The 57304-nt window shown below is 63.0% G+C and carries 55 protein-coding genes (2 of these 55 running past the window's edge); 21 read left to right on the top strand and 34 right to left on the bottom strand.

Features of this window, described 5'->3' with window-relative positions; translation table 11 throughout:
• The 4 genes from P3G66_RS14520 to P3G66_RS14505 all read left to right on the top strand — a co-directional run.
• Positions 1 to 21 carry the 3' portion of a hydroxymethylglutaryl-CoA reductase, degradative gene (locus P3G66_RS14520; protein WP_064444162.1) on the top strand. The gene continues 1263 nt to the left of window position 1, outside the view, so 21 of the gene's 1284 nt are visible here — the last part of the coding sequence; the start codon falls outside the window, past its left edge; it ends in the stop codon at positions 19 to 21.
• Positions 22 to 26: 5 nt separating this feature from the next.
• Positions 27 to 995: a hydroxymethylglutaryl-CoA lyase gene (locus P3G66_RS14515; protein WP_082920636.1), complete on the top strand. Its 969-nt coding sequence runs from the start codon at positions 27 to 29 to the stop codon at positions 993 to 995.
• A gap of 75 nt (positions 996 to 1070) precedes the next feature.
• Positions 1071 to 1562, top strand: a complete 492-nt coding sequence (locus tag P3G66_RS14510) for a hypothetical protein (RefSeq protein ID WP_003941716.1) — start codon at positions 1071 to 1073, stop codon at positions 1560 to 1562.
• Complete coding sequence (locus P3G66_RS14505) at positions 1559 to 2941, top strand: tripartite tricarboxylate transporter permease (RefSeq protein WP_003941745.1); 1383 nt, start codon at positions 1559 to 1561, stop codon at positions 2939 to 2941. The genes P3G66_RS14510 and P3G66_RS14505 overlap by 4 nt, the downstream gene beginning before the upstream one ends.
• A gap of 61 nt (positions 2942 to 3002) precedes the next feature.
• Here the strand turns inward: P3G66_RS14505 and P3G66_RS14500 are convergent, their stop codons facing one another.
• The 3 genes from P3G66_RS14500 to P3G66_RS14490 all read right to left on the bottom strand — a co-directional run bounded on the left by P3G66_RS14500 (position 3003) and on the right by P3G66_RS14490 (position 6428).
• On the bottom strand, positions 3003 to 4415 hold the full coding sequence (locus P3G66_RS14500) for a sensor domain-containing diguanylate cyclase (protein WP_276116747.1): 1413 nt from the start codon (positions 4413 to 4415) through the stop codon (positions 3003 to 3005).
• 187 nt (positions 4416 to 4602) lie between these two features.
• Positions 4603 to 5286 (bottom strand): dethiobiotin synthase, encoded by a 684-nt coding sequence (bioD, locus tag P3G66_RS14495; RefSeq protein WP_276116746.1) that lies wholly within the window; start codon positions 5284 to 5286, stop codon positions 4603 to 4605.
• Complete coding sequence (locus P3G66_RS14490; RefSeq protein WP_058039475.1) at positions 5283 to 6428, bottom strand: 8-amino-7-oxononanoate synthase; 1146 nt, start codon at positions 6426 to 6428, stop codon at positions 5283 to 5285. The genes bioD and P3G66_RS14490 overlap by 4 nt, the downstream gene beginning before the upstream one ends.
• 38 nt (positions 6429 to 6466) lie before the next feature.
• Here P3G66_RS14490 and P3G66_RS14485 point away from each other — a divergent pair, with 38 nt between their 5' ends.
• The 5 genes from P3G66_RS14485 to P3G66_RS14465 all read left to right on the top strand — a co-directional run bounded on the left by P3G66_RS14485 (position 6467) and on the right by P3G66_RS14465 (position 14439).
• Positions 6467 to 7759 carry an adenosylmethionine--8-amino-7-oxononanoate transaminase gene (locus tag P3G66_RS14485; protein WP_276116745.1) on the top strand — a complete coding sequence of 431 codons (1293 nt, stop codon included), beginning with the start codon at positions 6467 to 6469 and terminating at the stop codon, positions 7757 to 7759.
• 57 nt (positions 7760 to 7816) lie between these two features.
• Positions 7817 to 10156, top strand: a complete 2340-nt coding sequence (gene glgX / locus P3G66_RS14480; RefSeq protein WP_125051233.1) for a glycogen debranching protein GlgX — start codon at positions 7817 to 7819, stop codon at positions 10154 to 10156.
• Positions 10157 to 10169: 13 nt separating this feature from the next.
• Positions 10170 to 12536 carry a malto-oligosyltrehalose synthase gene (treY, locus tag P3G66_RS14475; RefSeq protein ID WP_064075428.1) on the top strand — a complete coding sequence of 789 codons (2367 nt, stop codon included), beginning with the start codon at positions 10170 to 10172 and terminating at the stop codon, positions 12534 to 12536.
• Between the two features lie 94 nt (positions 12537 to 12630).
• Positions 12631 to 13443 carry a mycofactocin-coupled SDR family oxidoreductase gene (locus P3G66_RS14470; protein WP_007733124.1) on the top strand — a complete coding sequence of 271 codons (813 nt, stop codon included), beginning with the start codon at positions 12631 to 12633 and terminating at the stop codon, positions 13441 to 13443.
• A gap of 66 nt (positions 13444 to 13509) precedes the next feature.
• Positions 13510 to 14439: an NADP-dependent oxidoreductase gene (locus P3G66_RS14465; RefSeq protein ID WP_058039472.1), complete on the top strand. Its 930-nt coding sequence runs from the start codon at positions 13510 to 13512 to the stop codon at positions 14437 to 14439.
• Here the strand turns inward: P3G66_RS14465 and P3G66_RS14460 are convergent.
• Positions 14429 to 14875 carry a PaaI family thioesterase gene (locus P3G66_RS14460; protein ID WP_223304504.1) on the bottom strand — a complete coding sequence of 149 codons (447 nt, stop codon included), beginning with the start codon at positions 14873 to 14875 and terminating at the stop codon, positions 14429 to 14431. The two genes, P3G66_RS14465 and P3G66_RS14460, sit on opposite strands and share 11 nt — an antisense overlap.
• Positions 14876 to 14930: 55 nt before the next feature.
• On the opposite strand from P3G66_RS14460, the gene P3G66_RS14455 reads away from it, so the two are divergent.
• Entirely contained in the window at positions 14931 to 15524 is a 594-nt protein-coding gene (locus P3G66_RS14455; RefSeq protein WP_003941729.1) for a TetR/AcrR family transcriptional regulator, read from the top strand.
• Positions 15525 to 15558: 34 nt separating this feature from the next.
• Here the strand turns inward: P3G66_RS14455 and P3G66_RS14450 are convergent, their stop codons facing one another.
• Entirely contained in the window at positions 15559 to 16455 is an 897-nt protein-coding gene (locus tag P3G66_RS14450) for an EamA family transporter (protein ID WP_058039470.1), read from the bottom strand.
• Positions 16456 to 16538: 83 nt separating this feature from the next.
• Between P3G66_RS14450 and P3G66_RS14445 the strand changes: the two genes are divergently transcribed.
• Positions 16539 to 17429, top strand: a complete 891-nt coding sequence (locus P3G66_RS14445) for a LysR family transcriptional regulator (protein ID WP_042921818.1) — start codon at positions 16539 to 16541, stop codon at positions 17427 to 17429.
• A gap of 1 nt (position 17430) precedes the next feature.
• Here the strand turns inward: P3G66_RS14445 and P3G66_RS14440 are convergent, their stop codons facing one another.
• The 3 genes from P3G66_RS14440 to P3G66_RS14430 are packed head-to-tail and all read right to left on the bottom strand — an operon-like array spanning position 17431 to position 18720.
• Positions 17431 to 17787 (bottom strand): PLD nuclease N-terminal domain-containing protein, encoded by a 357-nt coding sequence (locus P3G66_RS14440; RefSeq protein WP_003941757.1) that lies wholly within the window; start codon positions 17785 to 17787, stop codon positions 17431 to 17433.
• 57 nt (positions 17788 to 17844) lie between these two features.
• Positions 17845 to 18468 carry a TetR/AcrR family transcriptional regulator gene (locus P3G66_RS14435; protein WP_276116744.1) on the bottom strand — a complete coding sequence of 208 codons (624 nt, stop codon included), beginning with the start codon at positions 18466 to 18468 and terminating at the stop codon, positions 17845 to 17847.
• A gap of 57 nt (positions 18469 to 18525) precedes the next feature.
• A complete protein-coding gene (locus P3G66_RS14430) occupies positions 18526 to 18720 on the bottom strand; it encodes a DUF1918 domain-containing protein (protein WP_003941743.1) in 195 nt (64 codons plus the stop codon).
• A 179-nt stretch (positions 18721 to 18899) separates the two neighbouring features.
• On the opposite strand from P3G66_RS14430, the gene P3G66_RS14425 reads away from it, so the two are divergent.
• Genes P3G66_RS14425 through P3G66_RS14415 form a run of 3 tightly spaced genes read left to right on the top strand, consistent with a single transcriptional unit; the run spans position 18900 to position 21683 of the window.
• The gene (locus tag P3G66_RS14425) at positions 18900 to 20912 is read left to right on the top strand and encodes an MFS transporter (protein WP_058039467.1); all 2013 of its coding nucleotides are present in this window, start codon (positions 18900 to 18902) and stop codon (positions 20910 to 20912) included.
• A gap of 52 nt (positions 20913 to 20964) precedes the next feature.
• Positions 20965 to 21555 carry a TetR/AcrR family transcriptional regulator gene (locus P3G66_RS14420; protein WP_003941800.1) on the top strand — a complete coding sequence of 197 codons (591 nt, stop codon included), beginning with the start codon at positions 20965 to 20967 and terminating at the stop codon, positions 21553 to 21555.
• Positions 21552 to 21683: a hypothetical protein gene (locus P3G66_RS14415; protein ID WP_007733137.1), complete on the top strand. Its 132-nt coding sequence runs from the start codon at positions 21552 to 21554 to the stop codon at positions 21681 to 21683. Before P3G66_RS14420 ends, P3G66_RS14415 begins: the two co-directional genes overlap by 4 nt.
• A 21-nt stretch (positions 21684 to 21704) precedes the next feature.
• Here the strand turns inward: P3G66_RS14415 and P3G66_RS14410 are convergent, their stop codons facing one another.
• The 4 genes from P3G66_RS14410 to P3G66_RS14395 form a co-directional block, all read right to left on the bottom strand.
• Positions 21705 to 22118 carry an arsenate reductase ArsC gene (locus P3G66_RS14410; protein ID WP_058039466.1) on the bottom strand — a complete coding sequence of 138 codons (414 nt, stop codon included), beginning with the start codon at positions 22116 to 22118 and terminating at the stop codon, positions 21705 to 21707.
• Positions 22115 to 23218: an ACR3 family arsenite efflux transporter gene (gene arsB / locus P3G66_RS14405; RefSeq protein WP_003941673.1), complete on the bottom strand. Its 1104-nt coding sequence runs from the start codon at positions 23216 to 23218 to the stop codon at positions 22115 to 22117. The genes P3G66_RS14410 and arsB overlap by 4 nt, the downstream gene beginning before the upstream one ends.
• On the bottom strand, positions 23215 to 23601 hold the full coding sequence (locus P3G66_RS14400; protein WP_003941739.1) for a metalloregulator ArsR/SmtB family transcription factor: 387 nt from the start codon (positions 23599 to 23601) through the stop codon (positions 23215 to 23217). The genes arsB and P3G66_RS14400 overlap by 4 nt, the downstream gene beginning before the upstream one ends.
• A 64-nt stretch (positions 23602 to 23665) precedes the next feature.
• Positions 23666 to 24550: a metalloregulator ArsR/SmtB family transcription factor gene (locus P3G66_RS14395; protein ID WP_058039465.1), complete on the bottom strand. Its 885-nt coding sequence runs from the start codon at positions 24548 to 24550 to the stop codon at positions 23666 to 23668.
• 96 nt (positions 24551 to 24646) lie between these two features.
• Between P3G66_RS14395 and P3G66_RS14390 the strand changes: the two genes are divergently transcribed.
• Entirely contained in the window at positions 24647 to 26008 is a 1362-nt protein-coding gene (locus P3G66_RS14390; protein WP_058039464.1) for an NAD(P)-binding domain-containing protein, read from the top strand.
• Positions 26009 to 26077: 69 nt separating this feature from the next.
• Positions 26078 to 27799: a malto-oligosyltrehalose trehalohydrolase gene (treZ, locus tag P3G66_RS14385; protein ID WP_058039463.1), complete on the top strand. Its 1722-nt coding sequence runs from the start codon at positions 26078 to 26080 to the stop codon at positions 27797 to 27799.
• Between the two features lie 21 nt (positions 27800 to 27820).
• On the opposite strand, the gene P3G66_RS14380 is transcribed toward treZ, so the two are convergent.
• The gene (locus P3G66_RS14380) at positions 27821 to 29365 is read right to left on the bottom strand and encodes an MFS transporter (protein ID WP_276116743.1); all 1545 of its coding nucleotides are present in this window, start codon (positions 29363 to 29365) and stop codon (positions 27821 to 27823) included.
• 128 nt (positions 29366 to 29493) lie between these two features.
• Here P3G66_RS14380 and P3G66_RS14375 point away from each other — a divergent pair, with 128 nt between their 5' ends.
• Positions 29494 to 30015 (top strand): TetR/AcrR family transcriptional regulator, encoded by a 522-nt coding sequence (locus P3G66_RS14375; protein WP_007733148.1) that lies wholly within the window; start codon positions 29494 to 29496, stop codon positions 30013 to 30015.
• 13 nt (positions 30016 to 30028) lie between these two features.
• Here P3G66_RS14375 and ilvA read toward each other — a convergent pair whose 3' ends face one another.
• The 3 genes from ilvA to P3G66_RS14360 all read right to left on the bottom strand — a co-directional run bounded on the left by ilvA (position 30029) and on the right by P3G66_RS14360 (position 33770).
• Positions 30029 to 31384, bottom strand: a complete 1356-nt coding sequence (gene ilvA / locus P3G66_RS14370) for a threonine ammonia-lyase IlvA (RefSeq protein WP_007733150.1) — start codon at positions 31382 to 31384, stop codon at positions 30029 to 30031.
• Positions 31385 to 31462: 78 nt separating this feature from the next.
• Positions 31463 to 33238: a pyruvate dehydrogenase gene (locus P3G66_RS14365; protein WP_042452851.1), complete on the bottom strand. Its 1776-nt coding sequence runs from the start codon at positions 33236 to 33238 to the stop codon at positions 31463 to 31465.
• Between the two features lie 97 nt (positions 33239 to 33335).
• Positions 33336 to 33770 carry a nitroreductase family deazaflavin-dependent oxidoreductase gene (locus P3G66_RS14360; protein WP_003941666.1) on the bottom strand — a complete coding sequence of 145 codons (435 nt, stop codon included), beginning with the start codon at positions 33768 to 33770 and terminating at the stop codon, positions 33336 to 33338.
• Positions 33771 to 33956: 186 nt separating this feature from the next.
• Between P3G66_RS14360 and P3G66_RS14355 the strand changes: the two genes are divergently transcribed.
• Positions 33957 to 34190 carry a hypothetical protein gene (locus P3G66_RS14355; RefSeq protein ID WP_003941759.1) on the top strand — a complete coding sequence of 78 codons (234 nt, stop codon included), beginning with the start codon at positions 33957 to 33959 and terminating at the stop codon, positions 34188 to 34190.
• A 92-nt stretch (positions 34191 to 34282) separates the two neighbouring features.
• On the opposite strand, the gene dnaE is transcribed toward P3G66_RS14355, so the two are convergent.
• The 5 genes from dnaE to lspA form a co-directional block, all read right to left on the bottom strand.
• On the bottom strand, positions 34283 to 37819 hold the full coding sequence (gene dnaE, locus P3G66_RS14350) for a DNA polymerase III subunit alpha (RefSeq protein WP_007733155.1): 3537 nt from the start codon (positions 37817 to 37819) through the stop codon (positions 34283 to 34285).
• Between the two features lie 99 nt (positions 37820 to 37918).
• Positions 37919 to 38857 (bottom strand): EamA family transporter RarD, encoded by a 939-nt coding sequence (rarD, locus tag P3G66_RS14345; protein ID WP_047270138.1) that lies wholly within the window; start codon positions 38855 to 38857, stop codon positions 37919 to 37921.
• A gap of 11 nt (positions 38858 to 38868) precedes the next feature.
• Complete coding sequence (locus P3G66_RS14340) at positions 38869 to 39552, bottom strand: hypothetical protein (RefSeq protein WP_007733159.1); 684 nt, start codon at positions 39550 to 39552, stop codon at positions 38869 to 38871.
• Positions 39549 to 40475 carry an RluA family pseudouridine synthase gene (locus P3G66_RS14335; protein WP_007733161.1) on the bottom strand — a complete coding sequence of 309 codons (927 nt, stop codon included), beginning with the start codon at positions 40473 to 40475 and terminating at the stop codon, positions 39549 to 39551. The genes P3G66_RS14340 and P3G66_RS14335 overlap by 4 nt, the downstream gene beginning before the upstream one ends.
• On the bottom strand, positions 40472 to 41158 hold the full coding sequence (gene lspA, locus P3G66_RS14330) for a signal peptidase II (RefSeq protein ID WP_058039462.1): 687 nt from the start codon (positions 41156 to 41158) through the stop codon (positions 40472 to 40474). Before lspA ends, P3G66_RS14335 begins: the two co-directional genes overlap by 4 nt.
• 68 nt (positions 41159 to 41226) lie before the next feature.
• Here lspA and P3G66_RS14325 point away from each other — a divergent pair, with 68 nt between their 5' ends.
• The 3 genes from P3G66_RS14325 (at position 41227) to P3G66_RS14315 (ending at position 44451) form a co-directional block, all read left to right on the top strand.
• On the top strand, positions 41227 to 42153 hold the full coding sequence (locus P3G66_RS14325; RefSeq protein ID WP_003941753.1) for a hypothetical protein: 927 nt from the start codon (positions 41227 to 41229) through the stop codon (positions 42151 to 42153).
• A complete protein-coding gene (locus P3G66_RS14320) occupies positions 42150 to 42917 on the top strand; it encodes a sensor domain-containing protein (RefSeq protein ID WP_228401058.1) in 768 nt (255 codons plus the stop codon). The genes P3G66_RS14325 and P3G66_RS14320 overlap by 4 nt, the downstream gene beginning before the upstream one ends.
• 142 nt (positions 42918 to 43059) lie before the next feature.
• Positions 43060 to 44451: a glutamate decarboxylase gene (locus P3G66_RS14315; RefSeq protein WP_042921836.1), complete on the top strand. Its 1392-nt coding sequence runs from the start codon at positions 43060 to 43062 to the stop codon at positions 44449 to 44451.
• Positions 44452 to 44534: 83 nt separating this feature from the next.
• On the opposite strand, the gene P3G66_RS14310 is transcribed toward P3G66_RS14315, so the two are convergent.
• The 13 genes from P3G66_RS14310 to murC all read right to left on the bottom strand — a co-directional run.
• Positions 44535 to 45026 carry a hypothetical protein gene (locus tag P3G66_RS14310; protein WP_231783459.1) on the bottom strand — a complete coding sequence of 164 codons (492 nt, stop codon included), beginning with the start codon at positions 45024 to 45026 and terminating at the stop codon, positions 44535 to 44537.
• A 131-nt stretch (positions 45027 to 45157) separates the two neighbouring features.
• Positions 45158 to 46522 (bottom strand): DNA polymerase IV, encoded by a 1365-nt coding sequence (locus tag P3G66_RS14305; protein WP_042452844.1) that lies wholly within the window; start codon positions 46520 to 46522, stop codon positions 45158 to 45160.
• 36 nt (positions 46523 to 46558) lie between these two features.
• On the bottom strand, positions 46559 to 46897 hold the full coding sequence (locus P3G66_RS14300; RefSeq protein WP_003941748.1) for a TfoX/Sxy family protein: 339 nt from the start codon (positions 46895 to 46897) through the stop codon (positions 46559 to 46561).
• Positions 46898 to 46965: 68 nt separating this feature from the next.
• Entirely contained in the window at positions 46966 to 50079 is a 3114-nt protein-coding gene (ileS, locus tag P3G66_RS14295) for an isoleucine--tRNA ligase (protein ID WP_193595226.1), read from the bottom strand.
• 281 nt (positions 50080 to 50360) lie between these two features.
• The gene (locus P3G66_RS14290) at positions 50361 to 50675 is read right to left on the bottom strand and encodes a hypothetical protein (protein WP_007733197.1); all 315 of its coding nucleotides are present in this window, start codon (positions 50673 to 50675) and stop codon (positions 50361 to 50363) included.
• Between the two features lie 49 nt (positions 50676 to 50724).
• Positions 50725 to 51552, bottom strand: coding sequence for a DivIVA domain-containing protein (locus P3G66_RS14285; protein WP_003941722.1), 828 nt, complete (start codon positions 51550 to 51552; stop codon positions 50725 to 50727).
• A 141-nt stretch (positions 51553 to 51693) separates the two neighbouring features.
• Positions 51694 to 51972 carry a YggT family protein gene (locus P3G66_RS14280; protein ID WP_003941780.1) on the bottom strand — a complete coding sequence of 93 codons (279 nt, stop codon included), beginning with the start codon at positions 51970 to 51972 and terminating at the stop codon, positions 51694 to 51696.
• Positions 51973 to 52161: 189 nt separating this feature from the next.
• Positions 52162 to 52812 carry a cell division protein SepF gene (locus P3G66_RS14275; RefSeq protein ID WP_003941752.1) on the bottom strand — a complete coding sequence of 217 codons (651 nt, stop codon included), beginning with the start codon at positions 52810 to 52812 and terminating at the stop codon, positions 52162 to 52164.
• 85 nt (positions 52813 to 52897) lie between these two features.
• On the bottom strand, positions 52898 to 53647 hold the full coding sequence (locus P3G66_RS14270) for a YggS family pyridoxal phosphate-dependent enzyme (RefSeq protein WP_276116742.1): 750 nt from the start codon (positions 53645 to 53647) through the stop codon (positions 52898 to 52900).
• Between the two features lie 6 nt (positions 53648 to 53653).
• Positions 53654 to 54421 (bottom strand): peptidoglycan editing factor PgeF, encoded by a 768-nt coding sequence (pgeF, locus tag P3G66_RS14265; protein WP_007733207.1) that lies wholly within the window; start codon positions 54419 to 54421, stop codon positions 53654 to 53656.
• 108 nt (positions 54422 to 54529) lie between these two features.
• Positions 54530 to 55717, bottom strand: coding sequence for a cell division protein FtsZ (gene ftsZ / locus P3G66_RS14260; protein ID WP_003941788.1), 1188 nt, complete (start codon positions 55715 to 55717; stop codon positions 54530 to 54532).
• Positions 55718 to 55956: 239 nt separating this feature from the next.
• Entirely contained in the window at positions 55957 to 56763 is an 807-nt protein-coding gene (locus tag P3G66_RS14255) for an FtsQ-type POTRA domain-containing protein (protein WP_003941781.1), read from the bottom strand.
• Positions 56760 to 57304: the 3' portion of a UDP-N-acetylmuramate--L-alanine ligase gene (gene murC, locus P3G66_RS14250; protein WP_030537033.1), read on the bottom strand. It continues 964 nt past the right edge of the window; 545 of the gene's 1509 nt are visible here — the last part of the coding sequence; its start codon lies beyond the right edge, outside the window; its stop codon occupies positions 56760 to 56762. The genes P3G66_RS14255 and murC overlap by 4 nt, the downstream gene beginning before the upstream one ends.

Raw genomic sequence — 57304 nt, 5'->3', positions numbered from 1 at the left:
GAGATCCGCGGCGGAAACTGACGACAATGACCGAAACAGTTGCAGGATCACCGGTGCGGAAGCCGGCGCCTCATCGAGTGCCGGCGCCGGGGCTGCCGACCTCGGTCCGGATCTACGAAGTCGGGCCACGCGACGGACTTCAAGCGGAAACAGCGGTGATCCCGACCGAGACGAAAGCCCAGTTCATCGAACGCCTGGTCGCGGCCGGCTCCCGCACTGTCGAATTGACGAGTTTCGTCTCACCTCGATGGATCCCGCAACTTGCGGACGCGGAAGAATTGATGGGTCGGCTGCACCTGCCGGACTCGGTACGTACGGTCGTTCTTGTCCCGAACCGCAAGGGTCTCGAGCGGGCCGTCGCCGCCGGAGCAAGCGAGGTTGCAGTATTCGTCAGCGCCACAAAGGAATTCGCGAAACGCAACCTCAATTCCACGGTGGACGGCGCGATCGCCGCGGCTGCCGAGGTCACTACGGCCGCCCGAGCCCTGGGACTTCCCGTCCGCGGCTACATCTCCATGTGCTTCGGCGACCCCTGGGAAGGCTCCGTGCCCGTCGAGCGTGTCGCCGACATCGCAAAGACCCTGATCGACAGCGGTGTCACGTCACTCTCACTCGGCGACACCATCGGCGTCGGCACACCTGGCCATGTGCTCGCTTTGCTCGGCGCCCTCCGAGAACGTGGCATCCCCACATCGCAGATCGCCATGCACTTTCACGACACCTACGGCCAGGCGCTGTCGAACGTCTATGCGTCGTTGACCGCTGGGGTATCCGAATTCGACAGTTCCGCAGGTGGTCTCGGACGGTGCCCATATGCCAAGGGCGCGACCGGAAATCTCGCGACCGAGGATCTGGTGTGGATGCTCCACGGCCTCGGGATCGACACCGGCATCGACCTGGATTCGCTCACCGATACAAGCATCTGGATGGCCGAACAGATCGGGCACTCGAGCCCGTCCCGAGTTGTCACCGCCCTCCGCGCAGCACGCACCTGACACCCGCAACGCAAGCCCTCATCTCGCAAGCCCCTCCCTGTACGACCCCGCCATGCATGACACTGGAGAAGACTGATGTCACCACCGCAGCCGGCAACGACGCCGACCACCACAACCGAGCCGACCGAGCAGCAGACATACCTCGAGGTCTGGGGTGACACCGTCAACGGTCGACACCTCGCGATCTCCGTTGCAGTCGGCAGTGTCGTCGGCGCCTCGGCCCTTCTCGCGGCCCAGGCACTGTTCGAACGGGTCGTCAGCGAACCGTCGTTGGCCCAGGCGTACAGCCTGCTGGTCGGCATCGCGGCCTGCCTGCTCGCCGGCGTGGTCTGCGGAATCTTCATCAAGCCGAAGCGGATAGTCGCCTTGGCCGCCGCCGACGCGGAGTCGATCGACGGTGTCATCACGACGATGAGTGAACAGCGCCAGGGTCTGGGCACTCTCGCCGACATTCCGGAGCAGAGCCGACAGGAACTTCGCGAGCTGGGTCTGTACGATCACTTCGCCGCTGCCGAGGCCGAGCACGCACGGGTCTCGAACACACCGAAGGACGGTGGGCGCGCATGAGTTCGGTTCTGACCAACGAAATTCTGATTGCCGTTCTCTTCGGCATCATCGGTGCGGTCGCGTTCACGTTCATCGGATTGATCTCCGGCACGGACGAGACCGCCACGATCGCACCGCTGACTCTGCTCGTGATTCTGCTCGGCGCTCCCCCGGCGGCGGTCTTCACGTTCTTCCTCTCCGGTGCGATCGCCAAACACATGACGCACGCGGTGCCGACGATGCTGCTGGGCATTCCCGGCGACACGATGGCGATTCCACTCTTGCCGGAAGCGCAGATGATGCGCTCACTCGGCATCCCGCACATCGCACTCCGCAAGGCGATCTCGGGAGCAGTGATCTCGGCGTTCGTCGCTGTGCCGGTTGCCGTTTTGTTCGCGACCATCCTCGCGCCGTTCGCGGACACCGTTCAGTCGATAGCACCGTGGCTGTTCCTGGTCGCCGCCATCGGCATCGCCTACGCCTCACCAGGCCGCTGGGCCGGGGTTGTCGCCCTCGTTCCCTTCGTCATCTTGATCCTCGGCGCCCGCGCGTTGACGTCGAATTACGATGTGTCGCTGAACATCAGCTACTTCCTTGCGATCGCAGTCGGGCCGCTGATCGCGGACCTCGCATTGACCTTGGGCCCGTCGAGCCGTAAGGACATGGAACGCAGTGAACCCAAAACCGTTGCATTGGCCCCGGACATCAAAGGATGGAAGGGATACTTCCCCAATCCTCTGAAGGTCCTCGATCGCAAGCAGATCGGTTACACCGCCGCCGCTTCCACGGTGTCGAGCGCAACCTTCGTCTTCAGCCCGGTCGCCATGACTGTTCTGATGGGTGAGCTGGTAGGTGCGCGGATCAAGAACGGCTATCACCGACTGACCACAATGGTCTCGGCGAAGAACGGTACGACGGAATCCACCTACATCGCGGAAACCCTCATCCCACTCGTCGCTTTCGGCCTTCCGCTCAGCCCGCTCGCGGCAGGCCCCGCAGCCCCTCTGTTCAACGCTCCACCGGTGTTCGAGACCAATCAGGAAACCGGAGTGATCAACAATCTCTCCACGTACCTGACGCAGTGGGAGTTCCTGCTCTACGGACTGCTCGCAGTGGTCACGGCGACGGTCATCGCATACCCGTTTGCCATGAACTACGCGTACCGCGCTGCGTCAGCGGTGGTCAAGCACATCAGTCACGAAGCTGTGATCGCGGTGTTCACGGGACTGGTCGTGGTCATCAGCATCTGGGAGGGCGGCATCCTCGGGCTTCTGATCACCGTGACGGTCGGCCTGGTCGGTGGTCTTCTCGGGCGCCTGTTCAAGATTCACGGCGGAGTTCTTTTCATGGGTTACTACGTAGCGCTGTTCAGTGTTCCTGCCCTGATCAATCTGTTCTGAATCGGTCGACTCCACCACCACGTACGGACCCGCAACAAACTGCGGGTCCGCACGTATTTCTTCAGCTACCGACCGTGAGCGCCACGGTTCGATTGCGGTCCAACTTCTTCGCTCGATACAACGCCTCGTCAGCGCAATCGACCAATTGCGTCAGGGCTGCGTCGCCGTGGGGTGAACACGCGACACCGATGCTGACCGTCGGCCCGAAGTCGCCCAATACTGCCGACGAATTCTCCGCTTGCGCGCGTCGAATCATCTCGGCTGTTTCGGTCGCACCCTCGAGATCGACGCCGGCCATCAGTACGACGAACTCCTCGCCGCCCAATCGGGCGAAGAGATGCTTGTCATCGAGGTGCCGCCGCACCTGATCGGCAAAACTCACCAACGCCGTATCGCCGGCACGATGACCGAGGTTGTCGTTCACCATCTTGAAGTGATCCAGATCCATCATCAGGACGCTGACCGGACGTCCAGAGTGGCGACGCGGATCGGTCGCACCCGTCACGCTGCCGCCTCGCCGCAAGAATTCGTCCCGGCGCAACGCACCGGTGAGATCGTCGTGGGTGACGGCCTGGGTGAGTGCCTCGAGGGCGCGGCGACGCTCGAGGATCACACAGGCCACCGCGATCGGCGCTACCGCCAGCAGCGACAATCCGATCTGGACCGACGCGCTGACCGGCGAGACGCCCTCGCTGGACAATCCGAGATGGCCGTCGGCCGTCAGTACCAACGTCCAGGCAGTTGACACAGCGGTGAGCACCGACGTGACAAATACATTGGTGAGCAAGGCTGCAGTCACCAGCGCCGGCATGGCAAACGCGATCGCTCCGGCACCGCCTATCACCCACTCCAAGATGATGCAGACGGCCAGCAGCGCCGTCGGAACGAATGATCGACGCACAAGCGTGGCAACAGCTTTCGGTTCTCGATCCACTCGTCGAAGCGAAGGGAATGTCAGCACCAAGGGGACGATGGTCATGTAGTTGACGAACTCACTCGAGAACCAGAGCAACCAGCCGTCCCACCACTGCCCGCCGAACAGCACGCGGTTCGCGATACCGCCCACGAGCGCCGCCATCGACGCGGCGGCGACAGTCATCGACACGAGATAGCCGACGGACTGAATACTGGTCAGTCGACGGTCCTCACTGTCGACCCAGCGAAAGGCGTAGAAGCCGCTCGCAACCCCGACGATGTTGGCCGCGTTGAGCCACACCGTGGAGTCCCATGCCCCACCGGTGATCAGGTCGGCTCCGACATAACCGACTACGACGCAGATCCAGGTGAGCAGTGTGGCGGAACGCGGCGACCGAAAGAGGATCCCGAGTAGCAGCGCGTTCGCCGGCCAGAAGACTGCAAGCGTGCCCGGCAGACGGCTCAGAATTCCGACCAGGCACGAGACGAAGACGACTACGCCGATAAGCAGTGCGCGACGTACGGCCGATGACGACAACGACTTTTCGACCGTGCTCACCACCTACATTCGACTGACCTACTCACAATTCGACAACCACTGTCGGTGACCAAGGCGCCCCGGATGCAGGGTCGCCGCAAGACACCCGTCGAAATATACCGACCGGAATCGTACGCGAGGGACGTCGAAACCCAAGGCGCCCCACTGTGCCTTGGCTATCGATGCGGACAAATCGGATGTTACGTCGTCATTTGGTCAAATGAAGTTCACCGAGCGTGATCGAAGCGGTGCGAGCAAACTCTCGGACACTCGCGCCTCCACTTCCGGCAGGCATTACCCCGAGAAGGGGAACACCGCTGACCGAAACCAGATCCTCGCGATTGCATCTCTCGGCGAGGTCCGGTTCCTGCGGCCACGAACCGATCACCAACCCGGCGCAGTCCACGCCGGATGCACGTAGGGCTTCCACGGTCAGTGCGGTGTGATTGAGCGTGCCCAGGCCGGACGCAACCACCAGCACCACTGGCACCGCCAGAGCCGCGGCAAGATCGCGAGCGGTGAACCCGTCGACGCCCAAGCGGACCAGCAAGCCGCCGGCGCCTTCGATCAGGGTCAAGTCGTGGGTGGTGTCCAGGTCGCGAGCAACTCGGACTACTTCGTCGAGCGCCAACAACGGCAGACCACTTCGACGGGCAGCAGTATCCGGCGCCAAAGGTTCGGGATACCGCGCCAACTCGACCAGCGTCACGCCGCCGCCGGTCAGACGCTCGATCTCGGCCAGATCACCCGCACCGTCCACGTCGACGCCGGTCTGGGCCGGTTTGAGCACCGCAACCGACTTTCCCGACTGCAGGGCGAGCGATGCCAGTGCTGCCGTCACCACTGTTTTTCCGACGTCGGTCGATGTGCCGGTCACCAGGAGAATACTCATGCGCGAGCACCTGCCAATACCTCGCGAAGTACGAGTGAGATCTGCTCCATCTCGGAAGGAGACAGCGTCGCTCGTGCAGTCAGACGCAGCCGTGACGTTCCTTCCGGAACCGACGGCGGGCGGAAGCAACCGACATGCAACCCCTGATCCCGGCACGCGGACGCGGCATCGAACGCCCGCTGCGGATCACCGAGAACGACTGAGACGACAGCAGATTCAGGCGACGGAGCACCGGTGACGTCCGCCAACTCGGATGCCCGGGCCAGGACGTCGAGCGCTCGCGTCGGCTCACGCTGGAGTACGGCGAGTGCAGCCCTGGCCGCGCCTACGGCGGCCGGTGCGAGACCGGTGTCGAAGATGAACGTTCTTGCCGCGTCGATGAGATGCGCGCGGATCTTGTTGTCACCGAGCACAACTCCACCCTGGCTGGCGAGCGACTTGGACAGTGTTGCCGTCACGACGACGTCGGGTTCACCGGCCAGGCCCGACTCGTGGACGAGTCCACGTCCACCGGTACCGCGCACACCGATGCCATGCGCCTCGTCGACCAACAGGATCGCCCCGTACTCGCGGCACGCCTGATGCATCTGCCGCAGTGGCGCAAGGTCTCCGTCGGCGCTGAAGACCGAATCGGTGACGACCAGTGCTCGCTCTTCCACTCTGCTGCGCAACGTGTCGGCGAGAAAGCCCATGTCCGAATGCGGAGCCACGGCAACCCGAGCACGTGACAGGCGGCAGGCATCCACCAGCGAGGCATGCGATCCCGCATCGGAGACGATCAACGACCCTGGACCCGAGAGCGCCGTCACCGCGCCGAGATTGGCTGTGTAACCGGAGGAGAAGACAAGTCCGGAGTCCGCCCCGACGAACTCGGCCAGTTCGACTTCGAGCAGTTCGTGTTCGGTGGTGGTGCCGGTGACCAGACGCGAGCCCGTGGCGCCCGCGCCCCAACGGCGCAGAGCCGCCGCGGCACCCTCGATCACATCGGGGTGCCGCACGAGTCCGAGATAATCGTTCGACGCCAGGTCGATCAACGGGGAGTCGACCGTGCGAGGACGGAGTTCGCGGCGCAGTCCAGCGGCCCTACGGTCCGCTTCGACGGCAGTGAGCCAATTCAGCGAGGTGTTCACTTTTCCGACCATACTTGAACACCGTTCAACTCAATGGTTAGGGTGCATCCGTGCTCACAACCGGACTTGATCCCCATGACGTCTCCGCCATCGATGCCGATGTCCTCTGGCATCCGTACGGATCGTTTCCCGCGTCGACTCGTCCGCTGATCGTCGACTCTGCGCAGGGGGCTACCCTGACGCTCTCCGACGGCCGCCGATTGGTCGACGGGATGAGCTCGTGGTGGGCCGCCATTCACGGCTACCGCAATCCCGTGCTCGACACCGCCGCCGCACGGCAGCTCGGCAAAATGAGCCATGTCATGTTCGGCGGACTGACGCACGAACCCGCCGCTCGCCTCGGGCGACTGCTCGTCGACATCACACCACCTCACCTCGACAAGGTGTTCCTCTCCGACTCCGGTTCGGTGGCCGTCGAAGTCGCAGTGAAGATGTGCCTGCAGTACTGGCGGAGCCTCGGAAAGCCGTCGAAGAATCGTTTGATGACCTGGCGCGGCGGATACCACGGTGACACCTTCACCCCCATGAGCGTCTGCGATCCCGACGGCGGCATGCATTCTCTCTGGACCGACGTCCTGCGCCCTCAGGTCTTCGCGCAAGCTCCCCCGGCGGGCTATCTCCCCGAATACGTGCAGGAGTTGGAATCGCTCTTGGCCGAGCATCACGAGCACCTCGCAGCGGTGATCGTGGAACCAGTGGTCCAAGGTGCCGGCGGAATGCGTTTCCACGATCCCGCGTACCTGATCGACCTGCGTAACCTCTGCGACAAGTACCAAGTCCTCCTGGTCTTCGACGAAATCGCGACCGGATTCGGACGCACCGGAGAATTGTTCGCCGCCGATCACGCCGGCGTCAGTCCCGATGTCACGTGCGTCGGCAAGGCACTGACCGGCGGGTACATGAGTCTGGCGGCAACGCTGTGCACCACGGAGATCGCGGAGACCATCACTGCCGGTGAGGGCGGCGGGCTGATGCACGGCCCCACCTTCATGGGCAATCCACTCGCGTGCGCCGTCGCGGTGGCGTCGACCGAACTTCTGCTTGCGATGGACTGGCGGCGTGACGTCGCAACCCTCGAACGTGGCCTCGCTCGAGGCCTCGCCGAAGCCGTCACAATTCCCGGGGTCGTCGACGTCCGCGTCAAAGGCGGAATCGGAGTGATCGAACTCGAACAGCCGGTCGACATGCAGAGCGCGACCGATGCAGCCGTCGACGCCGGCGTCTGGCTCCGGCCGTTCCGCAACCTCGTATACGCGATGCCTCCGTACCTGTGTTCGGAGGCAGAGGTGGAACAGATCACAGCCGGAATGCTTGCAACCGCCCGCAGCCAGGCGAAACGGTGATCGGCACCGTAGACAGTCGACGAGATTCGATCGGCTGCACCCGATAGGGTCTGATTCATGGATCAACCGCCGAGCGAGACCTCAGCCACTCCCATCCCGGTATGGCCTGGCAGTGCGTACCCACTCGGTGCCACCTACGACGGCGCGGGGACCAATTTCTCGCTCTTCTCCGAGGTCGCCGAGGCCGTCGAACTGTGCCTGATCGCCAAGGACGGAACCGAAACCCGCATTCGGATGGACGAGGTCGACGGTTACGTCTGGCATGCGTACCTTCCGTCGGTATCCCCCGGCCAGCGATACGGCTACCGCGTACACGGGCCGTACGATCCGGCTGCAGGTCTGCGATGCGATCCGAGCAAACTCCTGCTTGACCCGTACGGAAAAGCGTTCGACGGAGACTTCGACGGAGACCGTTCGCTGTTCTCGTACGACGTCGAATCGGCGGCGGACCCCGAACCTTCAGGAGACGACGAATCTCCCGCCGTGGGGCCGCAAGAGGCTACCGACGAAACGAGTTCGGAAGCCGAATCGGACGAGGTGGGCCTCGAAGACGACTCGCCCACGGGCGATCAGGAATCGGAAGAGATCCTCGAGCCCGAACCCTTCGAGCCGGAACCACTCGTCGACGAACCCGCCACCATCCCTTTCCCCCAACATGATTCGCTCGGCCATACGATGTCGACCGTCGTCATCAACCCGTTCTTCGATTGGGCGTCCGACCACTCGCCGAAGCGTCCTTATCACGAGACGGTCATCTACGAAGCGCACGTCAAGGGTATGACCGCGACGCACCCCGGAGTTCCGGAGGAATTGCGCGGCACGTACGCGGGGCTCGCTCATCCGGTGATCATCGAGCACCTCACCGATCTGGGTGTCACGGCGATCGAACTGATGCCGGTCCACCAGTTCATGCACGATCAGGTGCTTCTCGACCAAGGTCTGCGAAACTACTGGGGTTACAACACCTTCGGCTTTCTCGCTCCACACACCGACTACTCCTCGGCCACGAAACCCGATGCGGCCGTAGCGGAATTCAAAGCCATGGTGCGCAGCTTCCACCAGGCGGGTATCGAAGTGATCCTCGACGTGGTCTACAACCACACCGCCGAGGGCAATCACATGGGGCCGACCATCAGTTTCCGCGGAATCGACAATGCCGCCTACTACCGCCTGGTCGACGGCGACGAAGAGCACTACATGGACTACACCGGAACGGGCAACAGCCTCAACGCCCGTCATCCGCATACGCTGCAATTGATCATGGACTCTCTGCGGTACTGGGTCACGGAGATGCACGTCGACGGTTTCCGCTTCGACCTCGCCTCGACACTCGCCCGTGAACTGCACGACGTGGACCGCCTTTCGGCCTTCTTCGATCTCGTGCAACAGGATCCGATCGTCAGTCAGGTGAAGCTGATCGCCGAACCGTGGGACGTCGGCGAAGGCGGTTACCAGGTCGGCAACTTCCCCGGCCTGTGGACCGAATGGAACGGCAAATACCGCGACACCGTCCGCGACTACTGGCGTGGTGAGCCGGCAACGCTGGGGGAGTTCGCCTCCCGTCTCACCGGATCCTCTGATCTCTACGAGGCCACCGGACGTCGCCCCGGCGCGAGCATCAACTTCGTCATCGCTCACGACGGTTTCACCCTGCACGACCTCGTCTCGTACAACGAGAAGCACAACGAAGCCAACGGTGAGAACAACAACGACGGCGAATCGCACAACCGATCGTGGAACTGCGGAGTCGAAGGCCCCACCGACGACCCGGAAATCCTCGAACTGCGTGGACGTCAGAGCCGAAACATACTGGCTACGCTGATGCTCAGCCAGGGCACCCCGATGCTTGCTCACGGCGACGAGATGGGCCGAACTCAGCAGGGTAACAACAACGTTTACTGCCAGGATTCGGAACTGTCATGGATGGATTGGACTCTCGCGGAAACCAACGCCGACCTCGTCGAGTTCACCAAGCGCGCAATTGCCTTGCGCGCCAAGAACCCGGTCTTCCGGCGTCGTCGATTCTTCGAGGGGCGACCTATTCGAAGTGGCGATCAGAGTCGCGACATCGCCTGGCTCACGCCGTCTGGCGAAGAGATGACTCCGGCCGACTGGGACAGCGGTTTCGGCAAGTCGTTGGCTGTCTTTCTCAACGGTGACGCGATCCCGGAACCGAACTACCGTGGCGAGCGCGTCACCGGAGATTCGTTCCTTCTCTGCTTCAACGCCCACTACGAAGATCTCGAATTCTCCACCCCCAACGCGGACTACGCGTCGGAGTGGACCGTCGTACTGGACACCTCGGTCCCCACCGGTGAGAGCGATACCGTGATCAAAGCCGGAACAACATTGGATGTAAAAGCGCGAGCATTGACGGTACTTCGCAGAACCGCTTGAGGGAGACGTGCACATGGCCCCGATAACCAGCACCTACCGACTGCAGTTGCGACCGGATGCATTCACTCTTCGTGATGCGGCCGCACAGGTGGACTACTTCGAGGCCTTGGGGGTCTCACATCTCTATCTCTCCCCCATCCTCACTGCGACGTCCGGATCGACGCACGGCTACGACGTCACCGATCCGACAACCGTGTCCGAAGGACTTGGTGGCCGCGAGGCCCTGGTGGAGCTCTCGCGCGCCGTTCGATCACGTGGGATGGGCCTGATCGTCGATCTGGTCCCCAACCATGTCGGTGTCGCCAAACCTCGCGAAAATGCTTGGTGGTGGGACGTTCTCACGCACGGGCAGTCGTCGGAGTACGCGCATTTCTTCGACATCGATTGGGCCGAGGACAACGGAGCCAACGGCGCCGACGGCAAACTCTCACTCCCGGTACTGGGCAGCCCGGACGATCTCGACGCACTGACTGTCGAGAAAGATGGCGAGGAAACACTTCTCGCGTTCTACGAGCACCGCTTCCCCATCGCTGCCGGTACTGAATTCGGATCTCCACAGGAGGTGCACTCCAGGCAGTCGTACCGACTCGTACCGTGGAACGCCGGGATCGTCAATTACCGACGGTTCTTTGCCGTCAACGAACTCGCTGCGCTGCGCCAGGAGGACCCCCAAGTCTTTGAACTCTGCCATCGGCAGGTGAAGTCGTGGGTCGACGAAGGACTGATCGACGGCGTTCGCATCGATCATCCGGACGGACTCGCGAATCCGGCGGAATATCTCGGGCGCCTGCGAGAACTGATCGGACCAGATCAGTGGCTCGTGATCGAAAAGATCCTCGGCCATACGGAACCACTCGATCCGATGCTCCCGATCGACGGCACCACCGGATACGACGCCCTCAATCAGCTGGGCGGCATTTTCGTCGATCCCGCCGCCGAACTCGAATTGACCGAACTCTCGGCAGATCTGACCGGCGACGACGGGGACAGTACGTGGTTGCATCACACCGAACGTCAGTTCAAACGCGACACCGGGCGCGGTGACCTGGCACCGGAGGTTCGCAGGCTCGTACGTGCAATCCGACGCGAAACCGGAAGTCGTTGCAGTGAGACCGAACTGAACGACGCAGTTGTCGTCGCGATCGCTCGGATGCCGGTGTACCGATCCGACTACAGTCCCCTCGCCGGTTTGGCCGCTCGGATCGTCGGTGACATGCACGAATTGGCTCCCGGACATGAACCATCGTTCAACGTGTTGGCGCAATCCCTGGTGAACAGCGGTGAAGCCTCAGTTCGCTTCCAGCAGGTGTGTGGCGCTGTCATGGCCAAGTCCGTCGAAGATCGACTCTTCTATCGGACGGCGCGCCTGGTCTCACGTCAGGAAGTCGGCGGCAACCCGGCATCGCTTGCCGTCTCCGTCGCCGAATTCCATCTCCACAACGCGGACCGAGCGAAGCGGTGGCCGCGCGCGATGACGAGTCTGTCCACTCACGACACCAAACGCGGCGAGGACGTGCGGGCACGGATCGGTGTTGTGTCTCAGGTGCCGACGCTGTGGGCCCGGCTGATTCGCGAGTGGGAAGACGTGTGCCCCAGCCCTGATCCGCTTACCGGATTGTTCTTGTGGCAGAACATCATCGGTGTGTGGCCGGCGGACGGCCGCTCGGCAGCCTCGGTTCCAGAGCTGCGCGAGCGTTTGCACGCCTATGCGGAGAAAGCCGTCCGCGAGTCCGGCGCCAGAACTTCCTGGAACGATCCGGACGTCGACTTCGAGTCGGCAGTGCACCGCTGGATCGACGAGGTGATCGACGGCCCAGTCGGTGATTCGGTCAGCGAATTCGTCGGCAGGATCGCGCGTCACGGCTGGTCGGACTCTCTGGGCCAAAAGCTGCTCCAACTTCTCGGGCCCGGCGTTCCCGACGTCTACCAGGGCACTGAGCTGTGGGAGGACTCGTTGGTCGATCCGGACAACCGGCGGCTTGTCGACTACGGAACGAGGCGATCACTGCTCGATTCCGGCGCCGCGCCGATCGACGCAACAGGAACCGCAAAGTTGCACCTCGTTCGCACGGCACTGACACTGCGGCGGGAGAACCCCTCGTGGTTCGATCACGGTGAGTACCGGCCGGTCTTCGCTTCAGGTTCCGGATCCGGTCATCTGGTCGGCTTCTCGCGCGGCCCGGCAGGTGATCCGCCCATGGTCGTTGCTCTGGCGACGCGACATTCGCTCAGACTCTCGTCGCACGGTTGGAGAGATACGCGAGTGGACCTGCCAGATGGCGAATGGGTCGACGCACTGAGCGGACAACCCGTCTTGTCTTCGGATGCGCGGGACATCTTCGCTGCCGGGCCATGTGCCCTGTTGACCAGGGTGCGCTGAGCGGTTTCCGCTGACTGGGCATTCACCCCCGAAAAGAACTTCGTCGCGCTAACTTCCGAAGAGCAGATCATCACCACTAGTCGGAGGTTTGAGCATGGCCGCCAGTCGATTCACCGGAAAAGTTGCCTTCATCACCGGAGCCGCCCGTGGTCAGGGGCGCGCCGAAGCTGTCCGGCTGGCAGAAGAGGGCGCAGACATCATCGCCGTCGACGCGTGTGTTCAATTCGAATCCACCTCGTATGCCGGCGCCACCGACGACGACCTGGCCGAGACAGTCGAACTGGTCAAGGCCCTGGACCGTCGAATTGTCGCTACCAAGACCGACGTTCGCGACTTCTCTGCGCTGTCCGCGGCGCTCGCGGCCGGCATCGACGAATTGGGGCGACTTGACGTCGTCGTCGCGAACGCCGGAATCTGTTCTGCCAACATGTCCTGGGAAATCACGCCCGAGCAGTGGCAGGAAACGCTCGACGTCAACCTGACCGGCGTCTTCCACACCGCCAAGGCAGCGATCCCGCACCTGATCAAGCAAGGCACCGGTGGCTCGATCATCTTCACCAGCTCCGTCGCCGGCCTGCGCGGCCTCCCCTTCCTCGGCCATTACGTCGCGAGCAAACACGGCATCACCGGTCTGGCCAAGACGATGGCCTCGGAGTTGGGGCAGTACAACATTCGGGTCAACACCATCCACCCACACGGCGTGGAAACCGGAATGCAGATGACGGACATGCGGCCGCTCATCGACGCCAACGCCCACACACTCGGTCCGATCTTCATGCAGACCTTGCCCGACCCGGTCAGCCAGCCGGAGGACATCGCCGCCGCCGTCGCGTTCCTCGGTTCCGACGAGGCCCATCACATCACCGGCATCGCGATGCCGCTCGATCTGGGCACCCTGATCCGCTGATCGAATCTTCTCGAGTTTTTCCCGTCCTCGGGGAATATCGCTTCCCCGAGGACGGTTGCGCGAGACATGACCAAAACTGTTGTAGCGCAGACGTACGGCACGCCCGAGGTCCTGAAGCTGGTGGACGTCGATTTACCGGCACCGAAATCAGGTGAAGTCCTGGTCGACGTGAAGGCGATCGGCGTCAATCCCTTCGACTTCAAGCTCTACAGCGGCGCTTTCGGCACCGACCCCGAGAAACTTCCCATCCGCCTCGGCGGCGAGGCAGCGGGCGTCGTCTCGGCTGTCGGCGACGGCGTCACAAATGTGAACGTCGGCGACGAAGTGATCGTCAGCCCCGGCAACGGCCTCTACTCCGAACAAGTAGTCGTGCAGGTCTCCTCGGTGACCGCGAAGCCCGCAGGCATCAGCTGGGAACAGGCAGCCGGCCTCCTTCTGGTCGGCGGAACTGCAGTCGACGCCCTCGACACCGTTCGGGTCCGCTCCGGCGACACCGTTCTCATCCACGGCGCGTCTGGCGGCGTCGGCGCGATCGCTGTTCAGCTGGCAGTTGGTCGCGGAGCTACGGTGATCGGCACCGCGGGAGCCTCGAATCAGGATTACGTGCGCTCGCTCGGCGCGACGCCTGTGCTCTACGGCCACGGCCTCGAAGCGCGTGTCCGTGAACTCGCGCCGAACGGCGTCGACGCCGCCTTCGACACCGCCGGAACAGATGAAGCCGTCGATACTTCGCTGGCTTTGGTCTCCGACAAGAGCCGTATCGTCACCATCGTCGCGTTCGGACGCGCCCAGACCGACGGCTTCGCGTCCGTCGGCGGAGGCAATCCGACAAGTGCGGAAGCGCGTTTGAAGGCTCGATCCGAACTGGTCGAACAAGCCGGTTCCGGACATCTCACCGTCAAGATCGCCAAGACTTTCCCACTAACGGACGTCGCGCTCGCTCACACCGAGTTGCAGAGCTCCCATCCCGCCGGGAAGTTCATCCTCATTCCCTGACGTTGCTTGCGGTTCCCTGTGTCTGAGGGGCGAGTGGAACCAACAGGGTGGTGCCGAACGCGACGAGCACGGATTCGCCTTCGCGTTCGGCATGTACCTCGGCAGTGACGAACACCTGCTTGCGCCCGGCCTTGACCGAGCGCGCCGTAGCGACAAATGCGGTTCCGACGCCCGGACTCACGAAATTGACCGCGCAGTTGGACGCCGCCACGACACCTACCTGGGTGAAAGCAGCAAATCCGCACGCGGTGTCGACGAGTCCCGCCACGAGCGCAGCGTGCAGGTGTCCCGAGTACTGGCCCAGATCCTCACGCCATTCGAGCCGCAGACAGACGCGACCCGGTTCGGCCTCCGTGACTTCGAATCCGGCCCACCGGTTGAAGGCCGCCGAGGCGTTGACCGCGCGCAACTGTTCGAGCATTTCAGAATTTCCCATGTAGACCAGTCTACATAGATTGTGGTGGATCGCTGGGGTGTTTAAGCTCCAACTCGTGGCGACTCCCCCGAAACACCGCGAAGCACTCGTACGAGCTGCGGCCGATCTGTTTCGCCGCCAGGGGTATGCGGCAACGGGCCTCAACGAGATCCTCAAGTCGAGCGGGGCGCCGAAAGGTTCGCTCTACCACTACTTTCCCGGCGGCAAAGAGCAGATCGGCGAAGAGGTCGTCCGCGTCGGCGGGCAGTTGGTCACCGACACCCTGACCGAACTCGCCGACAGCCAATCGGACGCCGGGTCACTGCTGCGCGAGTACGCGCGGTTGCTCGCCGGATGGGTGAGCGATTCGGATTTCCACGAAGGCTCGCCGATCACGACGGTGTTGTTGGAACTTGCCCCCGATTCGGAGAGCGTGACAGCCGCCGGACAGGCGGTGTATCGACAGTGGACTTCGCTACTGCGCGACACACTGATCGCGTCCGGGGTCGGACGTGCGCGAGCGGAACGGCTTGCCGTCCTTGCAGTGTCCGCGCTCGAGGGCTCGCTGGTGCGGGCTCGCGTCGAACGATCCGGTCAGCCGATTCTCGACTCCCTCGGCGAGGTCGCCGACGTGTTCGACGGAGCAATCGCCGCGGCGCACTCGCACTGAGCGAACGCGACCTGAGCGAACGGCACTCTCGGTCTCATGAAGGCGCCGAAAGGTACGTTCGCTCGGAATCGGAGGGTGGCTCAGTCGGCTTCCGGGCGCCACCTCGAGCACCACCGCGGGCCGCGCCGATCCCTGCGACGACGACGCACGCGATACCTGCCACGGCCAGAACACTCGGAACCTGTTGCAGCACAACCAGACCGATAAGCTGCGCGAAAGCAGGCTCGAGACTCATCAGCGTGCCGAACGCCGCCGTGGACAGCCTTCGCAACGAGACCATCTCCAGAACGAACGGCACGACGGGCAGCAAGATCGCGAGTCCGAGGCCCACGAGAATCAGATGCGGAGTCAGCCGCCCGATAGCCGAGTGGCCTACGGCAATTGTCGCGGCCAACCCGGCTACCGCCATCGACACCGCCAGCCCGTTGATACCGGCAACCTCGTCGCCGACGCGCTGGGTGAGCACTATGTACATCGCCCAGCAGAGCGCCGCACCGAGTGCGTACGCCACACCGACCAGATCGACTGTCCCGGCCCATGGTTCGGTGAGAAGCACGACGCCCACGCCTGCCAGAACCGGCCACAGAACGCGGCCACGCCCCCGGAGCAATGCAACCGTCAGCGGACCCAAGAATTCCAATGCGCTTGCTGTTCCCAGCGGAAGTCGCTCCACCGCTGCCATGAACAGGAGCGTCATACCTGCGGTGACCACACCCAGAACCACGCAAGCCAGAAACGCCTTGCGAGTGAACACCGAGGGGCGGGGCCTGACGATGATCAGAAGAATGATGCCCGCCCAGGCGAGTCGTATCCACGCCGCTCCGTCTGCGCCGAGCTGATCGATCAGACCCACCGACACGGCGAGCCCGAGCTGCACGCACAACATCGCCAGAACAGCCAGGCCCACTCCGGCCCGCGCTTTCGTATCCATAGCTGAATTGAACGGGAGGCCAACCGTTCGTGTCCACGCGATTTTGACCTACATTATGTTCACGATTAGTGAATGATCGAAGGATGGAAACCCGTCGACTCCATCTCCTCCTCGAACTCTCCCGCTTGGGTTCGATGCGTGCGGTCGCCGAAGCGCACAACCTCACGACGTCGACAGTGTCCCAACAACTCGCGGCCTTGACCGCGGAGACCGGTACCGCACTGATCGAGCCCGACGGTCGCCGGGTGCGGCTGACGCCGGCCGGTCAACGACTGGCCGATCATGCCGTCACCATCCTGGCAGCCGTCGATGCAGCTCGCCTGGACCTCGATCCGGACGCGGAACCGGTGGGGACCCTGCGAGTCGGCGGATTCGCAACTGCGATCAGAACCGCGATGCTCCCCGTCGCTCGAAGCCTGCAACGCAGTCACCCGCAGGTGGACGTGATGATCTACGAATACGAACCCGTCGAGGCTTTTGCACTCCTCGAACGCGACGATCTAGACCTCGCACTGACGTACGACTACAACCTCGCCCCCGCGTCGCCGAGCCCACTACTCGAAGCAATTCCGCTCTGGTCGACGCCATGGGGACTGTGTGTTCCCGACGACGCCAAAGCTCCCGACAAGTCCACAGAATCCGGAATCGATCTCCGCGCCTTCGCCGACACGTCATGGATAGTGAACTCACGCAACACGGCAGACGAGCGCGCTGTGCGAACCCTCGCGTCGCTGGCCGGGTTCACCCCTCGGATCACTCACCAGATCGACAGTCTCGACTTGGTCGAACTCTTGATCCTCAGTGGTTACGGCGTGGGGCTGATGCCGCTCGAACGCAAGACTCGCGAAGGCGTGCGCGTCGAACCACTCGTCGATCCGCCCGTCATCCTCACTGCCTATGCGGTGACGCGTCGCGGCCGATCGTCGTGGCCGCCACTTCGGCTCGTGTTGGACCGACTCACGGCCTACCGATAACTCACATCCGATCAGCGTCGCCGTCGCGGCGCTGCTGCTTGGCAATTCGACGCTGCTCTTCCGCCCGTTCGCGGCACTGACGCAAGAAGGCTTCGTCCGCCGCCGGATCCTGCGCAACGGCACGTCCCGGGCGCTCGTATTCGCCGTAACCGGTTGGGCCGACGTAACCGCGGGGCGCGTTCTGTCCGCGCCCGACCACCAGCCACAGAACCGATCCCAAAGTAGGAAGGAAGATGATGATCAGAATCCAGACGACCTTGGGTAGGTACTGGATGTAGGCGTCATCTCTCGTGATGGCGTCGACGATGCAGAAAATCCACAGCAACATCGTGATGAGGCCGAACAAGGCATAGGGCACGCTGGCGATTCCTCCCGAGAATAAAAAACCCTCGCCATGCTAACGAAAACAGACCAATTAGTACATTAGATTCTGGCGAATGTTGAACTCGAGCCATCCTCGGTACGCATCGACGTCCCATCCACTGACCCGACGCAATTGCTGATGAAGCTGAGGCGAGACGAAAGCGGCAAGTATGCCCGCGGCTTTCTCGAGCGAAATCTCAGGCCTCAACAAGCCATGCTCGGAGAGACCCTCGGCTATCGACATCGCATTGACGGCCGACTGATCCGACGACTCCTCGGATAGTCGACGCATGTCGGCATCCGCACCCGAGGATTCGACCGCGACCATCATCAGAGCGCCGGCACGTTCGAGCAGTCCGATGCCCTGAGCCACGATCTGGGAGACGATCCGGCGAACGTCATCGGGGTCCGAGGCCAGGTTCGGCGCGCCGAGTGGAGCCTCTTCGGCATCGAGCGCCGCAGCGAGGGCCGCTTCGAAGATCTCGAGTTTCCCGCCGGGGAAGGCTGTGAACACCGTCCGATCGGCGACGCCGGCCGAGGCGGCAATCTGCTTGACGGTGGCTTTGACATACCCGTCTCGAACAAACAAGGCCGTCGCCGCATCACGAATGAGTTCACGCGTTCGCTGCGCGGAAGCTTCACGCACGCGGGAGTGGTACTGGCGTCTGCCCTCCATTGCGCACACTTTAGCCGCATTCGATGCAACGACCATGCATGGAAAGAATCGTGCAGCTCAGGAGCCTTTTCCGGGGTGATCTATCCAGCCGTCGCTACCGGGAAACACCAACGCCTCGTGGCCGTTGTCGTACCTGACCAGATACGGAGGACCGCCGTCCTCGCCGTGCACCTCGAGAACCTCGGCAGTTACCTCCGCCTGCCCCACCACGCGCCCCTGGACGTGGAGACGGTCACCCACTTCGGCATGCATCACTCCTCCTCGCTGCCCGCTCGCGCAGGCGCAGACCAACCACTGACGTTGTTCCCGCCATGCCGACTCGGAAACCCTGGGGCGAGTTGCCGTCGTGAGAAATCGCATATTCACCGAAGGTGACAGCGACGGGTGAACAGTGGTTCACTCATGGGTGAATTCCCGTTCACCATCGCCGCGTGAAGGACCGTCTCTTGGCATTGCACTCGTCTCCGACCACTCGCCGTTCGAGTCGGCTCATTACCGCAATTCTCTGTCTTTCCGGCACCGTGGTCGCGCTGCAACAAACGATGGTCATTCCGTTGTTGCCCGATTTCCCGAAGATCCTCGGCGTCAGCGCTGACGACGCCTCCTGGCTCGTCACCGTCACGCTCCTCACGAGTGCCGTCGCCACTCCGATCGTCTCCCGCCTGGCAGACATGTTCGGAAAACGACGCATGATGCTGATCTCGATGACGATGATCGTGGTCGGATCACTGGTCGCGGCGATCGGCGGCAACTTTGTCGCCCTGCTGATCGGACGTGGTCTCCAGGGCTTCGCGATCTCGATGATCCCCGTCGGAATCAGCATCATGCGCGACGAACTGCCCAAGGAGAAGGTGGCGTCGGCAACAGCGTTGATGAGTGCCACTCTCGGAATCGGCAGCGCACTCGGGCTCCCGCTGTCCGGGTTGATCTTCGAGCATCTGGGCTGGCCCGCCATCTTCTGGCTCTCGGCGATCGTGGGCGTCCTGCTGATCATCGCGGTAGCCGTCGTCGTCCCGGAATCGAGTGTTCGTACCCGCGGCAAATTCGACTTCCTGGGCGCGGTCATGCTCTCGACAGCACTCACGGCGATCCTCCTCGCCATCTCCAAGGGCGCCCGTTGGGGATGGACGAGCGAACTGACATTGCTGATGTTCGTCATCGGAATCGTGACTCTCGCATTGTGGTTCCCTTACGAACTCCGCGTCACCCAGCCGATGGTCGATCTACGAACGTCGGCCAAGCGGCCTGTTCTGCTGACCAACGTCGCCTCGATCCTCGTCGGCTTCTCGATGTACGCGAACAACCTCTCCACCACCCAACAACTTCAGATGCCGAAGATCTCCGGCTACGGCTTCGAACTGGGCGTGATGGCGGCCGGACTGTGCATGATTCCGGCAGGCCTCGCGATGGTCTTCTTCGCGCCCGTCTCCGCGAACATCACGAAGCGATTCGGAGCCAAGATCACCCTGATCGTCGGCGGCACGGTGCTCGCGCTCGCCTACATCGCGCGAGTGTTCCTGACCGGTTCGATAGCACTGATCATCATCAGCGCGGCGGTGGTCAGCATCGGAACCGCAATCGCCTACTCCGCGATGCCGATGCTGATCATGCGATCGGTTCCGATTACCGAAACCGCGTCGGCAAACGGCCTCAATTCGCTGCTCCGCTCAGTCGGTACTTCCACGTCCAGCGCGGTGGTTGCCGCCATGCTCACTTCGATGGTCATCCCGTCCGGGCCGGGCGAGGGCCTTCCGTCGATCGACGCCTTCAAGAACATCTTCTGGCTGGCCGCCCTCGCCGCCGTGGCTGCTGCCGCTGCCGCTGCGTTCATTCCTCGCCGCGGCGCAAAACCGGAAGCGGCACTTCGCCCGGTGACCCCGGAAGGGTTCGAGCTTCCCGACGCCGCCGTGTCCGAAACGGAAATTGTGGTTGCCGGTCGTGTGATCCGGGCCGACAGCCGACCGATCCGGCAGGCCGTTGTCACCGTGATGGACATGGAGGGTCGACCGATTGACTGGAGTCGCGCCGACAACGAAGGCAACTTCTCCCTCGCCCTACCCCGGCCCGGCCGGTACCTGGTGGTCACGAGCGCCGACGGTTGGTCCCCTCGGTCACAGGTAATCGACTTCGACAGCGCGCAATCGACGCACACCGTCGAACTCGGCGACCGCCTCACCATCTCCGGCAAGGTCGGAGTCGGCGGCCGAACAACCTCGGGAACTGTCGTCACACTCACGAAACCGACCGGCGAATTCGTCGCATCCACGGTCACCGACGGAACCGGGCACTACGGAATCGCACTTCCCACATCCGGCCGGTACATCCTGACCGCGCTGACCGAGAGCGGACACGGCACATTGGCTCGTCAGATAGCGGTCATCGCGCAGTCCACCGTCGTCGACTTCGACGTACCCGTCGATGCCGAGCCGTTGACGACAGTATGAACGCCAGTACGAGCAACCGAACGCATGGCGATCGGGTATCGAGGCGAGCGACATGAGCAGCGGCGAAGCCAGCATCCTCACAGCAGCGAAAGCCTTGTTCGCGGAACGAGGTTACGCATCGACGACCATCAAGGACATCGCGGTCGCAGCCGGCTACTCCCCTGCCCTGGTCATGAAGATCTACGGCAGCAAAGCTCGGCTGTACTCGGCTGCGATCCCGTCCGCACCTCCGATGGACGAGGATCCGAATGCCGACGCCACCGGAGACATCGGCTGTCAACTGGTCGAGAAACTTGTCGCTCGTAGAGAATCCGATGAAACCGATCCGTGGGCAATGCTCGCAGTACACGTTCACGAGGCGCCAGATCCGGCCGCCGCTCGGGCCGAGATCAAGCAACGATACGTTCACGGGATCGCGCGCCGCATCGGCGACACGGAGCCCGGTTTGGTACGCAGCCAGATCGTCGTCTCACTGCTGCTCGGACTGGCCACCGGCATGCGGACGCTCGAACTCCTCGGTGAGGATTCACTGTCGTCGGAGGATCTGATCCGGCGCTACGGAAGGCTGATTCAAATAGCCGTCGACGAAATCGAACCGGTATCCGAGCACGAATCGTTCATCAGTGACACGGTGGAGGAATGACTACTTACCGATACCTCGACGCCGACCGGAATCTCCTCGAAGAGAAAGATTTCGAAACCGAGCAGGACGCACAGGAATACCGACTCTCCGTCCTCGGTGCCGAACACATCGAGCCCGCGGGCGAATGATCCTGTCGAGTCCCCGATCGGTCAGGAAGACTTCGCGGCAGTGGTGAGTTCAGCGATCAAGGCTTGAACGCGCCGCTCGATTTCGTCACGGATCGGGCGAACTGCTTCAAGGCCCTGTCCGGCCGGGTCGTCGAGAACCCAGTCTCGGTAACTCTTGCCGGGGAAGATCGGGCACGTGTCGCCGCAGCCCATGGTGATGACGACATCCGAATCCTGGACGGCGTCGACAGTGAGGATCTTCGGAGACTGCGCTGAGATGTCGATACCGCGCTCTGCCATCGCCTCGACCGCTGCCGAATTGACGGTCTCGGCGGGTGCGGATCCGGCGGAACGGACCTCGATGGCGTCGCCCGCGAGATGGCTCAGTAACCCCGCAGCCATCTGAGATCGACCGGCATTGTGGACGCAGACGAACAACACCGATGGTTTGCTCATGACCTCGCTCTTTCTCGACTGGATGAAACCTCTTCGACTGCAAAGCGTTTGCGTAGTGCAAGGGAGACATAGACCAGCCCGACGAGCACCGGTACCTCGATCAGCGGGCCGACGACACCGGCAAGAGCTTGCCCCGAGGTGGCGCCGTAGGTGGCGATGGCTACCGCGATCGCGAGTTCGAAGTTGTTGCCCGCGGCGGTGAACGCCAGGGTCGTGGTGCGTTCATAGCCCAATCCGATTGCGGCGCCGAGGATGTAGCCTCCGCCCCACATGAGCGCGAAGTACGCGAGCAGGGGCAGCGCGATCCGGACGACATCCCAAGGCTGGGAGGTGATCTGTTCGCCCTGCATCGAGAAGAGCACGACGATGGTGAACAGCAGACCGTAGAGCGCCCAGGGGCTGATCTTGGGGATGAACTTGTTGTCGTACCAGTCGCGGCCTTTGGCGCGTTCGCCGAAGAAGCGGGACAGAAAACCTGCCAGCAGCGGGATACCGAGGAAGATCAGAACGGATTTGGCGATCTGCCAGGGCGAGGTGTCGATGGTGGTCTGTTCGAGGCCGAGCCACCCGGGCAGGACCGAGAGGTAGAACCAACCGAGCACGGCGAACATGATCACCTGGAACACCGAATTGATGGCGACCAGCACCGCGGCGGCTTCGCGGTCTCCGCAGGCCAGGTCGTTCCAGATGATCACCATCGCGATGCAGCGAGCGAGACCGACGATGATCAAACCGGTTCGGTATTCCGGCAGGTCAGGCAGAAACAGCCAGGCGAGGGCGAACATCAGCGCCGGGCCGAGAACCCAGTTCAGGAACAGGGAGCCGGCGAGGAGTTTCTTGTCCCCGGTGACTGTGTCGAGGCGGTCGTAGCGGACCTTCGCCAGGACCGGGTACATCATGATCAGCAGACCGAGGGCGATCGGTAGCGAGATGCCGTCGATCTGCACCTTGTCCAGGGCAGTGTTCACACCGGGGATCCAGCGTCCAACCAGCAGGCCGACGACCATGGCCACGCCGATCCAGACCGCCAGATAGCGGTCGAGGGTGGAGAGTTTTCCGACGACTTCGGGGTGTTCGGTGGTGGCAGCGGTGTTGCTCATGCGGTGACCTCAGCGCAAGCGTCTGCGGCACTCACGCTCGCACCTTCTACCAGCAGAACGGCGGAAAGCTGTTGCAGCGCAGCCGGAATAACCCAGTAGTACACCCAGGTCCCGCGTCGTTCACAATCGAGCAGCCCGGCCTGGCGCAACACCTTCAGGTGATGCGAGATAGTCGGCTGAGACAAGTCGAACGAGTCGGAGATGTCGCAGACGCAGGCTTCACCACCCTCGTGACTTGCCACCAAGCTGAGCAAGCGGAGACGAACCGGATCGCCGAGGGCCTTGAACATCCGAGACAAGTCTCCGGCCCAATCCTCAGTCAACGGTTCACGAACGAGCGGGGTGCAGCAAGCCTCGGAGTCCGGCAGCTCTTGATTCGACATTCTTCGATATTGACAGATATCGAATCAACGCGCAATCGGGCATCCGGTCAGCCGGATCCCGGACTCATCCCTCGGCGATCGCCGTTCGACGCTCGAGCAGAACAGTGTCGCGCCACACGCCGTCGAGTTCGGCGATCTTCTCGCGAAGGCCGACCGTTCGAAACCCGGCCGAATGATGGAGCGAGATGGAGGCACGGTTCTCCGGGAACATCGACGTCTGCAGAGTCCAGAGTCCGTCGGCGTCGGCGGCCATGACTTGCTTGCGCAACAACGCCTTTCCGACGCCACGACCACGCATGCCGTCCGCAACGTACACGGAGTTCTCGGCAACCCCGCGGTAGCAGTCACGCTCGGAAACCGGACTCAACGCAGCCCATCCGACAACAACACCCCCGATAGTCGCCACCCATCGATGCTGCGGCAGCCACCGTTCGTGGAGATGCTCACGCGAGGGGACCTCAGCGGCAAAGGTGGCATTTCGGGTGTCGATACCCTCGCCGTAAATACGGCGAACCGCATCCCAGTCGTCGTCGATCATGGCCCGGACAGAGACATCGTCGGGCAGATCACTCGGGCAGCACGGACGCGGAGCAAGGACTCCCATCACCACATCCGCCGCCTGCGGCAAGGCAACGCAACACGTCGGACTCATCGCGACGACCGTGCTCGTCCCTTCCTTACGCATGGTCACAAAACCCACATCGGCGAGCTTGCGCAGGTGGTGCGACACCGTCGGTTGCCCGATCCCCAACGCCTCGGCGAGCGCTCCGACGGTAATACCACCGACCGCGCTCGCTACCCGGTGAAGCAATCGGACGCGCATCGGCTCGGCAAGGCAGGCGAACCACTGCGCGTAGGTATCGGCATCGCCCTGCGCGAGGACGGAAGAACGGATCTGATCCGGGTCCGAATCGCCGACTCGCACCGTCGGAGTCTGCAGCGAAGTCATCTCTCCACTATATCGACAGCTGTCGATGGTTGCCTACATTGATGATCGTCGATACAGTTCTCCGTAGATCGATAATCGTCGATGAAAGGCACGAAAATGAACCCCCTACCCGTTGTCGTGATCGGGGCCGGCCCGATCGGCCTGGCAGCCGCAGCAGAACTGCGCGAGCGCGGACTCACACCCCTTGTATTCGAGCGCGGAACCACAGCCGGTGCTGCGATCTCCGAGTGGAATCACGTTCGACTGTTCTCCCGGTGGTCCGAACTCGTCTCCCCCGCCGCGCGGCGACTCCTCGACCAGAATGGATGGAGCTCACCCGACGGGCAGACCTATCCGACCGGCCGGCAATGGCGCGAGCTCTACCTCGAACCACTCGCCTCGGCCCTCGCCGACCTGGTCCAGTTCGACACCGAGGTGATCGGCGTCGCTCGACGCGGACGTGACCTGGTCGTCGACGCCGGACGCGACAGCGAACCCCTCTCGATTCACCTGCGGCGCCGGGACGGAACCGAGGATCGGATGTTCGCCCAGGCCATTGTGGATGCGTCCGGCACCTGGGGCACCCCGAACCCGCTCGGTGGTGAAGGTCTTCCTGCACTCGGCGAAGGCGCTGTGGGTACTGCGATCCGGTACCGGGTTCCTGATCTCGACGATCCGGCAGTGCGGGCACAGTTCGCCGGAACGCACACCGTCATCGCAGGTAGTGGCCACTCCGCGCTGACGGCGATCGTTGCGCTGTCAGGGTTGGCAGAGCAGGCTCCGAGCACCCGCATCACCTGGGCGGTCCGCCGAGGAAACATCGGCTCTGCATTCGGAGGCGGCGACGCTGACGAACTGCCCGCGCGCGGCGCCCTGGGATTGCGCGCAAAGAAGGCCGTCGAGGATGGCCTGTTGAGCGTCGTCAGCGGCTTCCGCACCACAGAGGTGACAACTACCCCTTCGGGACAACTCATACTTGCCTCCGATGCGGGTGATCGCATCGAGAACGTGGACAACGTCATAACGCTGACCGGCTTCCGCCCCGATCTGTCCTGGCTCTCGGAAATTCGACTCGGCCTCGACCCGGTCTTACAAGCACCGGTCGAGCTTGCTCCGCTGATCGACCCGAACGTCCACTCGTGCGGCACCGTTTACCCGCATGGCGCGAAGGAGCTTCGCCATCCGGAGCCGGGGGTGTACTTGGCAGGAATGAAAAGCTACGGCCGAGCACCCACCTTCCTGGCGATGACCGGCTACGAGCAGGTTCGCAGCATCGCAGCCGAGCTCGCCGGCGATCACGAGGCAGCGGCCCGTGTCGAGTTGATCCTTCCGGAGACCGGAGTCTGCGGCGGCGCAGGCATTTTCGACGAACCTGACACAGCAGAAACCGACACAGGGAAAGCCGAGGGCGGATGCTGCAGCGCCCCCGCTCCGAAACTGATCACGCTGTCTGCACCGTCCGGCAACACCTGCGGATAGAAACAGTCCTTGACGACGGAACCAGCCCGCCGGGCTGCCACATCCGGCCGAACAAGGCATGCTGATCGTGTGCATACATTCGAGGTCTGGGCGCCAACACCGGAATCGGTCCGGGTCGAAGTCGACGGCATCACGCACGAGATGGACCGGACCGACGACGGGTGGTGGCGCGCCGAGGTCGACTGCGACAACCGCGCTCGCTACGGCTTTGTCGTCGACGGTGAAACACTCCCGGATCCGCGTTCACCACGCCAGCCCGAAGGCGTGCATCTCCGCTCCCAACTGCACCAACTCGACGAGGCGTCCTGGACCGACTCTCAGTGGACCGGACGACAACTCCCAGGATCATCGGTCTACGAACTGCACATCGGAACGTTCACCCCCGAAGGAACATTCGACGCCGCGATCGAACGTCTCGATCACCTGGTAGACCTCGGCGTCGGCTTCGTGGAAATCATGCCGGTCAACGGCTTCAACGGAACTCACAACTGGGGCTACGACGGTGTGCTCTGGTACACGGTCCACGAGATCTACGGTGGCCCGGACGGATTGCAACGCTTGGTGAATGCGGCCCACGAACGCGGACTCGGCCTGATTCTTGACGTGGTCTACAACCACCTGGGCCCGTCGGGCAACTACCTCGAAAAGTTCGGCCCCTACATTGCCGATGGAGCGAACACCTGGGGCCGAACGATCAACATCGGAGGCCCGCAGTCGGGCGAGGTTCGCGAGTACATCATCGGCAATGCCCTGCGATGGATGCGCGATTTCCACATCGACGGTCTACGCCTCGACGCCGTCCACGCGTTGGTCGATCACACCGGAACGCACATCCTCGAGGAACTCGCCGTCCGAACGGAAACACTGTCGGCCCATCTGGGTCGACCGCTCACGTTGATCGCCGAAAGCGATCTCAACGACGCCACTCTGATCACGCCACGAGCGGCCGGCGGGTTCGGCTTGGACGCGCAGTGGGACGACGACATCCACCACACCATTCACACGGCCGTGTCCGGCGAACGCCAGGGTTATTACGCCGACTTCGGATCCTTGGAATCCCTTGCAAATACATTGCGGCGCGGTTTCTTCCACGCCGGAACGTATTCCTCGTTCCGTGGACGGGTTCACGGCCGGCCGATCGACATCACGCATCAGCCCGCCAGCGCCCTGCTCGCATACACGTGCACCCACGATCAGATCGGCAACCGCGCGATCGGGGACCGCCCGAGCGCCTATCTGACGCCAGGACAATTGGCGATCAAGGCGGCGCTGGTCCTGCTCTCGCCGTACACGCCGATGCTGTTCATGGGCGAGGAATGGGGAGCGACCACTCCGTTCCAGTTCTTCACCTCGCATCCGGAACCGGAACTCGGCGAGGCCACTGCCAAAGGCCGCAAAGCGGAGTTCGCGGCGCACGGCTGGAACAGTGACGACATTCCGGATCCGCAAGACCCACAGACATTTCTGCGATCGAAACTGGACTGGGACGAGCGAGACGACGAGACACGCGCTCGCGTCCTGGCCTGCTATCGCGATCTACTTGCCCTGCGCAGGAAGCGAATCGAGATCACCGACCCTTGGCTGGGGCACCTGCACGTCGACTACGACGAGGACGACCAGTGGATCACCCTGCGCCGCGGCGCATTACAGATCGTGTGCAATCTGGGAACGGACGCGGCCTCGGTCCCGGCCGGCGGAACCCCCATCCTCTGGTGGGATCCGCCGACACAGGACGAGACCGCGTCCGCAACAGTGGTGCCGGGGCACTCGTTCGTCGTACTCGAAAGCTGACTAACTCTCGAAATTCCGGTATTAACGCTTCGCGTTCTCTGGTGTACTCCGCAGCATCCTCAACACCAATGCGGCACTGACGAACAGAACCAAAGCTGTTGCACCGGCAGCAACGTGCATACCGTCGACAAACGCCGACTTCGCGGAATCGGCAAGCACCGAACCGAGTTCACCAGGTAGGTACGTTGCTTCCTGCAGGGCACCGCCGAGTGTGCCCTGTGCAGCATGCGCCTGATCTGCTTCGAGCATCGAGGTGTCGATTCCCTTGCGGAAGATCGCCATCACCACGCTGCCCAGAATCGCCACGCCGAGCGCGATGCCGAGTTCGTACGCGGTCTCCGACACAGCGGACGCAGCGCCGGCGCGTTCGGGTTCCACCGAGCTGACCACGAGATCCGATGTCAACGTCAACGCGACACCGACACCAGCACCGGCCAGACCGAAGCCGAGCACGAACATCAACGGGCCGCTGCCGACGCCGAGCGCGAGCAGCATCGCAGCACCGATACCGGCAACCGCGAGGCCCGCGCTGAGCACGTGAGACACCGACCACCGGCGAATCAACCAGGCCGCCGCAACCGCGGTGAATGCGCTGAGCAACATACCCGGGAGCATCAGCAGCCCGGCGTCGAGCGCCGAGTTACCGAGCACCAACTGCAGGTACTGCGAGCCGAAGAACAGGACACCTGCCAGCGCGAAGATCGAGAGCAGGTTGGTGATGACGGCGGTGGAGAACGACGCGTTGGCAAACAGCTTCAGATCCAACATCGGATCCTTCAGCATCCGCTGACGACGCACGAACACGTAACCCGCCGCGAGACCAACGAGGCCGATCACCAGCAACGTGATGCTGACGCCGTGCACCACGGATTCCTTGACCGCGTACACCAGCGGCAACATGGTCGCCATCGACAGACCAGCGCTGATGAGGTCGAATCGACCCGGATTGGGGTCCTTCGACTCCGGGATCAGGATCGGGCCGAGTACAACCAGCGCGATCATGACCGGAATGTTGATCAAGAAGACCGAACCCCACCAGAAGTGCTCGAGCAACCAACCACCGACCAAAGGGCCTGCCGCGGTACCGCCACCGGCCATCGCGCCCCAGACACCGATCGCCTCGGTGCGCTGACGCGGGTTGACGAAGATCGTGCGGATCAGACCGAGGGTGGCCGGCATCAGCGTTGCACCGGAAATACCCTGCAGCACGCGGGCGGCAATGAGCATCTCGGGACTGACAGCGAGAGCGGCGATGATCGAGGCGAGACCGAAGCCGACTGCGCCGATCAGGAGCAGTTTTCGCCTACCGATCCGGTCGCCGAGCGTACCCATGGTGATGAGCAGACCGGCGAGCACGAACGAATAGACGTCGATGATCCACAGCAACTGCGTGCTGCTCGGTTCGAGGTCGGCGCTGATGAACGGAAGCGCAAGATCGAGCACCGTGCCGTCGACTGCGATGAGCAACACAGCAAAGGCAAGGACTATCAAGCCCGCCCAGTCACGCTTTGTCGCCCGAACCTCGTCGGGATTGATTGCAGACGTCTGATCTGCCGACACTGACATTGCTCCCCTGCGACTTTCTCTGAGTTCTTTCGAAAAGACTTCACTGCACCGTCCAGCCGGTACAGTAGGTCTACGGTAACAGTGAACCGTCCGAGCGGTAAAGTTATTTCCGGGTAGGGTCACATCACATGGCTGCCGACACTCGCGATCGAATTCTCGACGCACTGGAGAAGCTGCTGCTGGTCAGCGGCGTCGCCCAAGTCACGCTCGAAGGCGTTGCCGCCGAAGCCGGGGTTTCCAAGGGCGGACTTCTCTATCACTTCCCCAGCAAGGAAGCACTGCTCGCGGCGATGGTCCGCAGACTCGGAGAACGCTCGGATCAGCAACTCGAAGACGCCGTAGCCGGCGGTACGACGGTCACCGAGTTCTATCTGCAGATCCCCGATGCGAACGAAAGCGAAGAACTCTCACTCTTCCGGTCGATCATCGCGGCACTGCGAACAGTCGACGGACAACACGACGAGATCCAGAAAGCCGTCACCCACGTGATGCGGAGCTGGGACAAGGGCCTTCAGACCGAGATCGCCGACCCTGTGCAGGCCGAGATCATCCGACTCGTCGGCGACGGCCTGTATCTGGCGGCCATGCTCGGGCTCCCCCAGCCGGATCCCGAATTGCATCGACAGGTGGTCGAGCGACTGCGGCCCTGACCGGGGGCGTCCCTTACGTCAGATAGCGGTACGCCGGGCTTCCCGGCTCGAGCCTCTCGGACTGCATCGGCGCGCGCTCCATCCGCTCGAGTAACGCCGCCAACCCGTCGGCGGAACCGAGTTCGATACCCACCAACGCGGCACCCGTCTCGCGATTGTTTCGCTTGACGTACTCGAACAGCGCGATGTCGTCGTCCGGCCCGAGCACGTCCGAGAGGAAGCGACGGAGCGCTCCCGGTTCCTGCGGAAAGTCGACCAGGAAGTAGTGCTTGAGCCCGAGGTGAACGAGCGAACGCTCGAGGATTTCGCCGTAACGAGAGACGTCGTTGTTGCCACCGGAGATCAGGCACACGACGGTCGAACCCGGCTCGAACGTCAAATTCTGAAGTGCCGCAACGGAAAGCGCTCCCGCGGGTTCGGCGATGATGCCCTCGCTCTGATACAGCTCGAGCATCGCCGTGCAGATAGCGCCCTCGTCGATCTGATTGACGACAAACGATCCCGAACCGGACCGTGTCTGAAGTTGACGAGCCACGAGCGGCAACGACGCGTGCGACACCACGGCGGCACCCAGACGTGAGACGACCTCGTAGGGAACATCGCCGATCCTCTTGACCGCTGCTCCGTCGACAAATGGATCGACGTCGGGAAGAGTCACCGGGCCCCCGGCAACAAGAGCGGCCGTCATTGACGCCGCACCGGACGGCTCGATCCCGACGATCGACGTCTTCGGCGACCGTTCGTGCAGGTAGGTGGCGATGCCCGCAATGCAACCGCCGCCGCCGACCGGCACGACGATCGTGTCGAGAGGGGCGTCCAATTGCGTGAGAATCTCCGCTGCAATGGTTCCTTGCCCCGCAGCGGTGCGCACGTCGTCGAACGGCGGAACCATGGTTGCGCCGGTTTCGGCTACGTCCTCCGCGGCCGCAGCAGCGGCGGCGTCATAGGTCTCACCGATCATGAACAGTTCGACAAACGCTCCACCGTGCGCGCGGATGCGATCACGCTTCTGCTTGGGGGTATTGGCCGGAACGTAGATCCGACCCTTGATCTGCATCGTTCGGCACGCGAAAGCAACACCCTGCGCATGGTTACCGGCACTGGCAGTCACTACGCCGGCACCGCGTTCGGCCTCGTTGAGCTGAGCGATCAGGTTGTACGCGCCACGAATCTTGTACGAACGAACGCCCTGGAGGTCCTCACGCTTGAGATACACGTGTGCCCCGGTCAACGCCGAAAGACGATCGCTGTACTGCAGGGGCGTCGCCGCAATGACGTGCTGAATTCGCTCGATGGCCGCGTCGATCTCCTGCGCGTCGAGCGCGGGGACGGTGGACTTCGTTACTACGACATCGGGCGAGTTAGACACCCCGCCATTTTCGCACGTCGGAGATCAACCTTCCCACCACCCCGCCCCGCATGGTCTGCGAGGCAGGGTGGCGGTAGGTCAGCCGCGCGGATCCAACTGTGAGGGACGTGGCACGTTCCGCAGATTCGACTTGGCCATCTGTACTGCCTCGCCGACGCCGCCGTTCATCACCATCTTCGACATCGCCAAAGCGAAGCCCTTCATCTGACCACCGGTGATGGTGGGCGGCAACGACAATGCCAACGGATCGGTCACCAGATCCACCAAGGCCGGACCGTCATGATCGAGCGCGGCGCGTAGGCCCGCTTCGATATCCGCGGGATTCTCGATTCGGCGCGAAAAGATACCGAGCGCAGCAGCAACCGCCGCGTAGTCGACCGCGGGCACGTCGACCCCGAAATCCGGAAGGCCGTCGACCAGCATCTCGAGCTTGACCATTCCGAGCGTCGAGTTGTTGAACACCACGATCTTGACCGGCAACTTGTACATCGCGACGGTGACCAACTCACCGAGCAGCATCGACAATCCACCGTCGCCCGACACCGAGATGACCTGACGCCCCGGACTCGACCATGCAGCACCCATCGCATGTGGGAGCGCATTGGACATCGATCCGTGCAGCGCCGAGGAGATGAAGCGTCTCGATCCGTTCGGATTGAGATAGCGCGCCGTCCACACGTTGCACATCCCGGTGTCGGCGGTGAAGATTGCGTCGTCGGCTGCCAGATCGTCCAAGATCGAGGCCGCATACTCGGGGTGAATCGGCGTGCGCTGCTTGACCGGATCCGTGTATGCACCAACCACTTTGGTCATCAGAGTGTTGTGCTTGGCGAGCGTGTCCTCCAGGAACCCGCGGTCGGTCTTTCGATCGAGCTGCGGAATCAGTGCGCTCAAGGTGCTCGCGACGTCGCCGTGCACAGCCAGGTCCAGGCTGGTTCGACGCCCCAACCGCTCGGCCGCGATGTCGATCTGAGCGGTACGAACGTCGTCGGGCAAGAACTGATCGTAGGGAAAGTCCGTACCGATCAGGAGCAGGAGATCGGCGCCGTGGATACCGTCGTGCGCCGCACCGTAACCGAGCAATCCGGTCATCCCGACGTCGTATGGATTGTCGTACTGGATCCATTCCTTGCCACGCAGTGAATGCCCGATGGGAGCGCCGACGGTTTCGGCCAACGCCAGAACCTCCGCGCGCGCATCTCGCACGCCCGCGCCGGCGAAGATCGCAACTTTGCGTGCGCCGTTGATCACGTCTGCCAACGCCTTGACGTCACCGGCATCCGGAACGACTGTCGGCCTTCGAGTTTCGACGAGTGTCGGCGGGGTGCCTTCTGCCGGACAATCGGCGATGTCCCCGGGAAGCACGATCACCGAGACGCCGTTTCGAGCCACCGAATGCTGAATCGCCGACTGCACCACGCGTGGTGATTGGACTGCCGTGCTGACGAGTTCGGTGTAACTCGAACATTCGATGAAGATCCGCTCGGGATGCGTTTCCTGAAAGTAACCCATTCCGATCTGGGCGCTGGGGATGTGCGAGGCGATCGCGAGGACCGGCGCGCCCGAACGATGAGCGTCGTACAGGCCGTTGATCAGGTGAAGGTTTCCGGGACCGCAGGATCCGGCACACACTGCAAGTTTTCCGGTGATCTGGGCATCCGCTGCGGCCGCAAAGGCGGCTGCTTCCTCATGCCGGACGTGTATCCAATCGATTCCGCCCTTCTCGGAACCACCGGTGCGACGAACCGCATCGACGATGGGATTGAGACTGTCACCGACAATGCCGTAGATCCGACTGACACCCGCGTCAACGAGCTGCTGAACCAATTGATCTGCAACGGTTTTCGGACTCATCAGACCTCCATGACACACTCACGGGAGTCGGGATCGCCGACCCCCGGGAGTGACGATTTACTTGTGATTGATGCAGCGCTTCTTGTGGAATGCGGGGTTACTTGGGTTCGAGCACGAACACCGGAATCTCACGATCGGTCTTCGTCTGATAATCGGCGTAGTCGGGGTACGCAGCGACAGCGCGCTCCCACCAGACCGCCTTCTCGTCGCCGGTGACTTCCCGAGCAACCAGGTCGAAGACCTGCGTCGCGTCACGCAGCGTGACGTGCGGGTCGGCTTTGACGTTGTAGTACCAGACCGGATTCTTCGGGGCGCCACCGAGCGAAGCCACAACGGCATACGAACCGTCGTGCTCGACCCGCATCAGCGGCGTCTTCCTGACCTTGCCGGACTTTGCCCCGATGGTCGTGAGAACGACGACGGGCATGCCGTTCATGTCGTTTCCCTCGGTGCCACCGGAGTTCTCGATGCGTGCGACCTGATCGGCGGCCCACGACGCTGGACTGGGTTCGTACTCACCTGTGATTGGCATGTGTACCAGTGAACACCCACTCGAGCACCTTGGCCACCGAACCACGCCGACCAGGCCTGTCGCCCGCGCACTCCCCTGGTTGATCGATTAAGTGAGCTGCCGATCAATAAAGTTCGCTTGCCCGAACTCTCATCTCTGGCTACTCTGAAACCACAGCTTCGAACAGCCGTATCGGAAAGGGACGAGATGACCACCGCAGACATCTCCACTCGCGAATCACGCCCCTCCCCCGACTATTGCGTCGATCTGGCCGGAACTCGGTGGCCGCTGTACAAGATCGAAGCTCTCGTGGTCGGGTTCGTGCTGTTCGTCGTCGCCGGTGCCGTCACGCAGTCGATGCAGGTGGCCGTACTGACTGCCGCAACGGCCGCTGTAGTCACGTGGTGGGTACGGCGCGTGCACTACTCACGCACCACCTGATCACCGCACTCCCCCGAACTCCCGCGAACCACGAAGGGACCTTGCTGCATCAGCAGCAAGGTCCCTTCGTTCGGTTCAGGTCCGCTCGGCGGTCAGACCGTCAGGCAACTCGGTCCGAGCAATGCCTTCAGGTCGCCCATCAGTGCCGAGGACGGTTCGACCCGAAGGACGTCGTCGACCTTCCACAAGCTGATTTCGGTTCCACCGATCAGCCGAACGTGAACGTCGGATGTTCCGGGGTGCCTGGTCAGCACCTGCTTGAGAGCACTGAGCTTGTCCTTGGTGCATTGGCGAAGCGGCAGCGAGACCGACAGGGGACGCGCGACCCCGATCGCCGAAATATCAGGCACCGCAAGGTCGTTGCCGATCAGCGACATCCGATCGTCTCGGATCGAAACGCGAGCCTTGACCAACACGATGGCATCCTCGGCGATGTCCATCCCGTAAACGGCGTACGCCTGCGGGAAGAACAGCACCTCGATTCCACCCACGAGATCTTCGAGCTGCACGATGCACCAGGTCAGACCGTTCTTGTTGACCCGGCGGTCCACCGAGGCAATGATGCCGCCGAGAGTTACCTGGGCACCGTCCTGAACGCCGCCTTCGAGTATCGCAGCGATGGACGTGTCGGACTGCTGGCGAAGAATGTGCTCGACGCCGTTGAGCGGGTGACCGGAAACGTACAGCCCCAGCATCTCTCGTTCGAGTGCCAGGCGATGCTTGGAGTCCCACTCCTCCTCGGGAATCTTGACGTCGAACACCGAGGTGATCGACTCGTCCGCCTCGGCACCGCCGAAGAGGTCGAACTGTCCGATCGCCTCTGCCTTCTTGGTGCTCATCACGGAATCGATGGCGTCGGCATGAACCAACATCAGGCCCTTGCGCGGGTGACCCAACGAGTCGAAAGCACCGGCCTTGATGAGAGATTCGGTGACCTTCTTGTTGCAAGCCATCGCGTCGATCTTGCCGAGATAGTCGGAGAAATCGGTGAACTTCGATTTCTCGGTGCGCGCCTTGATGATCGAAGCGACGACGTTGGCGCCGACGTTGCGCACCGACCCCATACCGAAACGGATGTCGTCGCCGACGGTCGCGAAGTCGACGCGTGACTCGTTGACGTCCGGTGGGAGAACGGTGATGCCCAACTTGCGGCAGTCGGCGAGGTAGATCGCGGACTTGTCCTTGTCGTCACCGACGGAGGTCAGCAGACCCGCCATGTACTCGGCCGGGTAGTTCGCCTTGAGGTACGCAGTCCAGTACGACACGAGTCCGTAGCCGGCGGAGTGCGACTTGTTGAACGCGTACCCGGCGAAGGGAAGGACCGTGTCCCACAGCGCCTTGATGGCGGCTTCGCTGAAGTTGTTGTCCAACATGCCCTGCCGGAAGCCGGCGTAGGCCTTTTCCAGCTCGGACAGCTTCTTCTTACCCATGGCGCGACGCAGCAAGTCGGCCTGACCCAGGGTGTAACCGGCCACCTTCTGCGCCAGTTGCATGATCTGCTCCTGGTAGATGATCAGGCCGTATGTCTCCGAGAGGATCTCCGCTAGCGGCTCCTCCAGCTCGGGGTGAATCGGCTTGACGTCTTCCAAGGCGTTCTTGCGCTTGGCGTACGAGATGTGGGCGTCCACACCCATCGGTCCCGGTCGATACAGCGCCAATGCGGCGACGATGTCGCCGAATCCGGTGGGCTGCATCAGTTTCAGCAACTCGCGCATACCGCCGCCGTCGAGCTGGAACACACCGAGAGTGTCGCCGCGGGCGAGCAGTTCGTATGTTGCCGCATCGTCCATCGGCAACGTGTCGAGGTCGAGGTCGATGCCGCGGTTGGCTTTGATGTTCTCGAGCGTGTCGCCGATAACCGTGAGGTTTCGCAGACCGAGGAAGTCCATCTTGAGCAGACCGATGGCTTCACACGAGGGGTAGTCCCACCCGGTGATGATGGCGCCGTCCTGGGCGCGCTTCCAGACCGGGATTGCGTCGGTGAGCGGTTCGGACGACATGATGACCGCGCAGGCGTGCACACCGGCGTTGCGGATCAGCCCTTCCAGACCCACCGCGGTCTTGTAGATCTTCGCGACGTCCGGGCTGGAGTCGATGAGCGCTCGAACCTCGACTGCCTCCTTGTACCGCTCGTGCTTCGGGTCGGTGATACCGGAAACCGAGATGTCCTTGGCCATGATGGGCGGCGGGAGCGCCTTGGTGATCTGATCGGCGATGGCAAAGCCCGGCTTGCCGAACTGGACGCGAGCCGAGTCCTTGATGGCAGCCTTGGTCTTGATGGTGCCGAAGGTGATGACCTGGGCGACCTTGTCGTTGCCCCACTTGTCCGTCGCGTAGCGAACCATCTCGCCGCGACGGCGATCATCGAAGTCGATATCGATATCGGGCATGGACACACGCTCGGGGTTGAGGAATCGCTCGAACAGCAACCCGTACGGGATGGGGTCGATGTTGGTGATACCCATCGCGTAGGCCACCAACGAACCGGCAGCCGATCCACGGCCGGGCCCGACACGGATCCCGACGTCCTTGGCGTGGTTGATCAGGTCGCCGACCACGAGGAAGTAGGCCGGGAAGCCCATTTCGTTGATGACGCCGATCTCGTAGTCGGCGCGGGCGAGGTACTCCTGCGGCGGTCCGCTCGGGAAGCGGCGATCGAGTCCGCGCATCACCTCGGCGCGCAGGAAGGTCTGCTGCGTGTGTCCCTCCGGGACCGGGAAGATCGGCATGCGGTCGTGGAACGCCCACACGTCCTCGTACGACTGCACACGCTCGCCGATGGCAACGGTGTTGTCGCATGCCCCCGGAACCTCGTTGTCCCAGATGGCGCGCATCTCGGCAGCGGACTTGAGGTAGTAGCCGTCGCCGTCGAACTTGAAGCGAGTGGGGTCGGAGAGCGTCTTGCCGGTCTGAATGCAGAGCAGCGCCTCGTGATTCTCGGCGGCGTCCTTGGTGACGTAATGGCAGTCGTTGGTGGCAAGTGGCGGAATACCGAGTTGCTTGCCGATGTCGAGCAGACCCTCTCGCACACGGCGCTCGATCGAGAGACCGTGATCCATCAGTTCGAGGAAGAAGTTGTCCGGGCCCCAGATCTCCTGCCACTTCGCGGCAGCTTCGAGAGCCTCGCGATCGTGACCGAGACGAAGGCGGGTCTGGATCTCACCGGACGGGCAACCCGTGGTCGCGATGATGCCCTCGGCGTGCGCGGCGATGAGCTCCTCGTCCATCCGTGGCCATTTACCGAGCTGGCCCTCGATGGACGCGAGCGACGACAGCTTGAAGAGGTTGCGGAGTCCGGTCGCGTTCTCGGCCACCATCGTCATGTGGGTGTACGCACCGCTACCGGAGACGTCGTCGGACTTCTGGCTGCGATCGCCCCACAGAACTCGCTTGGTGTTGAAGCGAGACTCGGGTGCGATGTAGGCCTCGATGCCGATGATCGGCTTGATGCCGGCGCTCTTTGCCTCGTTGTAGAACTGGCTGGCGCCGTACATGTTTCCGTGGTCGGTCATGCCGACTGCGGTCATTTCGAGACGAGCGGCCTCCTCGAACATGGCGCCGACCTTGGCCGCACCGTCGAGCATCGAGTACTCGGTGTGATTGTGAAGATGTACGAACGAGTCAGCCACGTGCGCCTCTCTGAAGGTCTGGGAGCGAGATCGAGTGTATGCCGCGCTGCCGACACGACCGGCGACCGAGGTAGCGGAGTCGCCGTGCGCCGCCTCCGGTCACGTGACCGGAACCTCGGGTTCGGCGCTCGACCTCACCGAACGCCGCGAACGTCGACCGGCGACGAAGGTGTCTGTCGTGAAGATCACCAGTGCAGCCCAGATCAGAACGAAGCCGATCCACCGTGACGCCGGCATGTCCTCGTGCATGACGGCCACACCCCACGCCATCTGGAGCGCCGGGGTGAGGTACTGCAGCATGCCCATCGTCGCCAACGGAACTCTCTGAGCGGCGACGCCGAACAGGAGCAGCGGCAGCGCGGTGACCGGGCCGGCGGCAAGCAGCAACAGGCTGTGCCCGGTACCGCTGCTGATGAATGCACCGGCCCCGGTCAGGCCGAGAAACACGAGGTAGCCGACCGCGAACGGTGCGGCAACGACTCCCTCGGCAGTCAAACTGGTTCGAGGATCGAGCGGAACCACCTTCTTGACCAACCCATAGGTGGCAAACGAGCCGGCGAGCAGCAAAGCGACGATCGGAGGTTTCCCGAAGTCGACCGTGATCACCACAACTGCCGTGGCAGCGAGAACGAGCGCGGCGATCTGGGCGGGACGCAATCGTTCGCGGAAGATCACGACGCCGAGCAGAACGGTGACCAGCGGGTTGATGAAGTACCCGAGAGCCGCCTCCACGACGCGGCCTGACACCACGGCATAGATGTACGTCCCCCAGTTCACGGCGATCGCCGCTGACGCCGCGGTCACCAGCAGCCAGGTGCGTGCGCTGATTCCGCGAAGCGATCCGAGGCGGCCGGCAAAGGCCAACACGATCAGCATCAACAGAAGGGTCCACACCACCCGGTGCGCCAGGATCTCGACCGGATCGGCGAAGTCGAGTAGCCCGAAGAATGCCGGGAACGTTCCCCACAACAGGAAAGCCGCCACACCGTAGAAGATCCCCGAGGACGAACGGGACTCAGCGCGTTCGTCCTTGTTCACAGAACCGGAGTTCACGGGACCGGACCATCGTCGGGGCCGGGAGCAACGACGTCCACGTACTCCGGCAGCAAGGGACGGACGGCTGCCAACCACGGCGAGGCGTCGGACGGCAACGCTTCCACTGCACGGACGTTCGAGTCATGTTCGATCGCTTCGAGTCCTTCGGGAGTCGCTCGCACCAGCACGCCCACCGCGCAGGCGCACCCGGCGGACAATTGCTTCGCCGACGCGAGCGCCACCTGTTGCTGACGATCGGTGTCGCCGCCGAGCGAGACCAGTCGCGTGGCTGCAACACCGGGCGATCTGCGTACTGCTTCGTCGTTGTCGGGAACGGGCACCGACATGAGCGGCGTCTGGACGCGCTCGATCGGAACTCGGAACATGACCCTGGACACGCGAACGCCCGAGACCTCAGCGCCCGGCACCTGAACACTGCTGGTCGACGTGATGACCTCGTCGACGGTGAGTGCCTTCGTGAACGAGACCAACGCCCATACCGGCCCATCGACCGACGCGACGGAATCTCGCGCTCGGTCGAGGTAGTCCGGGACAGCTTCCCCACTGTCCGGACCCAGGGTGTCCGTCCGGATCGGCGGGGTCGGCACGGGATTCGCGAACCCCACGCCCACCACCGCCGCCACACCGACCACCACCGCGACGACGGCCGGCGCGGGGGTAAGCCCGCGCGGTGTCATGAGGACCGGAGAACTTCGAGTGCGTGTTCGAGATCCTTCGGGTACTTGCTCTTGATCTCGACCCAGCGACCGTCCGCCGGATGTGCGAATCCAAGAGACACGGCGTGCAACCACTGGCGCTCGAGGCCGAGCCTTTCGGCAAGTCGAGGGTCCGCGCCGTAAGTCAGGTCACCGCAGCACGGATGGCGCAACGCCGAAAAGTGGACACGGATCTGGTGTGTGCGACCGGTTTCGAGGTGCACGTCCAGCAGACTCGCTGCCTGGAACGCCTCGATGGTGTCGTAGTGCGTGACGCTGGGCTTGCCGTCGGCCGTGACCGTGAATCGCCAGTCGTTCCCGTGATGGCGTCCGATGGGCGCGTCGATCGTTCCGCTGCTCGGGTCGGGATGTCCCTGCACGAGAGCGTGGTAGCGCTTGTCGATGGTCCGCTGCTTGAAAGCGCGCTTGAGCAACGTGTACGCGCGCTCGGATGTGGCAACCACCATGACTCCCGACGTTCCGACGTCCAGACGGTGGACGATGCCCTGACGCTCGTGGGCACCGGACGTCGAGATGCGGAAACCGGCCGCGGCAAGTCCGCCGATGACGGTCGGTCCCGTCCACCCGACGCTGGCGTGCGCGGCAACTCCGACGGGCTTGTCGACTGCCACGACGTCGTCGTCGGCGTAGAGGATCTCCATTCCCTCGACCGGTGTCGCTTCGATGGTCAGGGGCCGCGGCGGTTCGGGCAGGACTACCTCGAGCCACGACCCTGCGGTCAGACGATCGGACTTGCCGACGGCCACACCGTCGACGAGTACCGAGCCTTCTTCCGCGAGTGTCGCGACCACGGTGCGCGAGAGTCCGAGAAGGCGCGCGAGGCCGGCATCGACGCGCATGGCATCGAGACCGTCGGGCACTGGCATCGAACGGGATTCCCTCACTTGGTTTCTCCCTCGGCTGCAGCCTTCGATTCGGTGAACTTCTTGTCGTCCGCCTTGTGATCACGCAGGCGTTCACCGTTGGGTTCGAAGCCGAACAGTGTCAGGACGACGAGCAGAATCGCGCCACAGACGATCGCGGAATCCGCGATGTTGAACACCGGCCACCAGCCGACGGAGACGAAATCCACCACATGTCCGCGCATGATTCCGGGAGAGCGGAAGAATCGGTCGACGAGGTTACCCAGCGCGCCGCCGAGAACGAGGCCGAGACCGAGCGCCCACCACGGTGATCGGAGCGTGCGACCGATCTTGATCACACCGATGACCACACCGATTGCGACGAGAGTGAGGATCCACGTCATCGACGTCGCCATCGAGAACGCTGCCCCCGGATTGCGCACCATCGTGAATGTGACCACGTCACCGATGATTTCGATCGGCTGCCCCGGTTTGACCGCGGCGACTGCCCACACCTTCGTGAGAATGTCCGAGAGCAGGATGACAGCGGCGATGGCAATGAGCATGGTCAGCCGGCGGGGCTTTTCGACCGGCGCAACCGCCAGGTCACCGTCTTCCGATTTCACGGCTTCCGGTTTCACGGTTTCGGGCTCGTCGGCCTTCGAGATTTCGGTAATCGGCTGATCCTCCGCGTTGACATCTCGGTCTGGGTGGTCTGTACTCACGCAACCATCATCCCTCATGTTCACCGCACCGGGTCACGCACTCTGCAACTGCGGCTAGCCTGGAGCGCGTGCCACTGCTGTCCACGACCGGCCGACGCGTTCCGTTCGCCCTCGCTGCCCTCGCTCTCACCACCGTTCTCACCGCTTGCGGCGACTCGGATCAACCTCCGAACACCCCGACCTCCTCGCCGAGTGAGGTGACTGTTCCGGTGACCGCCGCGACGGTCGAAGTTCTCGAGGCGGGAAGCGAGCCGCGCGAGGTTTTGCGTACGAACTTGCCTGTCGGCACCACGCAGACGGCGACGCTCGTCACCCAGGCCGTCGTGAGTCAGCAGATCGATCAACAACCGGCGCAGGATTTCTCTTCGCCGGAGATCACGATCCCGCTCTCGGCAAACGTGACCGCTGACGATCCCACCGCAGTCGTTGACCTCACGCTGTCGTCGATGACCTCGCCCGATGCAACGCTGCAGGCTGCGCTGAGCGGGGCCGACGGGTCTGCGGCCGGATTGTCGGTCACGGATTCGGGCGCCATCACCGCCCTACGGTTGAAGCCCTCCGCCAACTCGGCCAATGCTGCCCGCGCTGCAATCGAACAAGCGCTGGGCCAAGCGGTCTACCGGACCGTCGCACTCCCCGACGCTCCGGTCGGTGTCGGCGCACGTTGGGTGGTTCGGCAGCAAGTCAGCAGCGAAATCCTGCTCGATCAGACAACCACCGTCACGCTCACCGCGCGCGAGGGCAATCGGCTTTCGCTCGCGGTGGACGTATCGCAGACCCCGCAGAGCCCGGTCTGGAACCTGGCCGGTGACGCCGGAACGCTGAACATCGATCAGTACGTCATGGCCGGCTCCGGAAACCTCACCGTCGACCTCTCACTCCCCTTGCCGATCGACGGACAGATGACCGTCGGCGGCGACCAGGCATACGGCGACCCGGACAGCTCCTCGGTGATCCGGCAGACCATCTCCAACAGCATTCGGTGGGAATCGTGACACGCCGGTCGCTTCTCGCACTTGGTCTGACCGCAACGGCGGCACTGTTCGTCGTGACCGGTTGCGGCTCGGACGACTCGCCTGGTGCCGACACGACTACGCAGGTTTCCGCCCCACAGGTCGGCTTGGCGCCGTTCACGGCTGCTCCGGCCGCACCGCTGAGCGGGGCGCCTCTCGACCGTGACGGCCTGCAACGAGCCGCGCTCACCCTGTCCGAGCTACCTGCGGACTTCGACATAGTTCCCGACCCGGTCGACGACCTCGGCCTCGCACCGGCGCCGGAGAGTTCGGAGGCGGACAAGTCGAGCACCGACCCCGCCGTCTGCGCCCAGGTTCTGGCGCCGATAGCCACCCAGGCTCCCGGATCGGTCGCCGACCTCTCCGACATGTTCACCGGCCCCGATTTCACGAGCATCGATCAGGACTCTGCTTCGTACGCCGACGGCACCGCGGCAGCAGCAGCTTTCGAGAAACTTCAGACCACGCTGGCCGGGTGCGCGGAATATTCAGGAACCGATGCCGACGGAACGACAATCACCTATCGCGTCGGCGGAGCGTCGGACCCGAACGTCGGCGACGCGTCTTTCGCTTTCCGAATCATCACGGAGAGTGGCGGTTTCACCTTGGTCGCCGATGCGATCGTGGCCGCAGTCGGGACCACGTTGACCCAGGTGTCCGCAACTGCGCCGAGTCCGATCGCCCCCGACGTGCTGCACTCGATGGCATCGGCCGCCGCCGATCGCCTGCGCGCACAAACGCCCTGACAACGAGCGGATTGGTCCCGTCTCGGCCTTACGCGAATGATTCGGGACCACAGACCCTTTGACAACTGCCCGTCCACACTGAACGGTGAGAGTAGGTACGAAACAGACCAACGCGACACACTGATGTGAGGAGCCAGAGTTCATGCCGGAACCCAGAAGGTCAGATCACACCGATTACGTAGCCGTCAATCCGATCTTCTCGAGGCCTGGCGAGGATTCGGTTGCATCGAAGTACACACTCGAACCCGACGGCATGCTTCCCGAGACCGCGTATCAGATCGTCCACGACGAAACGATGCTCGACGGCAATGCGCGGCTCAATCTCGCGACGTTCGTCAGCACGTGGATGGACGATCACGCCACCAAACTGTATGCCGAGTCGTTCGACAAGAACATGATCGACAAGGACGAGTATCCGCAGACCGCCGCGATCGAAACCTATTGCTGGCGCATCCTTGCCGACCTCTGGCACTCGCCCTCCCCCAAGGACGCAATCGGCACCTCGACGATCGGTTCGTCCGAAGCCTGCATGCTCGGCGGCCTGGCGATGAAACGACGCTGGCAGCACGCACGAAAAGCCGCGGGCAAGTCCACCGAAAAGCCAAATCTCATCATGAGTTCCGCGGTCCAGGTGTGCTGGGAGAAGTTCTGCAACTACTGGGACGTCGAAGCGCGTTACGTGCCGATCAGCGAGGAACACCGCACCCTCGACGGTCACGATCTGGACAAGTACGTCGACGAGAACACCATCGGCGTCGTCGCGATCATGGGCGTCACGTACACCGGGATGTACGAGCCGGTCCTGGAAATCTCTAAGGCACTCGATGCGATCCAGGCGAAGACGGGACTCGACGTCCCCATCCACGTCGACGGCGCTTCCGGTGCGATGATCGCACCGTTCCTTCAGCCCGAACTCGAATGGGATTTCCGACTACCGCGCGTCCACTCCATCAACACCTCGGCGCACAAGTACGGGCTCGTCTACCCCGGCCTCGGCTGGGTGGTCTGGCGATCGCAGGATCTACTTCCCGACGACCTCGTCTTCAAGGTGAGCTACCTCGGCGGCAGTATGCCGACCTTCGCACTGAACTTCTCGCGTCCCGGCGCTCAGGTGATCCTGCAGTTCTACTTGTTTCTGCGTCTCGGCCACGACGGCTATCGCGCGATCCAGCAGTCCTCCCAGGACGTGGCGAAATTTCTCGCCGAAGGGATCGGGAAACTCGACGCGTTCGAACTGTGGAACGACGGTTCCGACATCCCGGTCTTCGCGTGGCGCCTCGCCGAGGGGCACACGTCCAACTGGACGTTGTACGACCTCTCGGACCGGTTGCGAGGCAAGGGCTGGTTGGTGCCGGCCTACCCCATGCCGGACGATCTCGCGGATCTGACAGTGCAGCGCATCGTGGTTCGTAACGGACTGAGCATGGACCTGGCGGCCAATCTGCTGCGCATCATCGAAGAGGAAACCGCGTTCCTCGACGAACTGGACAGCCCGATGCCGCGGCCGCGCGTCACCGAGGGATTCCATCACTGACGTCGCTTAACGCGTGAAGAGCGGCCGCCCACTCCCCTTCGGGAGTCGGCGGCCGCTCTGGGGTTTCAGGTGTTACCGAGAGATCAAGCAGCGCAAGCCGGCGAGGTCAGACCTGCAACGCCGACGATCTGGCAAGCGGTGGTCTTCGAGAGCTTCCAGACGCCGTCTTCGTAGACGAACGACGCCTGCAGGCCCTGCTGCAGCGGCTGACCGTTGACGACGATGTTCAGCGAAGCTGCTGCCGTCTCGCTGCCCGTGTCGGTGACCGGGTCGAGGATCTCGACCTGCGCGCCGGCAGCCTTGGCGGCAGCGGCGACCTGGTTGATCAGCTCGGGATCTTGCTCGGCGCCCTGGACGAGGTTGACCTTGTCTGCGGCCGGAACGCTCTCGTCGAGTGCCTGGGCGACCTTGCCGTTGAGCTCAGCAGAGGTCGGGAGCTCGGGAGCGGGATCGCCGGAGGGCGTGGTGGTAGCCGTCGTGGTCTTCGATGACGTGGTGGGTGATGCTTCCTTTTCACCCGAGCTACAAGCGGTCATCGTGAGGGCTGCTGCGATCGCCACTGCTGCAACGGTCATCTTCTGAAGCTTCAACTTCTCAGTCCTATCCATTCGGGTGTTCACATTCGAGCGTCAGTCGAACATCGTGCTTGCTCGAGGATCGTCGACAACATTACCCAACGGTAAGCGGAAAAAGTCTAAGGACATCCTCAGAGAAGGCTGTCGACCGCATCTGCTACCTCGAGCACCTCATCGGATTCGGCAAAGGTTTTGGCGATTCCCGTTCCGCTGGAACGGGTTTCGAAGCGAACCGTCACCACACCGTGCCCGGCGCCCTGCACCCAACCGTGTCCGTATTCTGGATGCTTCACGTCCAAACCGGGGTGCCAGTAGCGCTGAGGGACACGTGCTGCCACCGGAACGTCGAGTTCGGCCTCATCGAGGGCGCCCGTGAGAGTCTCGACCGGATAGCCGGGAACATCCTGATCCAACTCGGGAAAAAGTGATCCTTGCCGAACGGTGGACAAACCGGCGAATCCCACACCGACCAGGCGAATCGGCCCCAATTCCTGTGGATCGATGACCTGTTTCTGCGCAGTCGCGATGAGGATTTGGCGGTCGATGGTGGCAAACGGCAGCGTCACGGATCGAGTCAAGATACTCATGTCGGACTTCTTGAGCTTCAGTACGACGGTGCGAGCAGCTCTTCCGTCCTTCTCCAGCCTGGAAAATGCTGCACGACCACTACTTTCGACGGCGGCGCGCAGTTGCGCCATCGTGACGATGTCTGCGGCGAACGTGGATTCCGCGCTGATCTGCTTGGATTCGGCACGCTCGGCGACCGGCCGATCGTCGATCCCCTGCGCAAGCCGATGCAACCCCGGACCGACAGTGGTTCCCAGTATCGACGCCACCTCCGCTATGGGTGTGCGGGCAAACCCACCGATGGTTTCGATCCCGAGACGCTTGAGTTTTTCCTCGGCGACGGGACCGATCCCCCACAGCTTTCGCACCGGAAGCGGATCGAGCAACTCGTGCTGCATCCCGGGAGGAATCACTGCGACGCCGTCGGGTTTTGCCAGTCCCGACGCGATCTTGGCCACCTGCTTACCTGCGCCGGCACCGATCGAAGCGACCAACCCGGTCTCGGCTTTGATCAACGCCCGCAGGTCCTCGCAAAACGCGCGGACCTCGTCAGCTCCGACACCGGCCAACTCCACCGGTTCCCCGAAAGCCTCGTCCACCGACAGTTGCTCGAGGATCGGCATACGAAGGCGCAACGCGTCGAACGTGCGTTTACTGAGAACCGAGTACAGGGACATCCGTGGCGGCAATACCACCGCTCCACCACCGACCATCCGGCGTGCTTGATGCATCGGCATTGCCGATCGCGCACCGAAAACTCTCGCTTCGTAACTTGCCCCGGCCACCACCCCGCGCCCGCCCAAGCCGCCGACCAGCACCGGGCGACCTCGCAGAGTGGGACGCGTCAACTGCTCGGCGGAAGCGAAAAACGCATCCATGTCGAGATGCAGCACCCACCTACGACTTCGTGTGGGATCACCTTGATTCATCGGGCGTTACGGTTCTCTCAAAAGTAGGTGCAGAATTTACGTCCGCGCCTTCTTCTTCGGCGACTTCTTCTTCGGCAGGGGCAATACGTCGGCAGTCCGTTGAATGAAGGCGTGCAGGTGATCGAGGTCCTGCAACCGTTCCTCCGTCACCCGGTAATAATCCTTCGCTCCCGGGTACGGCGGAGCCAGATCGGCCTCTGATCCGAACTCGGTACTGACCTCCGTGGGTTTGACGAACAGGACGTCTCCGCAGATCAAGCCCACGATCTTCTCGTCGCAATACAGTCCGTACTCGCCGAACATCGCCCTTGCCCGCACGTCGAGCGGTTCCAACTGCTCGAGAATGCGCGCCACGGTTTCCTTGCTCGTGCTCATGAGAGCAAACTACTCCGGCACCCCGACATACAGACATTCATCGGGGAGCCGGAGTAGCTATGGCGGTATTAGACCTTCGTGATCGCGGCGCGGATACCGTCACCGAGATCGACGGCGTCGTCTCCCGCTTCACCCACAGAGAAGGAGGTGGCCAGAACCTCACCGGCGATCAATTCGCGATGACGCTCCGCCCACTCCTTGCAGTCCTGCGGAACCTCGAGCACGACGTTGATCCGGTCCGAGACGTCCAAACCGGCGGCGCGGCGCGCATCCTGCAACTGACGGATACGGTCCTTGGCCCATCCCTCGGCTTCGAGTTCCTCCGTCACAGCGGAATCGAGTACGACCAGTCCCGCACCGTCCGGCAGAGCAGCCGTCGAATCCGGCTCGGCCGCAACCAGTTTCTGCGTGTACTCCTCGGGCAGCAGTTCGATGCCCGCCGCAACCACGACGCCGTCCGCGTTCTCGGTCCAGTCGCCCGCCTTGACCGCCTTGATGACAGTCTGAACGGACTTGCCCAGACGCGGTCCTGCAGCACGCGCATTGACCGCGATCTCGAAGCGCCCGTGCACGTCGACGTCATCGGTCAGATCGACCTTCTTGACGTTGACCTCGTCGGCGATCAGTCCGAGGAACGGACGCAGACGCTCGGCATCCGGCGCCGCAACCGTGACCTCGGGCAGCGGAAGACGAACACGCAGATTCTGCGCCTTGCGCAGGCTCAGCACCGTGGAGCACACGGTCCGGACGTCGTCCATCGCCGCTACCAGGTCGGGGTTCGCGGGGAGCTCCGACGCCTCGGGCCAATCAGCCAGGTGAACCGAGCGCTCCCCGGTCAGCCCGCGCCAGATCACCTCGGACACCAACGGCAACAGCGGCGCAGCGAGACGCGTCACGACCTCGAGCACGGTGTGCAGGGTGTCGATCGCGTCGCGATCCTCGTCCCAGAACCGCGAACGAGACCGTCGCACATACCAGTTGGTGAGTGCGTCACAGAACAACCGAAGCTCGTCGCACGCACCGGCGATGTCGTTGACCTCGAGGGCCTCGGTGATCACGTCGCGGGTGGTAGCGAGCTTGGCCAGGATGTACTGATCGAGGATGTTCTCCGAATCGGTACGCCACACACCGGATTCCGGGGCGTACAACTGCAGGAAGCTCCAGGCGTTCCACAGCGGGAGCAATGCCTGACGCACACCTTCGCGGATGCCCTGCTCGGTCACGATGAGGTTTCCGCCGCGCAAGATCGGCGAAGACATCAGGAACCATCGCATCGCATCGCTGCCGTCGCGGTTGAACACCTCCTTCACGTCCGGGTAGTTGCCCTTGGACTTGCTCATCTTGAGTCCGTCGTCGCCGAGCACGATGCCGTGCGCAGCAACGGTTTTGAAGGCCGGACGATCGAAGAGTGCGGTGGCCAGCACGTGCAGCGTGTAGAACCAGCCGCGAGTCTGCCCGTTGTACTCGACGATGAAATCGCCCGGGAAATGACCCTCGAACCATTCACGGTTCTCGAATGGGTAGTGCACCTGCGCGTACGGCATCGAACCGGATTCGAACCAGCAGTCGAGCACCTCGGGAACGCGGCGCATCATCGACTTCCCGGTCGGGTCGTCGGGGTTCGGGCGGACCAGGTCGTCGATCATCGGGCGATGCAGATCGGTCGGACGCACACCGAAGTCTGCCTCCAACTGATCGAGCGATCCGTAGACGTCCGTACGCGGGTACTGCGGATCGTCCGACACCCACACCGGGATCGGGCTGCCCCAGTAGCGGTTTCGGCTGATGTTCCAGTCGCGTGCACCTTCGAGCCACTTGCCGAACTGGCCGTCACGGATGTGCTCGGGCACCCACGTGATGTCCTTGTTCAGCTCGACCATGCGATCGCGGAACTTGGTGACCGCGACGAACCACGAGGGAACCGCCATGTAGATGAGCGGCTGCCCACTGCGCCAACTGTGCGGGTACGAGTGCTCGATCGTCTCGTGCCGCAGCAGCTTTCCAGCGGCCTTCAGGTCCTTGATGATGACCGGGTTGGCGTCGAAGACCATCAAGCCCTCGTACGGCGGAACCATCGAGGTGAACTTTCCACCCGCATCGAGCGGCTGCACGACCTCGATACCGTTGGCCGTGGCGACATCCATATCCTCCTCACCGAAAGCCGGTGCGAGGTGGACGATTCCGGTTCCGGAATCGGTTGTCACGTAGTCGGCCGAAAGCACGACGTGCGCGTTTGGATGTCCGAGGAAGAAGTCGAACGGCGGTTTGTACGACAGTCCGACCAACTCGGCGCCCTTGTGGCGGGAAACGACCTCGGGGTCCTCCCCCAGCTCACGTGCGTAATGAGCTACCCGTGCTTCCGCGAGCACGTACCGCTTTCCGTCCTCGCCGAGCACCTGGACGTAGTCGACCTCGGGATGAACCGCAGTGGCCAAGTTGGACGGCAGTGTCCACGGAGTCGTGGTCCAGATGATCGCGTTTGCGCCGTCCAATGGTGAACCCGGAGCGACCAGCGGCATGTCGACCGTGACTGCAGGATCCTGACGCATCTTGTACGCGTCGTCGAGACGAGTCTCCTGATTGGACAGCGGAGTCTGCTCGTACCAGCTGTAGGGCAGCACGCGGAAGCCCTGATAGATCAGGCCCTTGTCGTGCAGCTCCTTGAAGGCCCACATGACGGACTCCATGAAGTCGACGTCCAGGGTCTTGTAGTCGTTGTCGAAGTCGACCCAACGTGCCTGGCGGGTGACGTAGTCGCGCCACTCGTCGGTGTACTTGAGCACCGAGGCCTTGCAGTACTCGTTGAACTTGGCCAGACCCATGACTTCGATCTCGGCCTTGTCCTTGATGCCGAGTTGCTTCTCCGCTTCGAGTTCTGCGGGCAGGCCATGGCAGTCCCAGCCGAAGCGTCGCTCGACCTTGCGTCCACGCATGGTCTGGAAGCGCGGCACCAGGTCCTTGACGTACCCCGTCAGCAGGTGACCGTAATGCGGCAAGCCGTTTGCGAAAGGCGGTCCGTCGTAGAAAACGAACTCTTCGCTGCCGTCCCGATTGGAAACCGACGCACGGAAGGTGTCGTCGTCGTCCCACTGTTTCAGGACTTTCTGTTCCAGTTCGGGGAACTTGACTCCGGTGTCGGCGGGGACACCGTAGTCGACTCTGGGATACCCGTTACTCGCCATGGCGATCTCCTCGTGCCAGTCGGACTCGGCACGGGGACGACGTGGCGCTTGTGCGCCGACACCGCGGTACCACCCCGTTTGCACCCCGTAGATCCGCGCTTGGATCCCGAGGTGCCACTCGATCGAGCTGTGACGGGCTCACCCGTTCGGTTCTACTGAGTTCTGGGCGCCTGAAGCGACAAGAACCGTTCTTCCGAAAGCTCCCCGGTGATTGCCGGATCACAGCCTGGTATTCGTGTTGGACAGTCTAATACTCGTCCTGGACCTTGTCGGAACTCGCCCTAGGACTTGTCGGGGCCACCCGGCGACTCGCCATGATTTCTCTGATTGTCATCGTTGGCGGTGGCTGCATCGTCGATCGACGAATTCGAGGAACTCTCGACTCGACCGTAAGGCGACGACATTCCGCTGCCCGATGCCGGGTCATCCAACGAAGGAACCGCCTTCCTGCTGGTCAGCGCACTGACCAGCAGGAGGACGGCACCTGCTACACAAATCGCGATACATGCCCACGCCCAGATCAGCGACCCTGTGGTCAGGGCGACGATCAGGAGAGCGAAACCAACTCCCGCGAGAACCAACGTCACGACCAGCACGTATCAACCTTTGTCCGGTCCGATAGCTGAGCCGACGGGGCGCTCTCGGTCAGCTGTTTCCCTTGGCGAAGGACGGGCTGTAGGAATCCTGTCCACCGTCGACCGGAACGGCCGAGCCGCGCTGTTCGAGCTCTTCGAGCTGCGATTCCAGGTAGGACTTCAGGCGCACCCGGTACTCGCGTTCGAACGTCTTGAGCTGCTCGATACGGCCCTCGAGGACCGAACGCTGCTGGTTGATGGTCGCCATGATTTCGGTGTGCTTCTTCTCGGCGTCCGCCTTGAGAGCGTCTGCCTTCTCCTGAGCCTGGCGAAGCTGGGTCTCGGAGCGAGTCTGAGCGTCGGTGAGCATTGCCTCCGACTTGTTGCGCGCATCCGCGATCATGCCGTCAGCCTTGCTGCGAGCCTCGCTCATGAGCTGCTCGGAGTTGGTGCGGGCACTGCCGAGCAGCTGCTCGGACTCGGTCTTGGCATCGTTGGTGAGGCGATCCGCCATCTCCTGAGCCAGTCCGAGGACCTTTGCGGCCTGCATGTGGGTGTCGCCACTCTGCGGCGCTGCAACGGCAGCGGCGGCGGGAACCGGCGCTGCAACAGGTGCAGGCTTGGGCGGTTCGACGACCCGAGCGGGCTCCGGCTTGGGCTGCGCTGCGACGGGTGCTGCCTGCTGAGCAGGTGCCGGCGACTTCTTGGCAGCCGCGAGCTCCTGATCCAGCTCACCTACGCGCTGGCGCAGGTCCGCATTCTCTTCGATGAGCTGCGACAGCGCCTGCTCGACGAGGTCGAGGAATGCGTCGACCTCGTCCTCGTTGTAGCCACGCTTGCCGATAGGCGGCTTGCTGAACGCAACGTTGTGCACGTCAGCTGGAGTCAGTTGCGGCATGGAAGGATCCCTTCACGCGTCATTTGGCGGTCTAGCAAGCATTCAGTTGCAACACAGTCTACGTAGTGGCGAACTACGTAGTGGCGAACCACTGGATGAGTTATGGCATCCATTCTGGCATACCACTCACTCGGACTGCGCTCAGCGAACAACCGACATCAGGATGATGACGATGAAAAGCAAGACCATGATGGATAGATCCAAGCGAACTCCACCGAGGTTGATCGGGGGGATCAACCTGCGGAGCAGTTTCACCGGAGGATCGGTGATCGTAAAAATGGTTTCGAGAATGACTGCGACCAATCCGGTCGGTCGCCAATCTCTGGCAAACGAACGAACGAACTCGACGATCACTCTGCCGATCAGCAACAGCCAGAAGACAACCAGCACCAGATAGATCACAGAGAGAAGCGCGTCCACACCCTCACTCTGCCTGACTTCTGCGGTGTGTCCAAAACAGACACACCGCAGCAATTCCGGAACCGGTCCGCATCGAGTCCGTCTTGTAACGGCCGGCGATGGGTCCGAATGCGGCGTCCGCCGAGGCGGGCCGCCGTTCGAATGTGCTCACGTCACCCCTGCTCAGGGGCCGGACTGCGGTCGAGACCATCATTTCTGGCTGTAGAAACCCGTCTCGGCGATCCGACGGCGCTCCTCGGCGGAAACGTCGATGTCGGCCGGTGAGAGAAGAAACACTTTGGTGGCTACCTTGTCGAAAGAACCACGCAATGCGAACGCCAGGCCGGCCGCGAAATCGACCAGACGCTTCGCGTCGGCGTTGCTCATGTCGACCAGATCCATGATGACGGGAGTGCCGTCCCGGAACCGCTCACCGATCGTGCGGGCCTCTGCGTAGCTCTGCGGACGCAGTGTCGTGATCTTGGCGAGCGGGCCGCCGTCGTCGACAACCGGCGCACGTCGCGCTTCGGGTCGCTCTGCGCGCGCGTCGACCGCGAGGTTGCCACGGCTTGCCGGGCGCGGCGCCATCGCCGGGCGGCTGCTGCGGCTGGGAACGGTGTCGACGCGGGGCCGGGAATCGTAGCGATCGAACTCCGCGTCCTCTTCGTCACGACGACTGGGCGCGTAGCTCGCCTTCGAGAAGGCAGGTTCGACGAACTCGCGGTCGTCGCGCTCGGCATAGCCGTCGTGACTACGACGGGGTGCGCGGCGAGCCTGATCGGGCTCCTCCACGTATTCGTCCTCGTAGTCATCGAGGGGAACCATGCCGAAGTAAGCCTTGAACTTATGCAGGTTGCTCATTGATCGACCTTCCTTGGCGCGGCGGAATCAATCCGACTGCGACCGGTCGCAGCGGTGTGGACGGGTTGGGCGATCACCTGAGCGATCACCTCGAGATTACTGGTCGTGAGCCGAGCAGTGCGGTTCCGACACGCACGCAGGTTGATCCGTGGCGCACTGCAGCCTCCAGATCGCCGGTCATACCGGCCGAGAGTTCGGTTGCCCGGGGATGCGATTCGAGGATCAAAAGATGTGCCCTGCGGAGGATTTCGAACTGCTCGTCCGGATCTGATCCAAGCGGCGGGACGGCCATCAGTCCCGCGAATTCGAGACCTTCGGCTGATTCGATCCGCTCGGCGAGAGGCGTTAGCTCGCCCGTCGGAACTCCGCCACGCGCGGGGTCTCCGTCGAGACTTACCTGGATGAGCGCCCGGAGCGACTCCGTGCGCTCACCGTCCGACAAAGCACTCAGCGCAGCCCGATCGAGTGCATCGACCAGTCGCGCACTGTCCACCGAGTGAATTGCATAGGCCCACTTCGCTACCGACCGAGCTTTGTTGCGCTGCAACTGTCCGATCATGTGCCAGCGAACCGGATCATCGATCGCGCCCGTCTGTGCAGCGCCGTCGAAGTCCGCGACCTTCTCCACTGCTTCCTGCTCACGAGACTCACCGAATTCACGGCAACCCAGTTCGTACAGGATTCGAGCGTCGGACGCCGGAAAGAATTTGGTCACCGGCAGCAGTGCTACGTCGGAAACCTCGCGACCGGCGGCAAGGCAGGCGGCCGCCAATCGCGCCCTCACCGAGTCGAGTGCCGTCGATATTTCTGTCAGCCGCATTTCCGTCTCGCGCATTTCTGCCTAGACGGTTTCCTGCGCTGCGGGCGCTTCCATCCAGATCACTGCAGCTTGACGCCCGGTCAGAGATTCTCGGCGATGACTGAACAACGCGCGATCCTCGATCGTGCACCGCGGGTCCTCGGCGACACCGGACACACCCGCGGCGAGCAACTGCTTACGCAGTCCCGCACGCAGATCGAGCCCCGGCGTGCCCTTCTCGGTGCGAGTTGCGCTGCCCGGCAAGTGCTTTTCCACGTCCGCGCGCATCGCAGCGGGAACCTCGTACTGGCGTCCGCTCGCAGCCGGACCGAGGAAGGCGCCGATACGCGAAACGTCCGCGCCCTGACGCACCATCTCCGCGAGGACGCGCGGGACGATACCGATGCGGGCACCGATCCGTCCGGCATGAACGGCCGCGATCACACCGGCCTCCTCGTCGGAGAGCAGAACGGGAACACAATCTGCACTGAGGGTGGCTAGCGCCAGGCCGGGAACAGTGGTGACCAGAGCATCCGTCACCGGAATCACTTCGTCGGTCGGTTCCGTCACGACAGTGACGTTGCGCGAATGGATTTGTTCCATCCACACGAGATGGTCAGGCTCGACGCCTATTTCGCGTGCCAGACGTCGGCGATTCGCATCGACGGCTGCCGGATCGTCTCCGACGTGATCGCCCAGATTGAACGACTCGTACGGTGACGCGGAAACACCACCGGCTCGGCTGGTCACGACGCGGCGAATGCGGGTGCGGGTGGTCGACTTCTCGGTACTCAAGATAAGTGTGCTCACAAACGTCGAAAGTTGTCGTCCGGCTCAGACGTGACCGGACATCCAGTCAAGAACAGGGTACCCAGAAATTCCGGGCACCCTGTTCTCGAAACTGTTTGTAGCCCTACGTCAGCGACGCATGAAGACCGGCACGTCGACGTCGTCGTCGCCCTCGTCTTCCTGGACCGGCGCATGGCGGGGGCCACCGATCGGAGGCAAGCTGCCCGAACCGGTGGTCTCGCGCGCTGCGGAAATCGGCTGCTCGCCAGCAGGTTCGGCGGCCACCGGCGACCGGCCGACCTCACCCGCGCGCCCGGCACCGATAGCTCCACGTCCCTGCGCGGTCGACTCCACGGGACGACGAGCCGGAGCTCCTCCGTCGAATCCCGCAGCGATGACCGTCACACGAACCTCGTCACCGAGTGAATCGTCGATGACCGTTCCGAAGATGATGTTGGCGTCGATGTGGGCAGCTTCCTGCACCAGCGAAGCCGCCTCGTTGATCTCGAACAGGCCCAGATCGCTACCGCCGGCGATCGACAGAAGCACGCCGCGGGCGCCTTCCATCGAAGCTTCGAGGAGCGGGGAATTGATCGCGGATTCCGCCGCCTTGATCGCGCGTCCCTCACCCCGCGAGGAACCGATTCCCATCAACGCACTACCGGCACCGGACATGACACCCTTGACGTCCGCGAAGTCGACGTTGATCAGACCCGGAGTGGTGATGAGGTCGGTGATGCCCTGGACGCCGTTGAGGAGAACCTCGTCCGCGCTGCGGAACGCGTCCATCAGGCTGACGGCCGCGTCACCCAGCTGGAGCAGGCGATCGTTGGGAATGACGATCAGCGTGTCGCAGGACTCGCGGAGCGCCTGGATTCCGGTATCCGCCTGTCCCCCACGACGCTTGCCCTCGAAAGAGAACGGTCGCGTCACGACACCGACGGTGAGTGCGCCCAGCTTCCGGGCGATGCTTGCCACGACAGGGGCACCACCGGTTCCGGTGCCACCACCCTCGCCTGCGGTCACGAACACCATGTCGGCGCCCTTGATGACCTCTTCGATCTCGTCCTTGTGATCTTCGGCTGCCTTGCGACCCACTTCCGGGTCGGCACCGGCGCCGAGGCCACGGGTCAATTCACGACCGACGTCGAGCTTGACGTCGGCGTCACTCATCAGAAGGGCTTGCGCGTCCGTGTTGACCGCGATGAACTCGACTCCCTTGAGTCCCTGTTCGATCATGCGGTTGACTGCGTTCACGCCGCCGCCGCCGATGCCGACGACCTTGATTACGGCGAGGTAGTTGTGCGGGGGCGTCATCGGCTCTCGCCTTCCGTGTCGTGTTTCACGCTGCTTGTCAGTGCTGCTGTCTTTGTTACTGCTGTTTTTGTAGCTTCATGCTTTTCGAGAACAACCCTAAACCTCAACCACAGGGTTAGAGTTATGTCAAGTATTCGATCTGAAACGAAACGCTATGCACCGTCGTCGCGTTCCGCCATTAGGCGCGCCGAGACACACCGAAGTATTTGCTGCGCACTGACGCACGGCTGCACCGTGCGCTATCGGACCGTCGGCAGATCAGGACTGGACACGTCGTACGTCTGCCCCGGTTGGGTCAACAGCGGAAGCGTCACAGCAGCCTTACGATCCGAGTGCTCGACACCGCCCCAGTTTACGACCCGACCGTCGAGCAGAGTCAGCGTGACACTCGAAATCGACCGAGCGGCAACCTCTCCCACCTGAAATCTCAGATCCGGCGGCAACACCGACAACACCTCGAGCGCGGCAAGCGTCGGCTCGTCGTTCCACCCGGGCGTCGGTGTCACCAGACGCGGAACCCCGGGCGGCGGGACGCCCATCTCGAAGTCGACGCCCTTCTCGTCCAGCAGGTGTGCACCCTCAGGTGAGTCGACGAAGACGACCGGTACCCGTTCGGTGACGGTGACGCGGATAGTCGACGGATACATCCGCTGCACACGAGCCGAGGCCACCTTCGGAATCGTCGCCACACGTGCGGCGGCGGCGCCGGTGTCTACCCGCATCAACGGCTGACCGGTCGGTACAGCCAGGAGCGAAAGGATCTGTTCCTCACTGACGGTCGTCGCACCGAGAACTTCGGTGCCCCGCACCGAGAGCACCGGAGACAACCAAGCCGTCAACGCAATTCCCACCACCAGCACGATTGCCAGCGGTGCCACGATCAGCGGTCGCTTGAACCACTTACGAGTCGGTGTGGGTTCGGGAGCCGGCTCCGTCGACCGCGTCGAGTATCGCGATTCGGTGCGAGTACTGCGCCGACGCGTACTGGTGGCTTGTCTGGCTCGAGGATCTCGACGCCCGCGCCGACTTCGTGCGTCGGGTGTCATCGCGGCGCGGGATGCGGCGCCGAACGCAAAGCATCGAGGATCTGTTTGCCGAGCATGGTCACGTCACCGGCACCCATCGTGATGACGATGTCGCCGGGGTGAGCCAACGCCGCCACCTGCTTCGGCGCCTGTGACAGATCCGGTTGATAGTGAACAGGTTTCGTGACCGACTGAGCGACCAGCGCACCACTGACGCCCGGCATCGGCTCTTCGCGAGCGCCGTAGACATCGAGAACGACAACCTCGTCGGCCAAGTCCAGCGCCTGCGCGAACTCCTCGGCAAACGCGGCGGTGCGTGAATAGAGATGAGGTTGGAAGACCACGATCACGCGTCCGGCTGCCGAATTGGTCGACGACGAATCGTCCTCCGGTCGAACCAGATCCGCCGCCGCGCCGAGAACCGCACGAACTTCGGTCGGATGGTGGGCGTAGTCGTCGAACACCCGGACACCACGCTCGCGGCCGGTGAACTGGAACCGGCGGTGTACGCCACCGAATCCGGCGAGCCCCTCGACGATCTCCTCCGTCTCGGCGCCGGCGT

Origin of the sequence: Rhodococcus sp. C3V, assembly GCF_029269915.1 — a bacterium.
GTDB lineage: Bacteria > Actinomycetota > Actinomycetes > Mycobacteriales > Mycobacteriaceae > Rhodococcus_F > Rhodococcus_F qingshengii.
The sequence above is the reverse complement of the archived record's forward strand: the minus strand, read 5'-3'. Positions and strand labels throughout refer to the sequence as shown.

What these genes read in the sequence shown, in the direction of transcription:
- P3G66_RS14515 (WP_082920636.1), top strand. Translation starts at nt 27, where the DNA reads ATGACCGAAACAGTTGCAGGATCACCGGTGCGGAAGCCGGCGCCTCAT.
- P3G66_RS14510 (WP_003941716.1), top strand. Translation starts at nt 1,071, where the DNA reads ATGTCACCACCGCAGCCGGCAACGACGCCGACCACCACAACCGAGCCG.
- P3G66_RS14505 (WP_003941745.1), top strand. Translation starts at nt 1,559, where the DNA reads ATGAGTTCGGTTCTGACCAACGAAATTCTGATTGCCGTTCTCTTCGGC.
- bioD (WP_276116746.1), bottom strand. Translation starts at nt 5,286, where the DNA reads ATGAGTATTCTCCTGGTGACCGGCACATCGACCGACGTCGGAAAAACA.
- P3G66_RS14490 (WP_058039475.1), bottom strand. Translation starts at nt 6,428, where the DNA reads ATGGTCGGAAAAGTGAACACCTCGCTGAATTGGCTCACTGCCGTCGAA.
- glgX (WP_125051233.1), top strand. Translation starts at nt 7,817, where the DNA reads ATGGATCAACCGCCGAGCGAGACCTCAGCCACTCCCATCCCGGTATGG.
- treY (WP_064075428.1), top strand. Translation starts at nt 10,170, where the DNA reads ATGGCCCCGATAACCAGCACCTACCGACTGCAGTTGCGACCGGATGCA.
- P3G66_RS14470 (WP_007733124.1), top strand. Translation starts at nt 12,631, where the DNA reads ATGGCCGCCAGTCGATTCACCGGAAAAGTTGCCTTCATCACCGGAGCC.
- P3G66_RS14465 (WP_058039472.1), top strand. Translation starts at nt 13,510, where the DNA reads ATGACCAAAACTGTTGTAGCGCAGACGTACGGCACGCCCGAGGTCCTG.
- P3G66_RS14460 (WP_223304504.1), bottom strand. Translation starts at nt 14,875, where the DNA reads ATGGGAAATTCTGAAATGCTCGAACAGTTGCGCGCGGTCAACGCCTCG.
- P3G66_RS14450 (WP_058039470.1), bottom strand. Translation starts at nt 16,455, where the DNA reads ATGGATACGAAAGCGCGGGCCGGAGTGGGCCTGGCTGTTCTGGCGATG.
- P3G66_RS14445 (WP_042921818.1), top strand. Translation starts at nt 16,539, where the DNA reads ATGGAAACCCGTCGACTCCATCTCCTCCTCGAACTCTCCCGCTTGGGT.
- P3G66_RS14435 (WP_276116744.1), bottom strand. Translation starts at nt 18,468, where the DNA reads ATGGAGGGCAGACGCCAGTACCACTCCCGCGTGCGTGAAGCTTCCGCG.
- P3G66_RS14430 (WP_003941743.1), bottom strand. Translation starts at nt 18,720, where the DNA reads ATGCATGCCGAAGTGGGTGACCGTCTCCACGTCCAGGGGCGCGTGGTG.
- P3G66_RS14420 (WP_003941800.1), top strand. Translation starts at nt 20,965, where the DNA reads ATGAGCAGCGGCGAAGCCAGCATCCTCACAGCAGCGAAAGCCTTGTTC.
- P3G66_RS14415 (WP_007733137.1), top strand. Translation starts at nt 21,552, where the DNA reads ATGACTACTTACCGATACCTCGACGCCGACCGGAATCTCCTCGAAGAG.
- P3G66_RS14410 (WP_058039466.1), bottom strand. Translation starts at nt 22,118, where the DNA reads ATGAGCAAACCATCGGTGTTGTTCGTCTGCGTCCACAATGCCGGTCGA.
- arsB (WP_003941673.1), bottom strand. Translation starts at nt 23,218, where the DNA reads ATGAGCAACACCGCTGCCACCACCGAACACCCCGAAGTCGTCGGAAAA.
- P3G66_RS14400 (WP_003941739.1), bottom strand. Translation starts at nt 23,601, where the DNA reads ATGTCGAATCAAGAGCTGCCGGACTCCGAGGCTTGCTGCACCCCGCTC.
- P3G66_RS14395 (WP_058039465.1), bottom strand. Translation starts at nt 24,550, where the DNA reads ATGACTTCGCTGCAGACTCCGACGGTGCGAGTCGGCGATTCGGACCCG.
- P3G66_RS14390 (WP_058039464.1), top strand. Translation starts at nt 24,647, where the DNA reads ATGAACCCCCTACCCGTTGTCGTGATCGGGGCCGGCCCGATCGGCCTG.
- P3G66_RS14380 (WP_276116743.1), bottom strand. Translation starts at nt 29,365, where the DNA reads ATGTCAGTGTCGGCAGATCAGACGTCTGCAATCAATCCCGACGAGGTT.
- P3G66_RS14375 (WP_007733148.1), top strand. Translation starts at nt 29,494, where the DNA reads ATGGCTGCCGACACTCGCGATCGAATTCTCGACGCACTGGAGAAGCTG.
- P3G66_RS14365 (WP_042452851.1), bottom strand. Translation starts at nt 33,238, where the DNA reads ATGAGTCCGAAAACCGTTGCAGATCAATTGGTTCAGCAGCTCGTTGAC.
- P3G66_RS14360 (WP_003941666.1), bottom strand. Translation starts at nt 33,770, where the DNA reads ATGCCAATCACAGGTGAGTACGAACCCAGTCCAGCGTCGTGGGCCGCC.
- P3G66_RS14355 (WP_003941759.1), top strand. Translation starts at nt 33,957, where the DNA reads ATGACCACCGCAGACATCTCCACTCGCGAATCACGCCCCTCCCCCGAC.
- P3G66_RS14340 (WP_007733159.1), bottom strand. Translation starts at nt 39,552, where the DNA reads ATGACACCGCGCGGGCTTACCCCCGCGCCGGCCGTCGTCGCGGTGGTG.
- P3G66_RS14315 (WP_042921836.1), top strand. Translation starts at nt 43,060, where the DNA reads ATGCCGGAACCCAGAAGGTCAGATCACACCGATTACGTAGCCGTCAAT.
- P3G66_RS14310 (WP_231783459.1), bottom strand. Translation starts at nt 45,026, where the DNA reads ATGACCGTTGCAGCAGTGGCGATCGCAGCAGCCCTCACGATGACCGCT.
- P3G66_RS14305 (WP_042452844.1), bottom strand. Translation starts at nt 46,522, where the DNA reads ATGAATCAAGGTGATCCCACACGAAGTCGTAGGTGGGTGCTGCATCTC.
- P3G66_RS14300 (WP_003941748.1), bottom strand. Translation starts at nt 46,897, where the DNA reads ATGAGCACGAGCAAGGAAACCGTGGCGCGCATTCTCGAGCAGTTGGAA.
- ileS (WP_193595226.1), bottom strand. Translation starts at nt 50,079, where the DNA reads ATGGCGAGTAACGGGTATCCCAGAGTCGACTACGGTGTCCCCGCCGAC.
- P3G66_RS14285 (WP_003941722.1), bottom strand. Translation starts at nt 51,552, where the DNA reads ATGCCGCAACTGACTCCAGCTGACGTGCACAACGTTGCGTTCAGCAAG.
- P3G66_RS14275 (WP_003941752.1), bottom strand. Translation starts at nt 52,812, where the DNA reads ATGAGCAACCTGCATAAGTTCAAGGCTTACTTCGGCATGGTTCCCCTC.
- P3G66_RS14270 (WP_276116742.1), bottom strand. Translation starts at nt 53,647, where the DNA reads ATGCGCGAGACGGAAATGCGGCTGACAGAAATATCGACGGCACTCGAC.
- ftsZ (WP_003941788.1), bottom strand. Translation starts at nt 55,717, where the DNA reads ATGACGCCCCCGCACAACTACCTCGCCGTAATCAAGGTCGTCGGCATC.
- P3G66_RS14255 (WP_003941781.1), bottom strand. Translation starts at nt 56,763, where the DNA reads ATGACACCCGACGCACGAAGTCGGCGCGGGCGTCGAGATCCTCGAGCC.